The organism is Rathayibacter sp. AY1C2, from assembly GCF_002931195.1.
Classification (GTDB): Bacteria; Actinomycetota; Actinomycetes; order Actinomycetales; family Microbacteriaceae; genus Rathayibacter.
Genome location: NZ_PSWG01000020.1, coordinates 1 through 55386, shown reverse-complemented (window position 1 = coordinate 55386; position 55386 = coordinate 1). Strand labels below are relative to the sequence as shown.

The following is a 55386-nucleotide window of genomic DNA, read 5'->3' as shown; positions in this document are numbered from 1 at the left end:
CCGTCAGCGCCACCTCGCCGTCGCCCTGCGCGAAGTGGGGATCGCCGACGTACGCGAGCGCGCCCGGGACCTGCACGGGAAGGTAGAGGCTGGTTCCGGCGGTCAGCAGTGCGATGTCGATGTTGCCCCCGTGCGCACCGGGCGGCACGGAGTGCGGGCGCTCCTCCCCTGCGACGGCGACGCCCATGATCCCGAGGAACGGCCGGAGCGGGAACCGGGCGGCCCGCTCCCCTCCCGGCACCAGCGGGATGACGCCGCGGAGACCGCACTGCGCGTCCTCGTCGACGCGCGCGAAGACGCTGAACGGCCCCTCCTGCAGCGGGTACTCGCCCGGCAGCGCCCCGCGGCCGTGCCGGTTCGAGACGACTCCGTACGGCACGCGCGGCTCGGCCTCGAGGAGGGTCATCCGGAGCAGGTCCCCCGGCAGCGCTCCCCGGACGGCGATCGGCCCCGTGACCACGTGCGGCCCGTCCGTCTCGCCGTCGCGGAACGGCCCGTCCGCGGCGAGCGCGACCGCGTCGCGCAGCACCCCCTCCGGAGCGACTCCGTGGCGGCCGAAGAAGGCGACCGGATCGCGGCCCTGATCCTCCAGCACGCCCTCGTGGCTGAGCGTGTCGATGACGACCTCGGCCCCCGAGTCGACGGTGAGCACGGGCGCGTCCGCCGCGCACGGCAGGCGCCCCCACAGCACCGACCCCGGCTCGGCCGGCAGGTAGTCCACCCCCGGCGGCACTCCCTCACCGGGCTGCACCGCCCACTCCGTCCACCGCATGCGCGTCCGCCTCCCGCGCGGCCCGTCCGCGCCGTCCGACCCTAACCGCGCCGTGTTTCGAGCATGTGCACGCGTGTGCCACGATTCTCCAGACCCGCCCCCGACGACAGGACTCCCGTGATCCGACGCCTGCGCACCCGCTCCGAGGGCGCGACCCTCGGCCTGATGCTCGCCCTCACCTTCTCGACCGGCATCATCGACGCCGTCGGGTACCTCGGGCTCGACCGCGTCTTCGCCGGCAACATGACCGGCAACGTCGTCATCCTCGGCATGGCCCTCTCCGGCGCGGCCGACCTGCCCGTGGTCGGGCCCCTGATCGCGCTGGGCGCCTTCATGATCGGCGCCGTGATCGGCGGCCGGGTGCTCCGCCCGGTGAAGAAGGGCTGGACCTCGCGCTCGACCTGGCTCTTCGCGGTGGTCGGCATCCTGCTCGGCGTCCTGGCGATCGTGCTCGCGGTCGTGCCTGAGCACCCCGAGCCGCTCGCCTTCACCGTCACCGGCGTGCTGGGCGGGGCGATGGGCCTCCAGGCCGCGACCGCCCGCCACCTCGCCGTCAAGGACGTCACGACGGTCGTCGTCACCTCGACGATCACGGGCCTCGCTGCGGACTCCCGCCTGGCGGGTGGTACCGGTCAGCCGTGGTTCCGCCGCGCGGCGGCGATCGTCCTGATCGCCGCGGGTGCCGGAGTCGGCGCGCTCGCCCTGCTGGTCGGACTCTGGCTCGGCCTGGCGATCGCCGCCGTCATCACGCTCGTCGCGACGCTGCTGGGCGAGCTCGTCGTCCACTCCCGGTACGCTCCGGCACCCGCCGACGCCGCCGCCTGAGGCGGCGCCTCCCGGCGCGTCAGCGCGGCAGCTGCTGGCAGTGCGGGCAGAGGTGCGAGGAGCGGTTCATGAACGGCACCCGCACGATCGCCTCGCCGCACCGGGCGCACGGCTTCCCCGTCTGCCCGTAGGCGTGCAGGCTGTGCGAGAAGTAGCCGGAGGCGCCGTTCACGTTCACGTACTGCGCATCGAAGCTGGTGCCGCCCTCGGCCAGCGCCCGCTCGAGCACCGAGCGCACCTCGGCGAAGAGGCGGCGGATGCGCGCCTCGCCGAGCGACGAGCTCGGCCGCTCCGGGTGCAGCTCCGCCGCCCACAGCGACTCGTCCGCGTAGATGTTCCCGATGCCGCTCACGAGCGTCTGGTCGAGCAGCGCCCGCTTGATCCCGCTGCTCCTCCTCGCCAGCGATGCGACGACCGAGCCCAGGTCGAAGGAGGGGTCGAGCGGATCGCGGGCGATGTGCGCGACCTGCGAGGGCACGGCGCGCAGCCAGCCGCCTCCGCGGACCTCCTCGCCCGCGTAGCCGCCCGGCGCTCCGTCCGGGGTCGGCACCAGAGCGTCGACCGCCATCGAGCCGAAGATCCGCTGGTCGACGAAGTGCAGGGCGAGCTCGCCGTGCTCGGGGTGCTCGATCCCGATCCGGATGCGCGCCAGGCGCGGCAGCGCCGCATCCGCCGTGCGCAGCAGCACCTGGCCGCTCATGCCGAGGTGCACCAGCAGCGCCTCGTCGCAGCCCGCGGGCAGCCAGAGGAACTTCCCGCGCCGCACCGCCGCTTCGAGCCGGCGCCCGACGAGCAGGCGCTCGAAGGTCCCGTGCGGATGCACGTGCCGCTTCAGCGAGCGCTCGTCGACGATCTCGACGCCGGTCACCAGGGAGCCGGTGACCGCGGGAGCGAGACCCGCCCGCACCACCTCGACCTCGGGCAGCTCGGGCACGGTCAGTCCGAGACCGTTGGAGCGACGGGTGCGCCGGGGGCCGCCAGACGCGTCCACGCGTCGAGCGCGGCGGCCATCTCGGCCGCCTTCTTGCTCGTCCCCTCGCCGCGGGCGGTGACGAGTCCGCCGACGATCACGGTGGCGACGAACACCTTGTTGTGGTCGGGGCCGGTGGCGGCGATCTCGTAGCGCGGGGCCGGCGCACCGCGCTCGGCGGCCGCCTCCTGGAGGCTCGTCTTCGGGTCCATCGAGACGCCGAAGCGGAGCGGATCGGCCCGGAGGGGGGCGATCAGGCGCAGCACCAGGTCGCGGGCCGCGTCGGGCCCGGTGCCCAGGTAGACGGCGCCGATGATGGCCTCGACGGTGTCGGCGAGGATCGACGCCTTGTCGCGGCCGCCGGTCAGCTCCTCGCCGCGTCCGAGGCGGAGGAACTCGCCCAGGCCGATGCCGCGGGCGATCTCGGCGAGAGCGACGGTCGAGACGAGGCTCGCCCGGCGCTTGGCCAGGTCGCCCTCGCTGAGGGCGGGGTACTCGGTGTAGAGCATGACGGTCACGGCCTGCCCGAGGATCGAGTCGCCGAGGAACTCGAGGCGCTCGTTGTGCGGGATGCCGCCGTGCTCGAAAGCGAACGACCGGTGCGTCAGGGCGAGCTCGAAGAGCTCACCGTCGAGGCTCACGCCGAGCGTGGCCTCCAGACGCGACCGGTCGTCGCTGGAGGGTCGTGCGGAGGTCTGGTTCACCATGGACCGCGGTCCGTTCGTCGAGGGGCGGTGCGCCCCGCGCCGTGCGGACCAGGAGCGGGATCAGACGTCGGCGACCTTGCGGCCCTTGTACTCGAGGAACAGCGCGGTGCCCGCGGAGTCCTCGACGACCTTGGCGCGGTGGGGAAGGCTGTAGACGACCTTGCCGTTCTCGATGGTCTTGACGAGGGTGGGGACCTCGGCCTTCCACTGCGAACGACGGGCGTGGGTGTTCGCGCGGGACTTCTTCCTCTTGGGAACAGCCATGATTCTCTCTTCTCTACCTCTAGTCGGATTCGGTGCGGGCGGTCGCGCCCTCACCGCTGTCTGCGGAAGCTCTGTCGGTGGAAGCTCCGGGCGCTGCGGCCCCGCCGTCCCCCTCGCTCAACCCTGCGAGCGCGGCCCACCGGGAGTCGCGCGGCGCCTCGGGTTCGGGCGTGGAGGAATCGGCCAGCCGCTCCCCCGTGACGGGGTCGAGGCCCGGACAGTCCGGCCGGCAGACCGGCTGGAACGGCAGCGACAGAACCACCGCATCCCTGACCAGAGGTTCAAGATCCACGTGGTCGTCGTGAACCTCATAGTCGAAAGCTTCGTCAGAAGAGTACGCGAAAAGTTCCTGGAACTCGACATCGACAGGCAGGGAGATGTCGGTCAGGCACCGGCTGCACTCGCCGTCGGCCCTCGCCGACACCTCGACACTGGCCAGGATCCCCTCGTGCACGGACTCGAGCCGGACGTCGAGATCGACGGCCGATCCCTTGCGGACCGCGACGATCCCCTCGCCGAACTGCTCCGGCGCCTCGAGCTCGAGGCGGTGCTCGCGCATCTCGCCCGGCCGCCTCACGAGGTCGCGCACGTTCACGGTGAACGGCGTCTTCTTGAAAGTAGTCACGAGGGTCCAGCGTACCCCTCCCGGGCCCCTCCGGGGCGGGAGGGGCCGGGAGGAGCCGGGAGGGGCGGAGTCCGGGCTCAGGCGCCGCCGGCCTCCAGCGTCACGTCGATCGGCGCGTAGTCGGCACCGCTCGTGTCCACTCCCTCGTCGGCGAGCTCCGCGAGCGCCTTCTCGATGTACTCGTTCGAGTAGGCGGTGGCGGGCGGGTCCGCGTTGATGATCGTCGCGCCCGTCTCGTTCTCCGTCTCCTTCGCGATGTCGACCGTCTGCTGCCACGCGGCCTCGTCGATCATCCCGACGCCGCTCGTCGAGGGCCAGATCAGCTTGTTGACCTCGTTGGTCATCCAGAGCTGGTGGCTGGTGCCGAGCGTGGATCCGGCCGCGGTGACGATGTCGGCCGCCGCCTGCGGGTCGTCCTTCGCGAAGATCCAGCCCTTGATCGAGGCCTTGATGAAGGCGACCGTCTGCTCGGCGTACGCGTCGTCGTCGGCGAGCCTGCCCGCGTCCGCCCAGATCGCGTCCTGGAGCATCGCGGTCCCGATGTCGTTCCAGCTGATGACGTTCAGGTCGTCCGGCCGGTACAGCTCGCCTGTGGCGGGGTTCACGGTCTCGAGGACCTGGGCGTACTCGTTGTAGGTCATCGCCTGGGCCGCGTCGATGTCGCCTGCGAGGAAGCCGTTCATGTCGAACTGCTGCTGCACCAGCGAGATGTCGTCGAGAGAGACGCCGTCCTTCTGCATGCCGGCGAACAGCTCCCACTCGTTGCCGTAGCCCCAGCTGCCCACGCTCTTCCCGGCCAGGTCGGCCGGCGAGGTGATCCCCTTGTCCTTGAAGGAGATCTGCGTGGTGGCGCTGCGCTCGAAGATCTGCGCGACGTCGGTGATCCCGGCCCCCTGCTCGATCGAGCCGAGGACCTTGGGCACCCAGGAGATCGCGTAGTCCGCGTCGCCCGAGGCGAGCACGTCCTGGGGGACGATGTCGCCGCCTCCCTCGGCGATCGTCACGTCGAGGCCCTCGTCCTCGTAGTAGCCCTGGTCGAGCGCGGCGTAGTACCCGGCGAACTGCGCCTGGGCCACCCACTGCAGCTGCAGGGTGACCGGCGTGAGGCCGCCGGAGCCGGAGTCCGACCCCGGGTCGGAGCCGCCGGAGGCGCTGCAGCCGGTGAGCGCGAGGCCCACGGCCGCGAAGGCGGCGGTCGTCGTCAGGGTGATGCGGGTGCGTCTGGTCACGGGTCCTCCTGGTGCGGTCTGCGGGGTCGCCGGTGCGGCGCGCCCCGTGGTGCGGCGGTGCAGGTGGTGCTGTGGTGCAGGTGGCGCTGATGATGCGGGCGGTGCGGATGGTGCGTCGGGTGGAGTCGGGAATCGGGAGTCGGGAATCGGGAGGATCGAGGAGGGTGCGGGGACGCGCGGCGCCGCGCTCAGCGCAGCCGGCTGCGGCGCAGCGCGAACGCCTCGAGCGCGGCCGTCACGCAGTAGAACGCGAGGCCGACGAGCACGGCGCCCAGGACGTAGGCGTAGGCGAGCGCGTAGTCGCTGCCCGAGGCCGCCGTCGTGATCGACTTGCCGAGCCCGCCCACGGGTCCGCCGAAGTACTCGGCGACCAGCGCCGAGATCACCGCGAGCGAAGAGGCGATGCGGAGCCCCGTGAAGACGTAGGGCACCGCTCCCGGCAGCGTGATCGTGCGGGCGGTCTGCCAGGGGGTCGCCGCGTAGGCCTTCAGCAGGTCGCGGTGCACCGGAGCGGCCTGCCGCAGCCCGCGCAGCGTCGTCACGTACACCGGCACGAACACGGCGAGCGCCGCGACGAGCTGCCTCGCGGTCTCGGCGTTCGCTCCGAACATCGTGTAGAGCACCGGAGCGAGGGCGACGATCGGCACGACGGCGGCCGCGGCCACGATCGGCGCGACCAGTCCGTCGAAGACCCGCGCGAGCGCCGAGAGCCCGGCGACCACGACCGCCAGCACCGCGCCGACCAGCAGGCCGACCAGCGCGTTGCGGCCGGTCACCGCGCTGCCCTCGGCGACGGAGCCGAGGTTCGCGGCGAACTCCCGTCCGATCGCCAGCGGCGACGGGAGCACGAACGGCTGGATCGCCAGAGCGGTGACCCCGGCCTGCCAGAGCAGGACCGCGGCGATCCCGAGCACGAGCGGCGCGAGCACGCTGCGCGCCAGCGCCGTCGTGCTCACCGGTTCTCCACTCCGCGCGGCACGGCGGCGGGATCGCCGTGCAGCAGCTCGCGCACGGCGCTCACGTCGCGGAAGAACGCCGTGTCCTCCCTGACCGCCGCGTCGCGCTCGGATGCTCCGGGGAGTCCGACCGGGAGGACGTCGCGGATCCTGCCCGGCCGCGGCGACATCACCACGACGCGGTCCGAGAGGAACACCGCCTCCGGGATCGAGTGGGTGACGAAGACGACGGCGGCGCCGGTCTCGCGCCGGATCCGCAGCAGCTCCGTCTGCATCCGCTCGCGGGTCATCTCGTCGAGCGCCCCGAACGGCTCGTCCATGAGGAGCAGGCGCGGGCTCTCGGCGAGCGCCCGCGCGATGGCGACGCGCTGCTGCATCCCGCCGGAGAGCTGGTCCGGGTAGGAGTCGGCGAAGTCGCCGAGCCCGACCAGCGCCAGCAGCTCGTCGACGCGCGAGCGCCGGGCGGTCGCGGCGACGCCGTGCAGCTCCAGCGGCAGGGCGATGTTCGCCCGGATCGTGCGCCACGGCAGGAGGCCCGCCTGCTGGAACGCGATCCCGTAGTCCTGGTCGAGCCTCGCCTGCCGGGCCGTCTTGCCGAACACGGCGATCGAGCCGGAGTCCGGCTCGTCGAGGTCGGCGATCAGCCGCAGCAGCGTCGACTTGCCGCAGCCGGACGGGCCGATCAGCGAGACGAACTCCCCCGCGGCCACCTCGAGCGAGACGTCCTGGAGCGCCGTGACGCTCGCGGCGCGAGCGGTGGTGAAGGTCCTCGTGACCGAGTCGACGACGACCGCGGATCCTGCAGTGCTCATGCGGGCTGCTCCCCTCGGCGGTACGGACGGAGGAGGGTGCCGAGCAGGGCGACGGCGCCGGCGGCCGCGAGGCCCACCAGCACAGCCCCGAGGATCGGCGCCCAGGGCTTGGCGGGGTCGCCTCCGGCAGCGGAGGCGAACTCGATGATCATGCGGCCGATCCCGCCGCGCAGGCCGATCGAGACCTCGGCGACGATCGTGCCGACGACGGCGCTGACCGCTCCGAGCCGGAGGGCCGGCAGCAGGTAGGGCACGCTCGCCGGGAGCCTCAGGCGCACCAGCGTCTTCCACCAGCCGACGCCGTACACGTGCATCAGCTCGACCTGGTGGGCCGTCGGCGAGCCGAGCCCGCGGAGCGCCCCGATCGAGACGGGGAAGAACGCGAGGTAGGAGGCGATCAGTGACACCGACATCCAGTTCTCCCAGGTCACCGGTCCGAGCTCGAGCTGCGACCCCCAGCGCCGCACCAGTGGGGCGATCGCGATCAGGGGCACCGTCTGGCTCAGCACGATCCAGGGCAGCACCGCCGACTCCGCCGTGCGGAACCGCTGCATCAGGAGAGCCAGGAGCAGCCCCACGACGGTGCCGACGACCCAGCCGACCGCGGCGATCCCGAGCGAGAAGGCACTCGCCCCCAGGACGGCCGACCAGAGCGCCGGGGCGTTCCGCGCTCCGGTGACCGGCTCGCCGAGCCGGGCCGCGATCTCCCAGAGGTGGGGCATCGCGATGGCGCTCGTGCGCGGGAGCACCGTGACTCCTCCGACGACCACCCCGGCCTCGGGCCCGAGCGCCTTCCAGCCCTCCCACACGAGCGCGAGCAGGAGGAGCCCGCCGGCGCCGAGCACGAGCCCGCGCGCGAGGGCCGGTCTCATGCGCGGGCCACGATGTGCTCGCGCAGCTCCGGGATGACTCGCTCGCCGTACACGCGCAGCGTCTCCTCCTTGTTGTCGTGCTGGAGGTAGCCCGCGAACTGCGTCACGCCGATGTCGGCGAGCGCCCGGAGCTTCTCGATGTGCTCGTCCGCCGTGCCCAGCACGCAGAAGCGCTCCACGATCTCGTCCGGCACGAAGGCGGTGTGGCTGTTGCCCGCGCGGCCGTGCTCGTTGTAGTCGTAGCCCTCGCGCCCGGCGATGTAGTCCGTCAGCGCCTGCGGCACCGCTCCGGAGGCGCCGTAGCGGCTCACGATGTCGGCCACGTGGTTGCCGACCATCCCGCCGAACCAGCGGCACTGGTCGCGCATGTGCTCCCGGTCGGTGCCGATGTACATCGGCGCCGCGACGCAGAACTGCAGCGACCCGGGATCCCGGCCGGCGTTCGCCGCCGCCTCCTTGACGGCGCCGATCATCCAGCGCGCGATGTCCACGTCGGCCAGCTGCAGGATGAAGCCGTCGCCGACCTCGCCCGCGAGCTTCAGGGCGAGCGGGCCGTAGGCGGCCACCCACATCTCCAGGGACGAGCCCCGGCTCCACGGGAACTGCAGCGTCTGGCCGTTGTACTCGACCGGACGGCTGTTGGCGAGCTCGCGGATGACGTGGATCGACTCCCGCAGCGTCTTGAGCGTCGTCGGAGCTCCTCCGGTCACTCTCACCGCGGAGTCGCCGCGGCCGATCCCGCACACCGTGCGGTTCCCGTACATCTCGTTGAGCGTCGCGTGCAGCGAGGCGATGACCGTCCAGTCACGCGTGGCGGGGTTGGTGACCATCGGGCCGACCGTGATCCGGTGCGTCCTCTCGAGGATCTGCGAGTAGATCACGTAGGGCTCCTGCCAGAGCAGGTGCGAGTCGAAGGTCCACGCGTAGTCGAAGCCGTGCGTCTCCGCGAGGACGGCGAGCGCGACGGTGCGCGAGGCGGGCGGGTTGGTCTGGAGGACGACTCCGAAGTCCATGGGGTTCCTTCTGCTCGATCAGGTGCTGGCTCGGATCGGGTGCCGGCTCAGATCAGGTACTGGCTCAGACCGCGCGGGATGTACGCCCCGTCGCCCTTCGTGCCGACGTAGGAACCGTCGTCGACGACGACCCTGCCGCGGGAGATCACCGTGTCGACGTGGCCGTCGATCTCGAAGCCCTCCCAGGCCGAGTAGTCCATGTTCATGTGGTGGCTTCGGCCCTCGCCGATCCCGATCGAGGTGTGCCCGCTCGGGTCGTAGACGACGACGTCGCCGTCGGCCCCGGGCTGGATGACGCCCTTCCTCCCGTACATCCCGAACATCCGCGCCGGGGTGGTCGAGGTGAGCTCGACCCAGCGCGGCAGGGAGATCTGCCCCGACACCACGCCCTGGTACATCAGGTCCATCCGGTGCTCCACCGAGCCGATGCCGTTGGGGATCTTCGAGAAGTCGCCGATCCCCATGTCCTTCTGGCCCTTCATGCAGAAGGGGCAGTGATCGGTCGAGACCATCTGGATGTCGTTGGTGCGCAGCGACTGCCACATGTGGTGCTGATGCCCCTCCGCCTTCGAGCGCAGCGGCGTGGAGCACACCCACTTCGCGCCCTCGAAGCCCGGCGCGCCGAGCTGCTCCTCGAGCGAGAGGTAGAGGTACTGCGGGCAGGTCTCGCCGAAGACGTTCATGCCGCGGTCGCGGGCCTGCGCGATCTGCTCCACCGCCTGCTTCGCGGAGACATGGACCACGTACAGCGGCGCGCCGGTGAGGTCGGCGATCATGATCGCCCGGTGCGTCGCCTCCTCCTCCGCCTGCCAGGGTCGAGAAGTGCCGTGGAAGTACGGCGCGGTGTTCCCGGCGGCGAGGGTCTGCTTCACCAGTTCGTCGATGAGGGCGCCGTTCTCGGCGTGCATCATCATCATCGCGCCGTTCTCCGCGCCCTTCTGGAACGCCCGGAGGATCTGCCCGTCGTCCGAGAGGAACACGCCCTTGTAGGCCATGAACAGCTTGAAGCTGGTCACCCCCTCGCGCATCAGCTCGTCCATCGCGACGAGCGAGGAATCCTGCACGTCCGAGAGGATCTGGTGGAAGCCGTAGTCGATCGCGCAGTTGCCGGCCGCCTTCTCCTGCCACGCCTGGAACCGGTCGACGACGCTCTCGCCCGGGTACTGCACCACGAAGTCGACGATCGACGTCGTGCCGCCCCAGGCCGCGGCGCGCGTGCCGGTCTCGAAGGTGTCCGAGGCGGAGGTGCCGCCGAACGGCATCTCCATGTGCGTGTGCGCGTCGATCCCGCCCGGGATCACGTACTTGCCGCTCGCGTCGATCACCCGGTCGACGTGGGCCGCCAGGTCGAAGCCCAGCAGCGTGGAGCCGGGGGCGAGGACGGCGGCGATGGTCTCGCCGTCGATCAGGACGTCAGCGGCTCCGGTGCCGGTCGCGTTGACGACCGTCCCGCCGGTGATGAGGGTCTTCATCGGTCTTCCCCGTCTCGGTCTGCGGTCACGGCTTCGGGATGCTGGTGTACGACTCCGGCCGGCGGTCCCGGTAGAACTGCCAGTCGTCGCGCATCTCCTGCACCATGTCCATCTCGAGGTCGCGGATCAGGATCTCCTCGGCCTCGCCCGAGCCCCGCTCGCCGACGAACTCCCCGCGCGGATCGATGATCTGGCTTGTGCCGTAGAAGTCGACCGCGAGGTCGCCGTACTCGTTGTCCTCCCGGCCGACGCGGTTGGGCTGCAGCACGAAGTAGCCGTTCGCCACCGCGGCCGCCGGGCCCTCGACCTCCCAGAGGCGGTTCGACAGGCCGGGCTTGGTGGCGTTGGGGTTGAAGACGAGGTGGGCGCCGTTCAGGCCCAGCTCCCGCCAGCCCTCCGGGAAGTGGCGGTCGTAGCAGATGTGGACGCCGACCTTGCCGACCGCGGTGTCGAAGACCGGGAAGCCGAGGTTCCCGGGCCGGAAGTAGAACTTCTCCCAGAAGCGGTCCAGGTGCGGGATGTGGTGCTTGCGGTACTTGCCGAGGATCGTCCCGTCGGCGTCGACCACGACCGCGGTGTTGTAGTAGACGCCGGTCTGCTCCTCCTCGTAGATCGGGAGGATCATCACCACGCCCAGCTCCTTCGCGAGGGCCGCGAAGCGCTGCACGATCGGCCCGTCGGCGGGCTCGGCGTAGCGGTAGTACTTCTTGTCCTGGGTGATGCCGAAGTACGGGCCGTAGAACAGCTCCTGGAAGCAGACGATCTGCGCGCCGTCGGCTGCGGCGTCCCGGGCCATCCGCTCGTGCTTGTCGAGCATCGACTCCTTGTCGCCGGTCCAGGTCGTCTGGGTGATCGCTGCGCGGACGATGGTCATCGGTACCTCCATGCTCGGGCGTCCCTGTCCGGCTCCGGTCGTGCTCCGCCGGGCGGTGCGGAGCCGGGGACGTGGACCCACTGTGGTCCCCGCCGGGCCCGAAGGCAATGACGGACCGTCCGGCTCCGGGGACAGGGCTTCATCGTCGGGGTTCGACGTTTCCCCGGTGTTTCCGGCGCGGATCCGCAGCATTAAGGCTCGCCGGGGGAGGAATCCGTCGGTGCCGCTAGCGTGGGCGGATGCGCATCACGATCCTGGCCGGAGGCGTCGGCGGCGCCCGCTTCACCTCGGCGGTCCGCGAGCACCTCCGCGATCTCGAGGCCGCCGGCGGCGAGGCGAGCGAGATCACCGTCGTCGTCAACACCGGCGACGACATGTGGCTCACCGGCCTCAAGGTCTGCCCCGACCTCGACTCGATCACCTACGCGCTCGGCGGAGTGAACGACACGGAGCGCGGCTGGGGGCGGGCCGGCGAGAGCGAGCGGGTCTCGGCCGAGCTCACCGCCTTCGGCGTCGGCTGGCCGTGGTTCACCCTGGGCGACCTCGACCTCGGCACCCACATCGCCCGCAGCTCGATGCTGCGCGACGGCCTCACCCTCTCGGAGGCGACCGCGCGGATCACCGCCCGCTGGCCGCTGGGGGTCCGCCTGCTGCCGATGTCGGACCAGGACGTCGAGACCCACGTCGAGGTCGACCTTCCCGGCGAGGGCGTGCGGCTCCTCCACTTCGAGGAGTGGTGGGTGCGGCTTCGGGCGTCAGCGCCCGCGCGCCGCTTCGTCCAGCAGGGGGTGGAGAGCGCCCGCCCCGCCCCGGGCGTGCTGGAGGCGATCGCCGACACCGACGCGGTGCTCGTCGCCCCCTCCAATCCCGTCGTCTCGATCGGCACGATCCTCGGAGTGCCCGGGATCGCGGACGCCCTCCGCCGGACCTCCGCACCCGTCGTGGGCGTCTCCCCCGTCATCGGAGGCGCGGTGGTGCGCGGCATGGCCGACGCCTGCCTCGCCGCGATCGGCGTCGAGACCTCCGCCGAGGCCGTCGGCCGGCACTACGGAGCCCGGAGCGGGGGCGGCCTCCTCGACGCCTGGCTCGTCGGCGAGGAGGACGCGGACGCGGTCCCGGCGCTCGAGTCGGCGGGGCTCCGCGCCCGCTCCGTGCCGCTCTGGCTGACCGGCCGGGACGCCTCCGTGCGGCTCGCCGCCGACGCTCTCGCCGCCGCGAGGGGCTGAGCGGAGCCTCCTCCCGGGGCCGCGGACCGCGTGTCGCAGCGCGGATGCGGTCACGCCTCCCACGGGGCGCCCCGTTCCCTTGTACGGTCGGAGGCGGACGAACTCCCCGATTCACCCCCGCACCGGACCCGGAATCCCTCGGTCGCGCCCCCGACCGCGTCCTCACCACGTCTCCGAGCCCTGCGGAACCGCGTGCCGTCCCGTCAGGAGGAAACCATGGAGCCCAGCTCGAGGATCAGCACCGAGCGGATCGAGCCCGACATCGTGGTGATCCGCCCCGTCGGCCGGCTCGACCTGTCCACGGCGTGGGAGCTCGAAGCGGTCCTCCAGCGCGCGCTCGAGGCGGGAGAGGTCCGCGTGGTCGTCGACCTGGCGGCCGTCGAGTTCCTCGACTCGTCCGGGCTCGGCGTCCTCGTCGCCGGACTCAAGGAGGCGCGGAAGGCGGGCGGCGAGCTGCGCGTGGCCGCCGCCGGCGAGCAGCCCGCCATGGTGCTCGGCCTGTCCAACCTCGACCGCCTGCTCGGGAGCGCCGAGACCGTCGAGGAGGCCTACCGTGCCTGAGCGCTCCTTCGTCGTGCGCACGCCGCCCGAGGACGGCGTCACCGCCGTCCACGAGGCGCTCGAGGAGCTGTGGCTCGAGGAGCCGGGCGTCGCGCCGGTCGACCGGATGTCGTTCGAGACCGCGCTGGTCGAGCTGACCTCGAACATCGTCCAGCACGCCCGGTCGTACCGGCACATCATCTGCCTGGTCGAGATCCGCGTCGACGCGACCGAGCTGCGCGCCTCGCTCAACGACTCCGCCGAGGAGGCGCCCGCCGAGGTCACCGACCGCCGCGACATGCCGGACGAGTGGGACGAGGCAGGCCGCGGGATCCCGTTCATCCACGCCCTCGTCACCGAGTTCTCCTACCGCCGTGTCGACGGGCAGAACCTCTGGGCACTCGCCCGGACCCGCACGTGAGCGAGCCGACCGAGCGCGCCCGCCTCGCCGCGATCGCCGAGCTCGGGATCGGCCTGAGCACCCCCCAGGAGCGCTTCGACAGGATCACCCGCGTCGCCCGCCGACTCCTGCGCGTCCCCCTCGCCGAGATCAACATCCTCGAGGAGTCGACGCAGTTCACGAAGTCGCCCCAGCGCTCGGCGCGGGCGAGCAGGATGCTGCGCGCCGACTCGATGTGCGACGTCACGGTCCAGCAGGGCGACATCCTCGTCGTCGAGGACGCCACCGCCGATCCGCGGTTCGCCGACCGCGGAGTCGTCACCGGATCCCCTCACGTGCGCTTCTACGCGGGCCGCCCGCTCGTCGTCGGGGACGGCCTCCGCGTCGGCACGATCTGCATCATCGACAGCGAGGCGCGCGGCTTCTCGGAGGAGGAGCGCGAGATCCTCGAGGACCTCGGCCGGTGGGCGGAGCGGGAGCTGCGCGAGATCGCCTTCTCCGGACGCGCGAGCGAGACGCAGGAGCGGCTCTGGCCCCCGCGCCTCGACCTCGGCGAGTGGAGCCTCGACTCGCTGACCACGCCGCTGCACGACGTCGCCGGCGACTACACGGCGTGGCGTCGCAGCGGGGACGACCTCTCCCTCGAGCTGGTCGACGTGATGGGCAAGGGGGTGTCGGCGGCGATCGTCGCCTCCGCGATCCGCTCCGCGTTCCAGGCGCGGCCGGAGCTCCCTCCCGCGGCAGCCGTCGAGGCCGTCAACCGCCAGCTCCTGCCCGACCTGACCGCGACCGGGATGTTCGCGACCGCGCTGATCGCCCGGGTCGACCTCGCGAGCGGCGCCGTCGCGTTCGTGGACAGCGGCCACGGCCTCACCCTCCTGCTGCGCGCCGACGGCACCACGGAGCGGCTCGCCTCCACCGGCGTCCCGCTCGGCATCGCCGCCGACGTCTCCTGGGAGGAGGAGCAGCGCGTGCTCGCCCCCGGCGACGCGCTCTTCTCCTGCAGCGACGGCCTGCTCGACGTCTTCGGCGGGCGCCTCGACGCGCTCGACCGTCTCGCCGAGCTGGTGCGGAGCAACGACGACCCCGCTCTCTTCGAGCGTCTGCATGCTCTCGCAGACGACGCGCACGACGATGTGACAGCGTTGGTGTTGCGGCGCTCCGCAGCGCCCGCCCCCTCCTGATCCTGATCGAAAGGACCTCCCCCATGCCTGGTGCACTCGTCCTCGCCGGCGGCGGCCTCGCCGGAATCGCCTGGGAGCTCGGCGTCCTCCGCGGCCTCGCAGACGCCTCCCCCGAGGCGGCCCGCCTCCTGCTCGATCCGTCGACGACCTTCATCGGCACCTCCGCGGGCTCCGCGGTCGCCGCGCAGTTGAGCACCGGCACCGGCCTCGACGAGTCGTACGAGGCCCAGCTCCAGGAGGAGTCCGCCGAGATAGGAGCGGACGTCGACGGTGAGCGCCTCCAGGCCCTCTTCGCCGCGGCCGTCGAGGGCGCGACCTCGCCCCAGGACGCGCGGCGCCGCATCGGCACCCTCGCGCTCGAGGCCGAGACGCTCCCCGAGGACACGCGCCGGGCCGTCATCTCGGCCCGCGTGGGCGACGCCGACTGGCCCGAGCAGCGTCTGCTCATCACCGCGGTCGACACGGCCACCGGTGAGCTGCGCGTGTTCGACCGCGAGAGCGGTGTCGGCCTCGTCGACGCGATCTCCGCCAGCTGCGCCGTCCCCGGGGTCTGGCCTCCCGTCAGCATCGACGGCGTCCGCTACATGGACGGCGGCGTGCGCTCCGGCAGCAACGCCGACCTCGCCGCGGGAGCCGACTGGGTCCTGGTCGTCACTCCGCTGCCGGGAGTCGGCACGCCCGGCGCGGGCCTGATCCCGACCGGCGAGCTCGACGCCCTCGCGGACTCGCGGGTCGAGGTGCTCTACGCCGACGAGGAGTCGGTGCGCGCCTTCGGCCCGAACTCGCTCGACCCGGCCGTCCGCGCCGCCTCCGCCCGCGCCGGACGTGCTCAGGGCGCCCGGCTCGCCTCGCGGATCGCCGCGCTGGTCGGCGCCGAGTAGCCGGTCTCATCGCCGCACGCTGTAGCGCGTGAAGACCGTGCCGTCGGCGAAGCGGTGCTCCTCGCGCAGGTCGAGGCGCGCGTGGAACCCGCACGGGAGGAAGTGGGTCCCGCCGCCCACCGCCACCGGCACCGTGTAGACCTGCACCTCGTCGACGATCCCGGCGAGCAGCGCGTGCCGGGCGAGGGTCGGCCCGCCGATCGAGACGTCGTGGTCGGCGGCGCTGACCTGCGCGGCGACGACGACCGGGTCGAATCCGACCTCGACGCGGGTACGGCGGGTCTCGGCCGACTCCAGCGTCGTCGAGTACACGACCTTGTCGGCCGCCCGCCACATCTCCTGGAAGTCGCGGATGAACGCGAACTCCTCCGCGAGGGCCCAGGTCTGCTCCCACGCGCGCATGACCTCGTACATGCGCCGCCCGTACAGGTACGTGCGCACCCGCCCCTCGCGCTCCGTGATGAAGCGGTGCACGGCGGGTCGCGGCTCCGCCCAGGCGAATCCGCCGTCCGCGTCGTTCACGTAGCCGTCGAGCGACGCGATCGAGCTGTAGATGAGCGCGCCCACGTCGGCCTCTCTCCGTGGCCGGCTTCGGGACCGCCCACGGGCGCGACCGTAGGCCTCCCGCCTCCGTCCGGCAATGTCCGCCGGGTCCTCTGGCGCGGATCGACGGGTCGCCGCTGCTCCCGACGGCGCTCCCGGCGGTCGGCGCCCCCTCCCGGACCGCGTACCGTGGTCGTGCCGCAGAGAGCGGCCGTGAAGGGTTCGGGATGAAGATCAGCCAGCTGCGCCACTTCGTGGCGGTCGCCGAGGAGCTGCACTTCGTGCGCGCCGCCGAGCGCCTCGGCATCTCGCGGCAGAAGCTCGACTCCTCCGTCGCCGCCGTCGAGCTCGACCTCGGCAAGCCGCTCTTCGAGCCCGGTGCCGCCGCCACGACCCTCACCGCGGCCGGGCGGCAGCGCCTCGCCTCCGCCCGCGAGGAGCTCGCCGCGCTCGGCGACGAGCCGGAGGCGGCCCCGAAGTCGGGAGGCAAGGCCAAGGCCTCCAAGGGGACCGGGCGCGCCCCGATCGTCAAGGGCCAGCCGAAGCCCTACAAGCGCCGGCAGTCCCGCTGACGCGCAGTGTCCGATCGTCGGATGTGGTGGGCCCTACCGGGCTCGAACCGATGACATCCACGGTGTAAACGTGGCGCTCTACCAACTGAGCTAAAGGCCCCCGCCGCGGGCGCACCCGCGGACGATCGACTCGATCCTACGGCAGGCGGAGCGGCCCCCTGCGGGCACTAGCCTCGGCACATGACCGCCGACAGCGACTCCCGGGCGAGGCGGCGCGCCGAGAGCCGCTGGCCCGCCTCCGCCGCGATCCTGGTGGCCGTCGCCCTGAACGTGGCCGGCCACAGCGCCGACACCTCGGTGGTCCGCCTCGTCGCCGCCGGCATCACGCTCGCGCTGCTCGTGCCGCTGTTCGTCGTCAACCCGCACCGGCTCGACAGCGAGACGCGCTGGTCGCGCGGTGTCTCCATCGCCCTGGCGGTCGTGCTCGCCGTGGCGAACCAGGTGAACGTGGTCGCCGTGGTGATCGACCTCGTCGACGGGACGGCCGACGGCCCGCCGCTGCTGCTCACCGCACTCCAGGTCTGGGTCACCAACGTCGTCGCGTACGCGCTGCTGTTCTGGGAGCTCGACCGCGGCGGTCCGGTCGCCCGCGGAACGCTTCCCCGCACCGAGCTGCCGGCAGCCGACTTCGCCTTCCCGCAGGACACCTACCGCGACACCGCGCCCGAGGTCGCCGCGACCTCCTCCGAGCGCGCCGACTGGCGGCCCGGCTTCGTGGACTACCTCTCGGTGTCGACGACGAACACCATGGCGTTCAGCCCGACCGACACGATGCCGCTGTCGAGCCGGATGAAGCTCCTGATGATCGCCGAGGCGTTCACCGGATTCGTCCTGCTGGCCCTCGTGATCTCGCGGGCCGTCAACATCCTCAGCTGACGATCGGGGCGGTCCGCCTCCGGAGGGTCAGACGTGCGCGGGAGCGAGCGCGTCGATCGCGGCGCGGTAGGCGTCGATCGAGCGCGCCTCGCCCGGGGCGGTCATGAACGTGTCCCGGATGACGCCGGCCTTGTCGATCAGGAAGGTCGCGCGGGTCGCGTAGCCCTTCGCCTCGGTGAACACGCCGTACTGCTTGGCGACGTCGCCGTGCGGCCAGAAGTCGGAGAGGAGCGTGAAGTCGTAGCCCTGCTTCTCGCCCCAGGCGCGCAGCGTGTGCTTGGAGTCGACCGAGATGCCGATCAGCTCCACGTCGGCGTGCTCGAAGAGGGAGAGGTTCTCGCGCAGCGCGCAGAACTCGCCCGTGCAGGTGCCGGAGAAGGCGAGGGGGAAGAACACCAGGGCGACGTTGCGCCGCCCGTGGAAGTCGCCCAGCTGGATGCGCTCGCCGTACTGGTTCGCGAGTTCGAAGTCGGGAGCCAGGGTCAGCTTCTCGAGAGCCATCGGTCCGATGTCCTTCCGTGCGCACGAGAGTCGCGCGAGCACGAGGGGCAATGCTAGACCCGCTCCGCGCAGACTCCAAGGAACGGCCCGTCTCCCCCGATCACGGGCCGGTCGACGCGTCCCGTCTGGCGCTCTCCTACAGTCGTCGGCGCCCATTCCTCGTGGATCACCACAGTGCGATTCCAGGTTCGGGGCACGGGAATCGCTAGGCTGACGGAGGTGCCCGCGCGCGGCTCGTCATCCGAGCCCCGGATCCGCGGATCCGCACCGCTTCATGAGAGTGATGTCTCGGGCACGATCTGCCCCCAGAGAGAGGTCGAGGGTGACTGTTAACGATCAGGACCCGTATTCCGTCGGTCACGTGGACTCGGACCCCGAGGAAACGTCGGAGTGGAACGAGTCGCTCGATGCGCTCGTCGAGGAGCGGGGCCGGGGTCGCGGGCGCGACGTCATGCTCAGCCTCCTCAAGCGCTCCAAGGAGCTCCACCTCGGCGTGCCGATGGTGCCCACCACGGACTACATCAACACCATCGCGCCCGAGAACGAGCCCGACTTCCCGGGCGACGAGGACGTCGAGCGCCGCTACCGCGCGTGGATCCGCTGGAACGCGGCCATCCTCGTGCACCGCGCGCAGCGTCCCGGCATCGGGGTCGGCGGCCACATCTCGACGTACGCGTCGAGCGCCTCGCTGTACGAGGTCGGCTTCAACCACTTCTTCCGCGGCCAGGACCACCCGGGCGGCGGCGACCAGATCTTCATCCAGGGCCACGCCTCCCCCGGCCCGTACGCGCGCGCCTTCCTCGAGGGACGCCTGAGCGAGCACCAGCTCGACGGATTCCGCCAGGAGAAGTCGCACCGGGGCGGCGGGCTCTCCAGCTACCCGCACCCGCGGCTCATGCCGGAGTTCTGGCAGTTCCCGACCGTGTCGATGGGCCTCGGCCCGATCAACGCCATCTACCAGGCGCAGGCGAACAAGTACCTCACCAACCGCGGCATCAAGGACGCCTCCGACCAGCAGGTCTGGGCGTTCCTCGGCGACGGCGAGATGGACGAGGTCGAGTCGCGTGGTCAGCTCCAGGTCGCCGCGAACGACGGCCTCGACAACCTGAACTTCATCGTCAACTGCAACCTCCAGCGCCTCGACGGACCCGTCCGCGGCAACGGCAAGATCGTGCAGGAGCTCGAGTCGTACTTCCGCGGCGCGGGCTGGAACGTCATCAAGCTCATCTGGGGCCGCGAGTGGGACGACCTGCTCGCCCGCGACACCGAGGGCGCGCTGCTCGACCTGATGAACAAGACGCCCGACGGCGACTTCCAGACCTACAAGACGGAGGACGGCGCCTACGTCCGCGAGAACTTCTTCGGCCGCGACCCGCGCGCCAAGAAGCTCGTCGAGGGCTACTCCGACGAGCAGATCTGGGGCCTGCGCCGCGGCGGCCACGACTACCGCAAGATCTACGCGGCCATGAAGGCCGCGACGGAGCACAAGGGCCAGCCCACCGTCATCCTCGCCCACACCATCAAGGGCTACGGTCTCGGCCGCAGCTTCGAGGGCCGGAACGCGACCCACCAGATGAAGAAGATGACGCTGGACAACCTCAAGTCGTTCCGCGACACCATGCGCATCCCGATCACGGACGCGCAGCTCGAGGAGAACCCCTACCTCCCGCCGTACTACCACCCCGGTCAGAACGACGAGGCGATCGAGTACCTGCAGGAGCGCCGCCGCGCGCTCGGCGGTTACCTCCCCGAGCGCCGCTCGAAGTACACGCAGCTGAACCTCCCCGAGGACTCGGCCTACGCGGTCGGCAAGAAGGGCTCGGGGACGCAGGAGATCGCCACCACCATGGCGTTCGTCCGCATCCTGAAGGACATCCTCCGCTCGAAGGACTTCGGCAACCGCGTCGTCCCGATCATCCCGGACGAGGCGCGCACCTTCGGCATGGACGCGTTCTTCCCGAACGCGAAGATCTACAACCCGCGCGGCCAGCACTACACGTCGGTCGACCGCGAGCTCCTCCTGGCCTACAAGGAGAGCCCGCAGGGACAGATCCTCCATGTCGGCATCAACGAGGCGGGCGCCCTCGCGGCGTTCACCGCGATCGGCACCTCGTACTCGACGCAGGGCGAGCCGCTCATCCCGGTCTACGTCTTCTACTCGATGTTCGGGTTCCAGCGCACGGGCGACGCGATCTGGGCGGCCGGCGACATGATGTCGCGCGGCTTCATGATCGGCGCCACCGCAGGACGCACCACGCTGACCGGCGAGGGCCTCCAGCACGCGGACGGGCACTCCCCGATCCTCGCGGCGACCAACCCCGCCGTCGTGAGCTACGACCCGGCCTACGGGTACGAGATCGCGCACATCGTGCAGTCCGGTCTCGAGCGCATGTACGGCGGGAAGCACACCGACCCGAACGTCATGTACTACATCACGGTCTACAACGAGCCGATCGTGCAGCCGAAGGAGCCGGAGGACGTCGACGTCGAGGGCATCGTCCGCGGCATCCACCGCATCTCCTGGGGTCAGTGGGACGGGCCGAAGGCCCAGCTCCTCGCCTCGGGCGTCGCGGTGCCGTGGGCGATCGAGGCGCAGAAGCTCCTCGCCGAGGACTGGGGTGTCTCGGCGGACGTCTGGTCGGTCACCTCGTGGAACGAGCTGCGCCGCGACGGCATCAAGGCCGAGCAGCACAACTTCCTCCACCCCGAGGACGCCGAGCAGGTGCCGTACGTGACGCAGAAGCTGGCCGACGCGAAGGGCCCCTTCGTCGCCGTCTCGGACTTCTCGCACCAGGTCCCCGACCAGCTGCGCCAGTTCATCCCGGGCGACTTCGCGACGCTCGGCGCGGACGACTTCGGGTTCTCGGACACCCGTGCGGCGGCGCGGCGCTACTTCCAGATCGACGGCCCCTCGGTCGTCGTGCGGACGCTGCAGCTGCTCGCCAAGCGCGGCGAGGTCGACCCCTCGCTCGCCGTCCAGGCGATCGAGAAGTACCGCCTCCTCGACGTCAACGCCGGCACCACCGGCAACGCGGGCGGCGAGAGCTGACGGACGAGTCCGTGCTCTCGCAGGAACCCGCACCGTCGAGTGCGCGGGGTCCTGCTCCTGCGGCGGAGCGTCCGGCCACCCGGCCGGGCGCTCCCCGCACGAAGGAGCAGACCCTCGCCTGGCTGCGCACCCTCGCCGGTGAGCTCTCGACGCAGACGATCAAGCGCCTCGAGGACACGCTGCCCTGGTACGGCAGCATGCCCCCCGGTCGGCGCTCGGCGGTCGGCCTCGTCGCCCAGGCCGGCATCACCTCGTTCATCTCGTGGTTCGACGACCCGTCGGCCACGCCGTGGATCGCGGCGGACGTGTTCGGAGCCGCTCCCCGCGAGCTGCTGCGCTCCGTCTCGCTGACGCAGACGCTGCAGCTGATCAAGGTGACGGTCGAGGTCGTCGAGGACCGGATCAAGAACGGCGGGGAGGACCTCCGCGAGGCGATCCTCCTCTACTCGCGCGAGATCGCCTTCGCCGCGGCCGACGTCTACGCGCGCGCCGCCGAGGCCCGAGGCCTCTGGGACGCGCGCCTGGAGGCGCTGGTCGTCGACTCGATCCTCACGGGCGAGGCCGACGACGAGCTGCCCAGCCGGATCGCCGCCCTCGGCTGGCACGGCCACGGCGAGGTCGCCGTCCTGGTGGGCACCGCCCCCAAGATGCTCGACGTCGACCAGCTGCGCCGCACGGCCCGGCACATGGACGCCGACGTGCTGATCGGCGTGCAGGGCAGCCGGCTCGTCCTGGTCATCGGCCGCGCCGAGCCGAGCGAGAACGCCACGGAGGAGACCGGCCCGCCGGTCGCGTTCCTCGAGATCGCGGAGGCGCTCGAGCCCGGCTTCGGAACGGGCCACCTCGTCCTCGGCCACGAGGTGCCGACCCTGGTCGAGGCGTCGCGCAGCGCCCGCGCGGCCCTCGCCGGCTTCGCGGTCGCCCGCTCCTGGCGGAACGCGCCGCGACCGGTCAACGCCGACGACCTCCTTCCCGAGCGCGCCCTCGCCGGCGACCCGCTCGCCCGCCAGAGCCTCATCACGCAGATCTACCGGCCCCTGCAGAAGCACTCGACCGAGCTGCTGACCACGCTGTGGGCCTACCTCGACAACGGCCGCTCCCTCGAGGCGACCGCCCGCGAGCTGTTCGTGCACCCGAACACGGTGCGCTACCGCCTCAAGCGGGTCGCCGAGGTGATCGGCTGGGACGCGACGGGCGCCCGCGAGGCGCTCATCCTCCAGTCCGCCCTCATCCTCGGCTCCATGAGCGACCCGGACGGCGCCGTCCGCCGGAAGCCGTCCCGACGCTGAGGCCCTCCGCTCGCCGAACCCCTCCCGCCCCTGAACACTTGTAGACCCGCGACAAGCTCTTTGTGCTTTGTCAGTGGCTCCACGCGCCGCACGTGCGAGCGCAGATCGGAAGACTGGATACCGTGATCGTCGTCGTCGCCCCGGGTCAGGGCTCCCAGACCCCCGGATTCCTCGCCCCCTGGCTCGAGATCCCCTCCGTGGCCGAGCAGGTCGCCGCGCACTCGGAGGCGGTCGGCATCGACCTCGCCGCGCACGGCACCGTCTCGGACGCGGACACCATCCGCGACACCGCGGTCGCCCAGCCCCTGATCGTCTCCGCGGGACTCGTGAGCCTCGCCGCCCTCCTCGAGGGCGGACGGCGCGAGCGCATCGCGGGCATCGCCGGCCACTCCGTCGGCGAGATCACCGCGGCCGCCGGAGCCGGGGTCCTCACCGAGGCCGACGCGCTGGTGTTCGTCCGCGAGCGCGCCCGTGCCATGGCCGCTGCGGCCGCCGCCGAGCCGACCGCGATGAGCGCGGTCCTCGGCGGCGACGAGCAGGCCCTGATCGCCCGTCTCGACGAGCTCGGCCTCGAGCCTGCCAACTACAACGGCGGCGGGCAGATCGTCGTCGCCGGCGCGGTCGACGCGCTCGAGGCGCTCAAGGCGGAGCCGCTCCGCGGGACCCGCGTGATCCCCCTGCAGGTGGCCGGCGCCTTCCACACCCGCTACATGGCGCCCGCCCGCGACTCCCTCGCCGGCGTCGCCGCCGGGCTGACCCCCTCCGACCCGACGCTCCGGCTCTGGACGAACCGCGACGGGTCGGTCGTCGACTCCGGTGCCGCGTTCCTCGAGCTGCTCGTCGGCCAGGTCGCCTCCCCCGTCCGCTGGGACCTCTGCATGGCGGCCTTCGCCGACGCGGGCGTCACCGGGATCATCGAGCTGGCACCCGCCGGCGCGCTGGTCGGCCTCGCCAAGCGCGGCCTCAAGGGCGTGCCGAGCATCGCCATCACGACCCCCGACGACGTGGACGCCGCCCGCGCCTTCATCGACGAGCACGCCGCCTAGCAGGAGAGACCCCATGACGACCCCTTCCCTCACCCAGTCCAGCGGCAGCGCGTACACCCGGATCCTCGGCATCGGCGCGGCACGCGGCGACCTCGTCGTCCCGAACGACGACCTGATCGAGCCGATCAACTCCTCCGACGAGTGGATCCGCCAGCGCACCGGCATCATCGAGCGCCGCCGCGCCTCCGCCGACATCCACGCGGTCGACCTCGCGACCACCGCCTCCCTCGAGGCGATCGAGAAGGCGGGCATCCGCCCGGACCAGATCGGCGTCGTGCTCGTCTCCACGATCAGCAACACCGTGCAGACCCCGTCGCTGGCCGCGCTCCTCGCGGACCGCATCGGCGCGAACCCCGCCCCGGCGTACGACATCTCGGCCGCCTGCGCCGGCTACACCTACGGCATCGCCCAGGCCGACTCCTTCATCCGCTCCGGCCTGGCCGAGTACGTGCTCGTCGTCGGAGCCGAGAAGCTGTCCGAGCTGGTCAAGTCGACCGACCGCAGCATCTCCTTCCTCCTCGGCGACGGCGCGGGCGCCGCGGTCGTCGGCCCCAGCGACACCGCCGGCATCTCGAAGACCGTGTGGGGATCCGACGGCTCCAAATGGGACACCGTCGGCATGGACAACCCGCTCGCGGCCTACCGCGACGGCACCGCCGAATGGCCCACCCTCCGCCAGGACGGCCCGTCGGTCTTCCGCTGGGCGGTCTGGGAGATGGCCAAGGTCGCCAAGCAGGCGCTCGCGGAGGCGGGCGTCCAGCCCGAGGACCTCGCCGCGTTCATCCCCCACCAGGCGAACATGCGCATCATCGACGAGCTCGCGAAGCAGCTGAAGCTGCCCGAGACCGTCGCCATCGGCCGCGACATCGAGACCACCGGCAACACCTCCGCCGCGTCGATCCCGCTCGCCACCCACCGCCTGCTCGAGGAGCACCCGGAGCTGCACGGCGGACTCGCGCTGCAGATCGGCTTCGGCGCCGGACTGGTGTTCGGCGCGCAGGTCGTGGTGCTCCCGTGACCGGCGCGACCCCACCCCTAAACTGACCTACGGTCACTGACGAACACCCGAAGAACCCCCAAGGAGAGAACCATGGCACTGTCCAACGAAGAAGTCCTCGCCGGCCTGGCCGAGCTTGTCAACGACGAGACGGGCATCGCCACCGACTCCGTCGAGATGGACAAGTCGTTCACCGACGACCTCGACATCGACTCCATCTCGATGATGACCATCGTCGTCAACGCCGAGGAGAAGTTCGACGTGAAGATCCCCGACGACGAGGTCAAGAACCTCAAGACGGTCGGCGACGCGGTCCGCTTCATCGTCAAGGCGTCCGAGTAGTCGTCGCCCGCGCACCCCGTCCTCGTGGCGGACACCCCGGCCGGCGATCGTCGGCCGGGGTGAGCCCGGCACCCACCCACACGGAACAGAGAAGCTCGTCATGACCAAGAAGATCGTCGTCACCGGAATCGGTGCCAGCACTCCCCTCGGCGGGACCGCCCGGGAGTCCTGGAACGCACTCCTCGCCGGCGAATCAGGCGTCCGCTCCCTCGAGCAGGACTGGGTCGCTCAGTACGACATCCCGGTCACCTTCGCCGCCCAGGCCAAGGTCCGCCCGGAGGAGGTGCTCTCCCGCCCCGAGGCGAAGCGCCTCGACCCCTCCAGCCAGTTCGCGCTCATCTCGGCCCGCGAGGCCTGGGCCGACTCCGGCATCACCGACGTCGACCCGCTCCGCGTGGGCGTCGACTACTCGACCGGCATCGGCGGCCTCTGGACCCTCGTCGACGCGTGGGACACCCTCCGCGAGCGCGGACCCCGCCGGGTCCTCCCGATGACCATCCCGATGCTCATGCCCAACGCGGCCGCCGCCGCCATCAGCATGGCCATCCCCTCCCGCGCCTACGCCCGCACCGACGTGTCGGCCTGCGCCTCCAGCACCGAGGCCCTCGCGAACGCCTACGAGCACATGCAGCTCGGCCTCGCCGACGTGGTCGTCGCCGGCGGCACGGAGTCGGTCGTCCACCCGCTCCCGATCGCCGCCTTCGCGTCGATGCAGGCCCTCTCGCGCCGCAACGACGACCCGGCGACCGCCTCGCGCCCCTACGACGTCTCCCGCGACGGCTTCGTCCTCGGAGAAGGCGCCGCGACGCTCATCCTCGAGACCGAGGAGCACGCCCTCGCCCGCGGAGCCCGCATCTACGCGGAGCTCGCCGGCGGCGCCGTCACCAGCGACTCGTACCACATCACGGCGCCGGACCCCGAGGGCTCCGCCGCCGCCCGCGCCATGATCGGCGCCCTCGAGCAGGCCGGAGCCGCGCTCACCGACGTCACCCACGTCAACGCCCACGCGACGAGCACCCCGGTCGGCGACATCGCCGAGTACCGCGCCCTGCTGCGCGTCTTCGGCGACCACCTCCCGAACATCGCCGTCTCCGCGACCAAGGCGTCCACCGGCCACCTCCTCGGCGGCACTGGCGCGCTCGAGGCCATCTTCACCGTGCTCGCCCTCCACGAGCGCACCGCACCCCCCACCATCAACCTCTTCGAGCAGGACCCCCAGATCCCCCTCGACGTCGTCACCAGCCCCCGCGCCCTCGGCGACGGACCGCTGGTCGCCATCTCGAACTCGTTCGGGTTCGGGGGGCACAATGCTGTTGCCGCTTTCCGGACGGTGTAGCGGGGCGTAGCCCCGCTCCACCGTGCGGTAAGCGGGCTGCGCCGCTCCTTGCGCAGCGCAGGCGCGTCCGCTGGGGAGGGGGGCGGGGTTCCCGAGGGCCGGTGCGGTGCGGCGACGGTGATCCGCTGGAACGCGGATCCCCGGATACGCCTCGTGCCGCGAGGGAGCTGCGCCGCCGTCTGATGCGGGCTGGTGAGCACGCGGTGCTGGTGGGGAGCGCGGGCTTCGCCGCGACTCGGGTCGGATACTCCGATCGCGGAAGCTGTCCGGGTGGGAGCGCGGGCTTCGCCGAGACTCGGGTCGAAGGCTTCGGTTCAAGCAGCTGTGCTCGAGGGGAGCGCGGGCTTCGCCGCGACTCGGGTCGGATGCTCAGATCAGGCGCGACAAAGGTGCGGGCGGCTGCACGAGTCTTCCGACGCCCTCCGCCCCAACGCGGTGCTCCGCCGACCGTCTGGTCGACGTGCGCAGCGAGCGGCAACCGCGAGGCGACGGCGCGACTTCGAGGCGGACCTCTGCCGGAACGGGGGGGGTCCGCTGGCCGCCTGGTTCAGGGGTGCGGGAGCGAGCGGCCCCCGCGAGGCGTATCCGCCGACCCGCGTGCCAGCGGATCGGCGTCGCCGGCCGCCGGCCGCTCCACGGAACCCGACCACCCGCCCGAGCCGACTGCGCGACGCCGCGCGAGGAGCGGCGTCGAATCAGCTCAGCCGACCCCGTGCATCCAGACGACGGGGGCGAAGTCGCCGCCGTAGCGGAAGGGCTCGAGCTCGTCCTCCCAGGCCTGGCCGAGGGCGAGGCGCAGCTCGCGGTGCAGCTCGATGGGGTCGGCGCCGGCGAGTTCCATGGCGGAGCGGATGCGGTCCTCGGGCACGACGGTGTTGCCCGCGCTGTCGGTCTGGGCGTAGAAGATTCCGAGCTCGGGCGTATGCATCCAGCGGCCGCCGTCGACGCCGGGCGAGGGCTCCTCGGTGACCTCGTAGCGGACATCGGCCCAGCCGCGGAGAGCGGACGCGATGACGGCACCGGTTCCGACCGGGCCCTCCCAGGCGAACTCGGCGCGCAGTGTGCTGCGGAGCACGGGCTGCTCGATCCAGGCGAAGTTCACGGCACGACCAAGGGCGCGACCTGTCCCCCACTCGAGGTGGGGGCAGAGCGCGCGGGGGGCGGAGTGCACGAAGAGCACACCCCGAGTCTGCTGCGCCACCATGGTGTCCTCCGTTCGTCCCGGTGCGTCTTCCCCAACGACCCGGACCACGGAACACTCTGCGGTGCGCCTTCTTCGATTATGACGGTGGACGTGCCACCACGCCGATCATGCAGGAGCGGCGGACCTCCGTCAAGGCGGCTCGCCGCGCCTGCTCGACCGGCCGTGGGCGGCTCCTGCCTATACTCGGGTCGTCCGCGCCGCCGGACGCCGCACACCGCCAGACGCCCGCCGGGAGGAGCACCGTGTCCGTCCGCGACGGCCTGCTCGCCCTGCTCACGCTCGGCCCCGCCTACGGCCTCCAGCTGCACGCCGAGCTCCTCGACCGTGCCGCGCACCGGCCCCGGGTCAACGTCGGCCAGATCTACTCGACGCTCGAGCGCCTGCGCGAGCGGGGCCTCGTCGTCTCGGCCGGGTCCACCGACGACGGCCTCCCCCTGCACGCGCTCACCGACGAGGGCCGCGCGGAGGCGGCCGCCTGGCTGACGGGTGACGGAGCGTCCCCGGAGGAGGACTGGGACGACGTCCTCGACCGGGTGCTGCTGGCCTCGAGCCTGTCCGGCGCCGACCTCGCCGCCGTCCTCGACGCGTACGAGAGCTCGCTGCCCGCCACCGCCGACGACGAGCAGGCGGAGGAGGAGGACGCGCACCCGCAGCGCCGCCTCGCCGCGATCGCCGCCGGCGTGCGGGAGGAGGCCCTGCGGCGCCTCCTTGAGGCGGCCCGCGACGAGCTCACGGGCGACGGGCCGGGACGGGGCGTCCGCGGATACGCTCTCGAGCGTCCCCGTCGGGGCCGTCGAGCCTCGAGCTAGGACGAGACAGGCGCGGGTGCCGTCGCCTAGGGTGGTTCGCATGTCCCGCACCCCCCTCGGTCTCCGCGCCCCCTCCCGGGCGCGCCGGCGCCTCGTCGCCGCCGGAGCGGGCACGGTCCTCGTCCTGTGCGCCGCCCTCGCCGCTCCTCTCTCCGCGTCCGCCGCCTACGACCCGTCCGACTACCCCTCGTGGTCCGATGTGGAGGCCGCGAAGTCGAGCGAGAGCGCCACCGCCGCCGAGGTCGACCGCATCACCGCATTCCTCGCCGACCTGCGCGACCAGGCCGCCGCCCTCACCGACGCCGCCATCAGCCGGGCCGCCGAGGCGGACGCCGCGCAGAGCGCTCTCGACGAGGCGACTCAGCGCGTGAGCGCCCTGGAGGAGCGCGCCTCCGCCGCCCGCTCGGACGCCGACGCCGCGAAGGAGCAGGCCGGCCGTCTCGCCGCGCAGCTCTACCGCAACGGCGGGACCGATGCGACGCTCAACCTCCTCATCGGCGGCGACGAGTCGAGCGAGCTGCTCTACCGCCTCGGCACCATGACGCAGCTCACCCAGCAGACCAGCCGGCTCCAGACCGCGGCGCAGTCGACCGAGAACCAGGCCGTCTCCCTCGCCGCTCAGGCCGAGCAGGCCCGGGGCGAGCGCGTCTCCCTCGCCACCGCCGCGGCCGACGCGCTCTCGGCCGCCCGCTCCGCGCAGGCCGAGGCCGACGCCAAGGTCGCCGACCAGGAGAAGTACAGCCAGGAGCTCTACACCCAGCTCGCCTCGCTCAAGAACACCACCGCCGAGATCGAGCGGGAGTACGCCGACGGCCAGGACGCGAAGTCGGCCTTCGAGGAGCAGCAGCGCCTCTCCCGCCTCGCCGCCGAGGCCGAGGCCGCCCGCCAGCGCGCCGCGTCGGCTCCCGCCGCGGCCGCTGCTCCGGCAGCGCCCTCCAACAGCGGAGGTGGCGGAGGCGGCCCGGTCGAACTCGGCGACGACGACCCGACCGGCGCGCGCAACAGCTCCGCCAAGACCATCGCCGCCCTCGGCACCTACGCCGGACGCACGGACGGCCTCTCCCCCGCGCAGGCCCAGGCCTATGCCCGGACCGCCGTCGGCCGCTTCGGCTGGGGCGCCGACCAGGTCGACCGGTGCCTCATCCCGCTGTGGAACGGCGAGTCGGGGTGGCGCTGGAACGCGCTGAACCGCTCCTCCGGCGCCTACGGCATCCCGCAGGCCCTCCCGGCGAGCAAGATGGCCAACTCGGGAGCCGACTACCAGACGAACGCGGCGACGCAGGTCGACTGGGGGCTCTCGTACATCAAGAGCGCCTACGGCTCGCCCTGCAACGCGTGGTCGAGCTGGAACAACCGCTCGCCGCACTGGTACTGATCCCGCGTCTCACTTCGCCTGGTCGTAGGAGTCGACGACGGCGACGGTGACCGGGAAGTCGACCTCGCCCTCTCCGAAGAGCGAGCGTCCGGCGCGCACCGCCGCCTCGCGGACGATCGCGGCGACCCGCTCGCCGACGTCGGCGGGAGCGTGCAGGATCACCTCGTCGTGCAGGAAGTAGACGAGGTGCGCCCGGCCGACCGCGCCGCCCTCGGCGCGCAGTCGCGCCCGCAGCTCGCCCATCCAGCAGAGCGCCCACTCGGCCGCGGTCCCCTGCACCACGAAGTTGCGGGTGAAGCGTCCCCACTCGCGTGCCCGGGCCGCATCGGCCGAGAGCCCCTCGGGGCCCGGAGGCGAGCTGCGCCCGAGCCACGTCGAGACGCTCTCGCCGCGCTCGCCCGCTCGAGCCGCCGCCTCGACGTGCGCGACCGAGCGCGGGTAGGCACGGGCGAGCCTCGGGAGCAGCCGCCCGGCCTCGCCGCTCGTCGCCCCGTACATCGCCCCCAGCATCGCGACCTTCGCCCTCGGCCGGTCGGGGACCACGCCGGCGTCGACGATGCCCTGGTAGAGGTCGCGGCCCCGCCCGGCGGCGGCCATGGCCGAGTCGCCCGACAGCGCGGCGAGGATGCGCGGCTCGAGCTGCGCGGCATCCGCGACCACGAGGCTCCAGCCCGGATCCGCGGTGACCGCGGCGCGGATCTGCCGCGGCAGCTGCAGCGCCCCTCCGCCCGAGGTCGCCCAGCGGCCGGTGACGACGCCGCCCACCACGTACTCCGGCCGGAACCGGCCGTCGCGCACCCACGCGTCGAGCCACGCCCAGCCGTTGGCGGTGAGCAGCCGGGAGAGCTTCTTGTACTCCAGGAGGGGCGGCACCGCGGGGTGCTCGAGGGACTGCAGCTCCCAGGAGCGCGTCGACTCGACCGGCAGCCCCGCGCGCCGCAGCGCCTTGAGGAGCTCGGCCGGCGAGTCGGGATTGAGCTCGGGCGCGCCGAGCTCGTCGCGCAGACGGACGGCCAGCGCCTCCAGCAGGGCCGGGCGGCCGCCGAAGAGCGGGCGGGGGCCGAGCATCCCGGTGAGCACCCGGTCGTGCACATCGGCGCGCCACGGCAGCCCCGCGTGGGCGATCTCGCGAGCGATCAGGGCGCCGACGGACTCGGCGGCGAGCAGCAGGCGGAGCCGGCCGGCCTCGGCGACGCCGGAGAGCGCCTCCTCCTGCCGGGCCAGCTCGAGGACGGGGTCGAGCTCGTCGGAGCCGCCCGCCGCCTCCTCGAACCCGATCAGCGTGTCCTGCGCGGCGGGGGCCGCGGCTCCCGCGTCCCACGGGTCGAGGGGCGAGCGCGCGAGAGCCGATGCGGCGGCGGAGACCGAGCGGCGGAGGATCGCGCGGGCCAGCCGGAGGTCGTGGCACCGGGCGACGACCACGCCGGCCGACAGCAGTGCGGGGTACCAGCGCGCGGTGTCGTCCCAGACCCAGCGCGGGCGCTCCGGCTCCCGCTCCCGGACGAACGCCGCCAGCTCGGCCGGGCCCCTGCCGCTCCCGGCCTCGGCGCCGCCGACGGGGTCGACCGCCCGCCACGCCCCCGTGGGGCCGCCGACGAGTGCGAGGAGCATCGGGCCATTCTCCCCCGTGGCGGACACGGAGGCCGCCGTCGCGGGGACGGCCGGGCCCCCTCTCGCTGAAGGAGTCACGGCGACGGCCGCGAGGGCGGGTAGCCGGGGAAGGGCTTCTCCTGCGCCGTCGGCGGCTGATGGGCCCACAGGGCGGCCGCGATGGTGTCCATCGAGCGGGAGTAGCCCACGAGCGTCCGCCTCTCCGGCTCCGCCGCCCAGGTCACCGCGCGGAACCAGGTCTCGCGGTACGGGCCGGTCTCGATGCGGCGCACCAGGCCGATCCGGCCGGTGCGCAGGGCGTCGACCATCACCCACTCGTCCTGCCCGCTGCTGCGCAGCATCTGGAGCGGACTCCACTCGATCATCGCGCCTCCCACCGGTCGATCCGCGGCCGTGGCGAGCACGAGCGCCGCGGCGTACACTCGCAGACTATCGAACACATGTTCGAACGGCCAACCGGGTCCGGCGAGTGAACGGGAGCACGACGATGGCGGTGATCGACGAGACGGCGCTGGTCTCGACCGACGGCGAGGGAGTGCCGATCGCGCTCGAGTGGCGGGGCGGGAGCTACCGGGTGACCGACCGGCCGACGGTGTGGACCTGCACGAGCGAGTGGTGGGCGCCCCTCGAGGGGTTCCCGCCGACGTTCGGGCGCACACCGGTGAGCATCGGCGGCTGGCGCTTCCAGGCGACAGACGTCGCGACCGGCGGAGCGTTCGTGCTCGACGTGGTCGCGTCGACGGAGCCGCAGTGGAGCGTGGTGCGGATCTACGAGTAGTGCCGGCGCGAGGCCGGTCGGGCGGCTACTTGTCGGCCGACCAGGGCGCCCGCGTCATGGCGATGAGAGCCGCGACTCCGGAGACGAGGCCGACACCGGCGATGGCGGACACGACGAGCCAGAGAACGAGTTCCATGCCACCAGTCTATCGAGCCCCGGAGCGGATCCTCTCCTCCCCGCTTCCATCCCCCGGCTATGGAATAGCCTGGGCAGAGTGACCGACGCCCCCACCCGCGCGAGTGTCGGACTGCGCTCGGAGCGCGGCCCGATCCTGCTGTCCCTGATGATCTCGACCGCTCTGGTCGCCCTCGACGCCACGATCCTCTCGACGGCCGTGCCGTCCATCGTCGCCGACCTGGGGGGCTTCGAGCAGTTCCCCTGGCTGTTCTCGATCTACCTGCTGGCCCAGGCCGTCTCGGTCCCCCTCTACGGCAAGCTCGCCGACGTGATCGGGCGCAAGCCCATCATGCTGATCGGCATCGCCCTGTTCCTGGTCGGCTCGCTCCTGTGCGGCCTCGCCTGGAGCATGCCCGCGCTGATCGCGTTCCGAGCCCTGCAGGGCCTGGGGGCCGGAGCGATCCAGCCGATGGGCATCACCATCGCCGGCGACATCTACACGGTCGCCGAGCGTGCGAAGACCCAGGGCTACCTCGCGAGCGTCTGGGGCATCTCCTCGGTCGTCGGGCCGATCCTCGGCGGCGTGCTCTCGGACCTGGGCGCCTGGCGCGGCATCTTCCTCGTCAACATCCCCCTGTGCCTCCTGGCGGCGTTCCTCCTGATCCGCAGCTTCCGCGAGACCACGCGGGGCGAGAAGCAGCGGATCGACGTGGCGGGCGCCTCCGTGCTCGCCGTGGGCACCGCGCTGCTCATCCTCGGGCTGCTCGAGGGCGGCAGCGCCTGGCCGTGGCTCTCCCCCGCCGGAGTCGGCGTGTTCGTCGTCTCGGCCCTCGCGTTCGCCGGCTTCGTCGCGATCGAGCGGCGCGCGGCCGCCCCGGTGCTCCCCCTCTGGGTCCTCACGCGGCGCGTGCTGATCTCGACCAGCCTGGTCTCGGTGACCGTCGGCGCGATCACGCTCGGCGTCACCTCGTACTTCCCGACCTTCGCGCAGGGCGTGCTCGGCAGCTCCGCCCTCGGCGCGGGCTTCGCCGTCGCGGCGATGACGCTCGGCTGGCCGGTCGCGGCGAGCCTGTCGGGCCGGCTCTACCTGCGCATCGGCTTCCGCAACACGGGCTTCCTCGGAGCGGGGCTCGTCGTGATCGGCACGGCGCTGACCGTCCTGCTCGGCTCCTCCTCGACGCTGTGGGAGATCGCCGGCTTCTGCGTGCTGATCGGCGCCGGCATGGGGCTCGTGGCGACTCCGACGCTGATCCGGGCGCAGTCGAGCGTCGACTGGAACGAGCGCGGAGTGGTCTCCTCGACCAACTTCTTCGCCCGCAACATCGGCAGCGCCGTCGCCGTGGCCGTGTTCGGCGCGATCGTGAACGCGAAGGCGGGCGGCGGCGTCCCCGCACCGGCGGACCTCGCCGAGGGCACCCGCTTCGTCTGCATCGCGCTCACGGTCCTCGCCGTGGGCATGCTCGCCGCGGTCTGGGCGATGCCGAAGGAGGGGCGCACCGCGCCCGGAGAGGATCGGGCGGCGGAGGCCGAGCCCGACGCGGCCCGGCCGGACGCGGCCCAGCCCTAGCCGTCAGGCGGCGCCGCCGGTTCTCGTCGTCAGCCGGAGCGGCGCGCCGCGGCCGTCGCTCGCAGTCGGTCGCGGTGGGTGCGGCGCACCCGGTGCGTCCAGCGCTGCAGGGACGACCCCATCCCGGGGTGCCGCGCCAGCGTGTGGAGAGCGCGGTCGAACCGGCGGAGCATGTCCGCGAAGGCGCCGAAGGGGCGGGCCGAGATGCCGACCTCGAGGTGGCGGTCGAGCACGATCCGGTGCCGGAGTCCCAGGTGCACGCTGATCTCGACGTCGTCGTGCACGTAGGCGTCGTGCCGGTGCATCTCCTCCGCGATCTCCTCCCACGCCGACCGGCGGACGGCGCAGTTGGAGCCGAAGAGCGGCCAGTTGGCCAGCGCCGACCCCATCAGCACGAAGTAGGCGTCCATGTAGGCGACCCGCGCGATCACCCGGGCGATCGGGCCGAGCTCGTCGAAGCGTCCGGGACCGGTCACCGCTCCGACCTCGGGGTCGGCGAAGTGGCTGGCCAGGCGCGCCAGCCAGTCGGGTCCCGGGCGGGAGTCGGCGTCGAGCCGTGCGAGGACGTCGCCGTGCGCCTCGTCGAAGCCGTGCGCCGTGCTCGCCGGGATCCCGGCTCCGTCGTGCCGCACCACCCGCGCGCCCGCCGCTCGCGCGACGGCGGCGCTGTCGTCGGTGCTCCCGTCGTCGACGACGACGATCTCGAACGGAGCGAGCGTCTGCTCGCGGAGGAGCTCGAGCAGCTGCTCGAGGTGGCGGGCGTCGTCCTTCACGGGGACGACGACCGAGATGCGCCGGTGATCCATCCGCCCAGTCAACGCGATCGGGGCGCTCAGCGGGGACACCGCCACGCGGCTCGCGCGAGCCCGGACCTGTCAACCGGCTCCCGAGCGCGCCGGATCCGCTGATGGGATCGACCCGTGTCCGCCGGATCGGCGGCCCGATCGAGACAGGAGACGACATGACCCAGGGACCTCGAGACTTCCGGCCCACCCGTGCACTGGTGACCGCCTCGGACTCCGGCATCGGCCGGGCGACCGCGGTGGCACTGGCCGAGGCGGGCATGGACGTCGGCATCACCTGGCACAGCGACGAGGAGGGCGCGCAGGGCACGGCGGAGGAGGTGCACTCCCTCGGTCGGCGCGCCGAGATCGCGCGCCTCGACACGACGGATCTGGAGGGCGCGGGCGACGTGATCGACGACCTCGCGGATCGACTGGGCGGGCTCGACGTCGCCGTCAGCAATGCGGGCGGAGGCGGAGGCGAGCCCTTCCTCGAGCAGAGCCTCGACAGCTGGCGCTCGACCGTCGCCCTGAACTTCGACGGAGCGTTCGTCTGCCTCCAGCGCGCCGCGCGGCGCATGGCGGCCCAGGGCACGGGCGGCAGGATCATCGCGGTCACCAGCGTCCACGAGCACCAGCCGCGGGTCGGCTCCGTCGCCTACACCGCCGCCAAGCACGGGCTGGGCGGCCTGCTGAAGGTCGCCGCACTCGAGCTCGGCTCCCTCGGCATCACCGTCAACGCCGTCGCCCCCGGAGAGATCGCCACGCCGATGAACGACGCCGAAAACGTGGACCCCGTCACGATCGACCGCCCCGGCATCCCCCTCGGCCGCCCCGGCGACGCCCGCGAGATCGCGGCGGTGGTCGCCTTCCTGGCCTCTCCCGCCGCCTCCTCCATCACCGGATCCTCGTACGTCGTGGACGGCGGGATGCTGCAGATGGGGCCGCAGGCCGGCTCCCACCTCCGGCAGGACGACTGGCGCGAGGCCTGAGCCGCCGACCACGGCGCCCGCCCGCCGGGTACTCTCGAAGAGGTGCTCCGGCGGGCGGGGCGCCTGCTCCGGGATGTAGGTGACGCACGTGTGGTTCCGGCGTCGACGCAGGTTCAAGATGGAGCCGTACGACCCCGATGAGAACCCGTCGCGCGAGCCCGCCTCCGTCGAGGAGGCCGCCGAGGAGGGCCTGATGCTCGCGCAGTACGCGAGCCGGATGGCCGTGAAGAACCGGGTGCTGATGGACGGCCTCGGCGCCGACGTCCCCTTCGACTCGGGCCGCTACTCCGTCGTCGCCGCGGAGGAGCTCGAGAAGCTGGCGCGCGAGTCCGAGGCGGCCGCTGAGCGCCTGCGCGGCATCGCCGCCGACGTGACCTCCGTGGGCGGCCGCTCCGACCACGTGCACGACTACCGCTCGGCCGACGTCGACAACCTCGACCACCGCGAGCGGCTCTCGCTCCTCGTCGCCGACTCCCTCCACAGGCGTGCGCAGGACGAGGAGTACCTCGCGACGCTCGTCGACGACGCCCGTCAGGACGCGTGGCGCGAGCTCGCGCAGTCGATCGAGGAGACCCTCGACCGCACCTCGCGGATCGACCCGGACGACGAGGAGTACCGCCGCGACCGCTCGGTGCGGATGGCGCTCGTGGTCGTCGACGACCTGGTCAAGCTGGCGGAGGAGCGCGGCGTCAGCATCGAGGACTGACGGGCTCGTCGGGGGACGCCGGGACCGGGCTCAGGCCCAGCCGGCGCGGAACGACTCGGTCGCCTCGGCGGAGCGCTCCCGGACCGACTCCAGCAGCTCCTCCATGGTGGAGCTGCGGAGGAACGCGAGGCGGTCGAGCTCGGTGACCGGTGCGACGCCGGCGAGCTGCCAGGCGTGCGCGGCCGGATCCTCGGCGAGCTCGACGACCGCGCCGTAGCGCTGCTCGACGAACTCGCTCGCGACCGCCAGTGCCGTGCGGACCGCCGACTCCGCCGCAGCCAGCGCGGGGGCGTGCTTCTCGTCCCACTCCAGATCGGGCAGCAGGCGGACCTCGGCGCGCGGGTACGGGTCGTCCTCGTACCAGCGGACGACCTCGAAGCGCTCCTCGCCCACGGAGTCGAGCGTGACGAACGACTCCGCCCCGTCGATGTTCAGGATGCGCGCGCGGGCACCGACCGCGAACCGCTGGTCGCCGCCGCCCACCTCCTGGCCGCGCTCGATGAGCACGACGCCGAACGCGAGGGTCTCGTCCTCGAGGACGTCGCCGAGCATCCGCAGGTACCGCGGCTCGAACAGCCGGAGCGGGAGCGGCATGTGCGGCAGGAGCACGGAGCCGAGCGGGAACATCGGAAGATCAGGCACGGGTTCAGGCAATCACGTCGAGCGGAGAGCGGCCAGTACGGGCGCGGCGCGTCGGGACGTGCTAGCGCATCGAGCCACCGTGTCGTCCGCTCGCGGATGCTCGCCACGCCCCGGACGATCTCCGACGGCCCGCCCTCACCCGCGAGGCTCCCACTCAGACTGGGAGCATGGATCTCGCTGACCTCCGAGCCGTCGTCCGCGCGGACCTGGCCGCCAAGGGCCACGCCTCCGACCGGCTCACCGTCCTCGTCCTCCGACTCGGGCAGTACTCGAGCTCTCGGAGGACCCGGCTCCCCCTCCACCTCGTCTACCGCCTCGTCGATCTCGTCTGGACCCGCATGATCGTCGGAGCCGAGCTGCCGCCGACCGCTCAGGTCGGGCCCGGCCTGCGTCTCCCCCACTGGGGCCGCGGCGTGATCCTGCACCCGCGCACGGTCATCGGGAGGAACGCGTTCATCTACCACGGCGTCACCATCGGCGAGTCGAAGGGTCGGACGCCCGTCATCGGCGACGACGTCTACATCGGCGCCCGCGCGACGATCGTCGGGGACGTGACCGTCGGCGACCGTGTGCGGGTCGGAGCCGGCGCCGTCGTCGTCCGCGACGTCGCATCCGACTCGTCCGCGGTCGGCGTGCCGGCGAGGACCGCGTCGGCGCCGTCCTGAGGCACGGCCCGTCGGCCTGACGGGCCCGGACCGTCCGCTCCGACGAGAACGACATCAGGTGGAGGCCCGACCCGGCGCTGGAGAGGAGGAACCACCGCGGGTGGAGCGGAGTAGGGCGTACGGGACTTGAACCCGTGACCGACGGATTATGAGTCCGCTGCTCTGACCGGCTGAGCTAACGCCCCGCGGCGGCCGTCCGAGCGGCCGTCAGGTGGCGGCGGGTGCGGACGCTGCGTCGGAGGCCGGATCGGCCACCGGCTCCCCACGATACAGGCTCTCGAAGGTGCTGATCGTGCGGTTGATGTCGTGCGCGGCGACGATTTGGAGGGAGGCGCGCTTCATCGCCTCGAGGTCCTCTTGGTCGGCCGTGAGCACGGCGGTGAGGCGGTCGGCGAGGGCCTCGGCGCTGCCCGGCGCGAAGAGGTAGCCGTTCTCGCCGTCGTGGACGAGGTGCGGGAGGGCCATCGCGTCGGCGGCGACGACGGGGAGGGCCGAGGCCATCGCCTCCATCGTCGCGATGCTCTGCAGCTCGGCGATGGACGGCATGGCGAACACGGTGGCGCGGGTGTACGCCTCCTTGAGCTCGGCGTCCGAGACGTAGCCCGTGAAGCGGACGCGGTCGGCGATGCCGAGGGTCGCGGCGAGCTGCTGGAGGTTGCGCATCTGGTCGCCGCCGCCGACGATCTCGAGCTTCGCGTCGAGCGCCGGGTCGAGCAGGGCGACGGCGCGGAGCAGGACGTCGATGTGCTTCTCGCCGGTCACGCGGCCGACGAAGAGGATCGAGTCGCCGGCGCGGGCCGCGAAGTCGGGCGTGTAGTTGTCGGCGTCGATGCCGCAGGAGATGGCGTGGACGCCCCGGAGGCCCGTGTACTTCTCGAGGAACTGCGCGGCCTTGCGGGTCGGCGTGGTGACCGCCTCCGCCCGGCCGAAGGTGCGGCGCGCGGCCCGCCACGCCATCGCCACGGCCTTGGCCTGCACGGCCTTCGGCAGGAGGGTGAACTCGAGCATGTTCTCGGGCATGAAGTGGTTCGTGCCGACGATGCGGATGCCGCGCTTGGCCGCCTCGATCCCGAGGCCGCGGCCGACGATGATGTGCGACTGGAAGTGCACGACGTCGGGCTTCACCTCGTCGAGGATGCGCGCGCTGTTCTGCCGGATGCGCCACGGCATCGCGAAGCGCAGCCAGTCGTGCGGGTACCAGCGCCAGCTGTAGAGCCGGTGCACGATGATCCGCTGGCCCTCGTGCGTCTCGACCCGGGTGCCGCTCCAGCCGTCGGCCGAAGGGGCGACGACGTGGACCTCGTGGCCGCGCTGCGCGAGACCGGCGGCGAGGCGCTCGGCGAACTTCGCGGCTCCGTTCACGTCGGGAGCGAAGGTGTCGCAGCCGATCACGACCGTCAGCGGTCGGGAGTCGGGCGATCCCGGTCGGGACGCGTCGCGGGGATCTGACACGGGAGGTCCTATCGGTGTCGTGCCGCTCGGGGAGAGAAGGGAGCGATCGGCGGAGGTCGGTCGGTTTCGTGGCTCTCGGCGCGGACCCATTGTAGGCAGAGGAGTCCTCACCACTCGGGATCCCGCGCCGTCAGCGCGCCTGCGGGTGGTGCTTGGCGAGGAGGAAGACGCCGTAGATGGCGACGGCACCGGCCGCGATGAAGAGCGGGATCGCCCACGGGGCCGCGTACTGCGCCTCCCCGAGCACGACGATGCCGATCGCGACGGCGACCAGCGGGTCGATGACGGTGAGGCCCGCGACGACGAGGTCCGGCGGGCCGGAGGAGTAGGCGTTCTGCACGAAGTACCCGCCGAGCGCGGTCGCGGCCAGGAGCGCCACGATGCAGACCACCGTCAGCGGGTCGAACTCGCCGTACTTGATGCGGTTGAGCACGACCTTCGCGAGAGTCGCGACGAAGCCGTAGACCACTCCGGCGCCCACGATGTAGAAGATCGCCTTCGCTCCGCGGCGGAAGACGCGGAAGGCGACGACGAAGACCGTGAGCACCACGGCGAGGATCACGAGGATCGTGATGAGCTCGGGCGTCTGGATGGACTTGTCGACTGCGTTGAACGCCGCCACGAGGACGAACGTGCCGACGCCTCCGACGCAGAGCACGATCGCCCGGATCGACGCCGCGTTCAAGCGCACCCGGCTGACCCGCGCGTTGACGACCGCGGTGATCACGAGCGCCACCGCTCCGAGCGGCTGCACCACGATGAGCGGGGAGAAGCCGAGGCTCGTCAGCTGGAAGACGATCGCGAGACCCAGGAGCAGGGTGCCGATCACCCACGAGGGGCGCGAGAGCAGCGCGACCAGCTGGCCGCCGCTGAGCCCGGAGGAGCCGGAGCGCTTCGAGAACCGCTCCACCTTCGCCACTCCCCGGTGCTGGAACTGCGCGCCGAGGGAGAGGAACACCGCGCCCACGAGAGCGATCGGGATGCCGATGAACTTCGCCGGGTCGTTGAGGAGTTCGGCGAGATCGGCGGGCATGGGGTCGACCCTACCCAGAACGCCTCCGGGAGTCCTCCGACGCACGGGTGAGGGGCTGAGCCCAGCGGATGATCCTCGCGGACCCGGTCGACGGCCCCGCGGTACCCTGTCCCCCATGGCCGTCCTCCCCATCCGCATCGCCGGCGACCCCGTCCTCCACTCCCCCGCCGCCCCCGTCACCGAGTTCGACGATGCGCTGCGCACCCTCGTCGCCGACATGTTCGAGACGATGGACATAGCCCCCGGAGTCGGCCTCGCCGGCCCGCAGGTCGGCGTCCCGCTGCGACTGTTCGTCTACGACTACGCCGACGACGACGGCACCCCCCGCCGCGGCGTCGCGATCAACCCCGAGCTGTTCGTCACGCCGACCCCGCTCGGCGAGGCGGACGAGGACACGGAGTCGGAGGGGTGCCTCTCCTTCCCCGGCGAGCGCTTCCCGCTCCGCCGCTCCGAGCGCGCGATCCTCCGCGCGGTCGACCTCGAGCAGGAGCCGTTCGAGATCGTCGCGGACGGCTGGTTCGCCCGCGTGTTCCAGCACGAGTTCGACCACCTCGACGGCGTGCTCTACATCGACCGCCTCGAGCACGACTACCACAAGCCGGTCGCGAAGATCACCCGCAAGCGCGGCTGGGGCGGCCCCGGCGTCTCGTGGCTGCCCGGCGTGGAGCACCTCGAGGACTGACTCAGGCCAGGTCGACCCCGTGCACGCCGTTGTGGTGGCGGATCGCGGGGAACGAGGCGGTGACGCTCCGGCCGACGCCGGGCGTCCGCTTCTCGGTCACGTCGCCGCCGAAGAGGGCGGCCCGCTCGCGCAGCTCGGCGAGCGCGGGGCTGTCGATGCGCTCGGTGAGCGAGCGCAGATCCGCCTCGAGAGCGCTGGCGTCCTGCTCCGCCGCGCCGTGCTGCTCGCGGTCGTCGTCGACCTCCACCCGGAGGCCCGTGGTCGTCCATCGGGAGCTGATGCGGACCTCGGTCCCCGCGCCGCCGGTCTCCAGCGCCGAGTCGAAGGCGTACTCGAGCACCCGGAGCACAGCCACCTCGGCGCCGTCCTGCAGCGGGAACGGCTCGCCGAACGACTCCTCGCGGACGCTCAGGCCTCGCTCGCGGGCGCCCTCGATCAGGGGGACGGAGCCGCCGGTGCGCGGCAGCTCCCCCGGATCGACGGAGGCGACGGTCGCGATGCGGCGCAGCTGCGCCAGCGAGGCCTCGGCCGCCCGCACGGCACGCTGCGCCGACCGCGCGGCTGCGGCGGGGTCGCGGTCGATCGTGAGCCTGACGCTCTCGGCCTCCTCGACGACGTGCGCGGCGCTGCGGACCGCGAGCTGCTCGAGCTCGCCGACGATGCGGAGCCTCGCCTCCTGCTCGCCGACCGCCAGCTCGAGGCGGACGACGCGCGCCGCCTCCTCCGCACGGCTCTCGGCGGCACGGCGCTCGGCGCCGACGGCGCGGCGCCACAGCACGACGACCGCGACCAGGGCGATCAGGGCGAGGACGAGGACGACTTCGAGCACGACGGCCTCCGGGGGGACGGGACGGGTTCGGCACAGGAGCGCCGGAGAGAGATCGTACCCGCGCCGCGGACAGCGGACCTGAGGCCGCGGAGGGGGTTGCGGAGCCGTACTCAGCCGTCGGAGCGAACGGAGCGGGTGACGGTGAAGCGGCGGTCGCGCGCCACCACCGTGGTCGGCCCGACCGCACGGCGCAGCTCGGCCGGATGCGCGAGGTGGGAGTTGAAGACCGTCCACAGCACGCCTCCGGGGCGCAGCACGCGGCCGGCCGCGCGCAGCATGCGCCGGGCGACGAGGTCGGTGACGGCTCCGTCGGAGTGGAACGGCGGATTGCAGAGCACGACGTCGACGGAGGACGCCTCCAGAGTCGAGGCGTTGTCGTCGCGGAGGACGCGGACGGCCAGCCCATTGGCCGCCGCGGTCGCCCGGGCGGACTCGACCGCGGCACGCGAGGTGTCCGTCGCGATCACGGCGAGGTCGGGGCGGGCCCGGGCCACCACGGCGGCGAGCACGCCGGTTCCGCAGCCGAGGTCGAGTGCGGTGCCCGCGGGGAGGGAGTCGAGATCGAGGGCGGCGAGGAGGGCGCGGGTGCCGAGGTCCAGTCGTGCACCTGCGAAGGCTCCCGGCAGTGCGACGACCTCGAGGTCGAGCTCGTCCAGACGGCGCCGCTCGGGCCCTGGCGCGGGCGGCTGGTCGGGGAGCGCGCCGCTCGCGAGCAGGGCGCGCGACTTCTGCCGGGCGAGGGAGACGTCGATCCGCTCGTAGCGCACGGCGAGCACGTCGTTCATCGTGCGGGTCATGTGCTTGATGCGGCCGGCGCCGATCAGGGTCGCCGCCGGGTTCGCGAGTGCGGTCCCGGCCGCGACGGCGGCCAGCGCGTCGAGCGAGCGCGGCAGGCGCAGGAGCACCGCGTCGGCGTCGCGGACGGCCTCCGCGACGGAGTCGACGATCTCGATCGGCGCGAGATCGACGCCCGACCCCCGCACCGTCTCGAGGTTCTGCGCGAGAGCGCGCTCGGCGGTGATCGAGTCCTGCATGACGCGTACGGCACGGCCGTCGGCGGCGAGGCCGAGGCTCAGTGCCCCGTAGGCGTCCCCGATCACGGCGAGGCGGCCGCGATCGGCGGCGAGGTCGAGCAGCAGGCGGTCGCTGGCGTCGACGGCGACGAGATCCGGCGCCTCGACGTCGGGGCGGCGGCGCAGGAGAGCGAGCACGTCCTCGCGCATCGCCCCTCCGATCGTCGGTCCGAGCGGGTGGGCCCTCGAGGGCGACCGCTCGCGGGCACGAAAAAAGGGCCCGAGAGTGGAGTCCCGGACCCTTCGCTCCCCGACTTGGACTCGAACCAAGAACCTACCGGTTAACAGCCGATTGCTCTGCCAATTGAGCTATCGAGGATCATCCGACCACCCGGAGGCGATCAGTACGGTACTACTTTAGCAAACTCTCCGCGAACGCAAAATCGGGCGCGCACTCAGTAGCCGGAGCCCGGGTCGACGCGGCCGACGAACGGCCCGCCGGCGGCACAGGCGGCCACGTTGGCGCGCACGCGCTCGGCCAGGAGCGGCGCGGTGATCTCGGGGGTGTCCGCGCTGTGGGGCGTGATCAGGCACCGGGGCTCGCTCCAGAGCGGATGCCCGTCCGGCAGCGGCTCGGGGTCCGTCACGTCGAGCGCGGCGCCCGCGAGACGGCCTTCGGCGAGGGCCGCGACGAGCGCGTCCGTGTCGACGAGGCTCCCCCGGGCGACGTTGACGAGCACGGCGTGGGCGGGGAGCCGCGCGAGCAGACCCGCGTCGACCATCCGCTCCGTGCCCGCGGTGGCGGCGGCGGCCAGGACCAGCACGTCGGCGTCCGCCGCGGCCTCGGCGAGCCGCGACGCCGGCAGGGTGCGGGCGGCGCCCTCCACCGGCTCGTCTCCGCGGCGGACGATCGTCACCCGGCAGTCGAAGACGGCGAGCAGCCGCAGGAGCTCGCGAGCGATCCCTCCTGCTCCGACGATCACCACGGAGGCGCGGTGCAGCGTGACCGCCTTCTTCGGCCCCCACGACACGGCGCGCGCCCGCTCCGGCAGCGAGCGCAGGAGGGCGAGCACCAGCGCGAGCGCGTGCTCGGCCACCGGCTCCGCGTAGGCGCCCTTGGCGCTGGTCCAGACGACGTCCGCGCGAGACGCGGCGAGCACGGGCGCGAAGACGTCTACGCCGGCCCAGGGCAGCTGCACCCAGCGGATCGACGGGTGCTCCTCCAGCACAGCGGCCAGCTCGTCCGTGCGGCCGTAGGACAGCCAGAGCAGCGCATCCGGACTCCCGTCGAGTCCGACGACCACTCCCCCGCCCGACTCGACCGCCTCGGCGAACACCGGCTTCGGCCGCGGGAGCACCGCGACGCGCGGGACGGTCACTGGTCGGCCGCCTCGACGCGCTGCGCTCGGGAGGCGTCGAAGCGCTCGTACTCGGCGAAGGCCGCTCCGAGCTCGCGCACGTAGGGGTGCCGGGCCTCGATCAGCACGTCCAGCAGCGGCCCGTACGCGACGACCTCGCCGCCGACGAGCACGGCGATCCGGTCGGTCGCCCGGCTCAGCACGTCGATGTCGTGGCTGACCACGACGGCCGCGAATCCCTCCCGGCGCCGCAGGTCGGCGAGGAGGTCGACGATCGACTCGCGCACCGTCGCGTCGATGCCCGAGGTCGGCTCGTCGGCGATCAGCACCTTCGGCCCGAGCACGAGCGAGCGGGCCACGGCCACGCGCTGGCGCTGGCCGCTGGAGAGCTCGTAGGGGTAGCGGTCGAGCAGGAACAGCGGCAAGTGCACGGAGTCGAGCAGCGTCGCCACCCGCACCGCCGCGGCCTTCGGGTCGTAGTGGCGGTCGCGGAGGAAGATCGGCTCGGCGATCAGCTCCGAGACGGTCAGCTCGGGGCGGAGGGTCGCTCCCGCGTCCTGCGCGAGATGCGCGACGTCGACGGTGAAGCGCTTGAGCTCGCGGGCGGGGAGCGAGCGGAGGCGGTGCCCCGCGACCGTCGCGTCCCCTCCGATGATCACCGGACGCGTGCGGCCGCCGTCGTGCCCCAGGCCGTCGCCGCCGAGCACGCGCGCGAGCGTGGACTTGCCCGAGCCGCTGCCGCCGAGGATCCCGAGCACCTCCCCCGGCTCCACGCGGAGGCTCACTCCCCGCAGTGCCGTCCACCGGCGGCTGATGCCGCGCGGCGGGTACTCGACGCTGAGGTCGTCGACGACGATGGGGGCCTGATCCTCGGCGGTCCGGCTCACGCCCGGCGCTCCGCCTCGACGATGCTGCGCAGGAGCTCGCGCCTCGAGGCCTGCTCGACCGGGTCGGGCACGGGCAGGGAGGCGAGCAGGCGCTGCGTGTAGGGGTGCTTCGGCGCAGCGAGCACCTCCGCCCCCGTCCCCTCCTCGACCAGCTCGCCGCGGTAGAGCACCGCGATGCGGTCGGCGAGCAGGTCGACCACGGCGAGGTCGTGGCTGATGAACAGGGAGGCGAAGCCGAACTCGCGCTGCAGCTCGGCGAACAGCTCGAGCACGCGGGCCTGCACCGACACGTCGAGCGCCGAGGTCGGCTCGTCGGCGATCAGCAGCTTCGGCTCGAGGGCGAGGGCCCGGGCGAGGCTGGCGCGCTGGCGCTGGCCGCCGGAGAGCTCGTGCGGGTAGCGGTCGCCGTAGGAGCGCGGCAGCTGCACCGCCTCCAGGAGCTCGTCGACGCGCGAGCGCGCCCCGGCGGCGTCGCCGGCCCGCCCGTGCACGATCAGCGGCTCGGCCACGCACTCCGCGATGGTGAGCAGCGGGTTGAAGCTCGACGCCGGGTCCTGGAACACGAAGCCGATGTCGCCGCGAACCGGCCGGAAGGCGCGCTCGCGGATGCCGCGCATCTCCTTGCCGAGGACCTTCAGCGACCCGCCGGTCACCGGCGTCAGGCCCGCGATGGCGCGCCCGATGGTGGTCTTGCCCGAGCCGCTCTCGCCGACAAGGCCGAGCACCTCGCCCGCGCGGATGCGCAGCGAGACGCCGTCGACCGCGACGAAGCCGGGACGGCCGAGCCGGCCGGGGTACTGGATCCGCAGGCCCTCGGCGGCGACGAGCGTCTCGGCCTCGGGGGCCTCGGCGCGCTCGACGGCGCGGACGCGGGCGCGCTCGACGCCCTGGCCCACGTGCGGGACGGCGGCGAGCAGCTTCCTCGTGTACTCGGCCTTCGGCGCCGAGAACAGCTCGGAGACCGTCGCCTCCTCGACCAGCTCGCCCTGGTACATCACGGCGACGCGGTCGGCCAGATCGGCGACGACGCCCATGTTGTGGGTGATCAGCACGATCGAGGTGCCGAACTCGTCGCGGCACCGGCGGAGCAGGTCGAGGATCTCGGCCTGCACGGTCACGTCGAGAGCCGTGGTCGGCTCGTCCGCGACGATCAGGCCGGGATCCAGGACCAGGGCCATCGCGATGACGACGCGCTGCTTCTGGCCGCCCGAGAACTGGTGCGGGTAGTAGTCGACCCGCTTCTCCGGCTCCGGGATGCCGACGGTGCGGAGGACGTCGATCGCGCGCTTGCGCGCCTCCTTCTTCGAGACGGAGCCGTGGGCGCGCAGTCCCTCCGCGATCTGCCAGCCCACCGTGAAGACCGGGTTGAGGGCGGTTCCCGGCTCCTGGAAGACCATGGCGACGTCGGTGCCGCGCAGCTCCCGGAGGCGGGCCTTCGGCACGGAGACGACGTCGGTCGCCGCGCTGCCGTCCTTCTTCGAGAGCAGGACCACTCCGGAGGCGGTGGCCGTCTCGGGCAGGAGGCCGAGGATGGTCTTCGCGGTCACGGTCTTGCCGCTGCCGGACTCTCCGACGATCGCCAGGACCTCGCCGCGCTCGACGCGCAGGCTCACCCCGGCGACGGCGCGGACGGCGCCGCGGTCGCTCGCGAAGGCGACCTCGAGGTCGGTGATGTCCACGATCGGACGCGCTGAGGCGTCCCGGACGATGCGCTGGTCGCTCATCGCGTCTCCTCCACTCCGGCGACGGGGTCGTGCCCCGGCGTCTCCAGGCCGTCGGCGGCGAGGACGCCGCCCGGCACGACGGACGTCGCGGCGACGTCGCCGGCACCGGCGGCCACCGCGCGCCGACCGCGCAGGCGCGGGTCGGCGAGGTCGTTCAGGCTCTCGCCCACGAGGGTGATGCCCAGCACCACGAGCACGATCGCCAGGCCCGGGAAGACCGAGGTCCACCAGATGCCGCTCGTGACGTCCGACAGCGCCTTGTTGAGGTCGTAGCCCCACTCCGCGGCCGACGTCGGCTCGATGCCGAAGCCGAGGAAGCCCAGGCCCGCGAGGGTCAGGATCGCCTCGGAGGAGTTCAGCGTGAAGATCAGCGGCAGCGTGCGCGTCGCGTTCCGCAGGACGTGGCGGAACATGATCCGCGGCGTCGACGCTCCGATGACCTTCGCCGACTCGACGAAGGCGTCGCCCTTGATCCGCACTGTCTCGGCCCGGATCACGCGGAAGTACTGCGGGATGTAGACCACGGTGATCGAGACCGCCGCGGCGAAGATGCCGGCCCAGAGGTTCGACTGCCCGCCGGAGATGACGATCGACATCACGATCGCCAGCAGCAGGGTCGGGAACGCGTAGATCGCGTCGCAGATCACGACGAGCACGCGGTCGAGCCAGCCGCCGAGGTAGCCGGAGACGAGGCCGAGGAAGACGCCGAGGAAGATCGACAGGACCACGGCGACGACGATCACGAGGAACGCGGTCTGCGCTCCCCAGATCACTCGCGAGAGGACGTCGTAGCCGCCCACGGTGGTGCCGAGCAGATGCTCCGCGCTCGGCGGCTCCTGCGCGCCGAACGACTCGCCGCCCGAGCGCAGCTGCGAGTAGCCGTAGGGCGCGATCAGGGGCGCGAACAGGGCCACCAGCAGGAACGCGCCGGTGATGATCAGGCCGGTGACGAGCATCCCCCGCTGGAGGCCGACGCTCTGCCGGAGCTGGTGGACGACCGGCAGGCGGTCGACGAGGCGGCGGCGCGGACGCGCCGGGGAGGTGGTGCTCATGCTCAGTACCTCACTCGCGGGTCGATGAGCGCCGCGATGACGTCGACGATGAAGTTGGTCAGCGCCACGATGACGGCGAGCAGGGCGACGATGCCCTGCACGGCCACGAAGTCGCGGGCCTGGAGGTACTCGGCGAGCTGGAAGCCGAGGCCCTTCCACTCGAAGGTGGTCTCGGTGAGGACGGCGCCGCCGAGCAGCAGGGCGATCTGCAGGCCGATCACAGTGATGATCGGGATGAGCGCCGGCCGGTAGGCGTGGGTGCGGACGAGCCGGAACTCGCTGACGCCGCGCGAGCGCGCCGCGTCCACGTAGTCGGTGCCGAGCGTGCCGATCACGTTGGTGCGCACCAGGCGCAGGAAGATGCCCGCGGTGAGCAGTCCCAGTGCGACGGCGGGGAGCACCGCGTGCGAGAGCACGTCCGAGATCGCGGCCGGGTCGCCGGTCTGGATCGCGTCGATCAGGTAGATTCCGGTCTTGTTCTCGAGGAACTGGAGCGAGAGCTCGGTGCTCGTCGAGGCGCGCCCGGCGACGGGGAACCACTTCAGCCAGACGGAGAACACCAGCTTCAGCAGCAGGCCCGCGAAGAACACCGGGGTCGCGTAGCAGAGGATCGCGAAGATGCGCAGCACCGCGTCGGGGGTGCGGTCGCGGTGGTAGGCGGCGAGCATCCCGAGCGGGATGCCGACCAGGAACGCCACGATCAGGGCGTAGAAGGCGAGCTCGACCGTCGCGGCGCCGTAGGTGAGGAGCACCTCGGTCACGGGGCGGTTGTCGCTCAGAGTGGTGCCGAAGTCGCCGGTCAGCAGCTTGCCGAGGTACTCGAGGTACTGCACGATCAGCGGCCGGTCGTAGCCGGCGGCGGCTACGCGCTCGGCGAGCTGGTCCGCGGTCAGGCGGCCGCCGAGGGCCGCCGTGATCGGGTCGCCCGTGGAGCGCATGAGGAGGAACACCAGCGTCACGAGGATGAAGACGGTGGGGATGATGAGCAGGAAGCGGACGAGCAGGTAGCGCCCGAGTCCGCCCCCGGAGCCGCGCGGTCGCCGGGTGGGCGCCGTCGCCGCAGCCGTCGTGGCTGTCGTCACGTGATGCCTTTCGTGGAGAACGGCCGGCGCCTCCTGTCGGGGAGGCGCCGGCCGCGAGGGGGGTGGATCAGCCCTTGCTGAGTGCCGCGTAGCGGAACTTGAACGAGGCGTCGAGGGTGTCCTCGGCTCCGCTCACGGTGCTGCCGACGACCGCGACCTGCGAGCCCTGCAGGTAGGGGACGGTCGAGAGCTGCGCCGCGACCTTCTCCTGGATCTGCTCGATCAGCGCGGTGCGCGCGTCGGCGTCGGTGGTCGAGACCTGCTGCGCGATCAGGCTCTGCACCTCGGCGTCGTCGAAGTGGTTGGCGAGGAAGTTCTCCTTGATGAAGAACGGCGAGAGGTAGTTGTCGGCGTCGGAGTAGTCGGGGAACCAGCCGAGCTGGTACGCCGGGTAGACGTCGCTCGAGCGGTCCTTCGAGTACTGCACCCACTCCGTGGTCTGCAGGTTCACGGTGAAGAGGCCGGTCGACTCCAGCTGGTCCTTGATCAGCGCGTACTCGTCGCCCGAGGACGGACCGTAGTGGTCGTTCGAGTACTGCAGGTTCAGGGTGACCGGAGCGGTGACGCCGGCGGCCTCGAGGGTCGCCTTCGCCTTGTCGGCGTCGGGCGCGCCGTTGCCGTCGCCGTAGAGCGACTTGAGCGGCTCGACCGCGCCGGTCAGGCCGGCGGGGACGTAGGAGTAGAGGGGGGTGTAGGTGCCCTTGTAGACCTGGTCGGCGATCTCGTCGCGGTCGATCAGGTCGGCGACGGCCTGGCGCACGGCGAGGGCCTTGGCGCTGTCGGCCTCACCGGTGGTCGCGCCGAAGGGCTGGGTGTCGAAGTTGAAGACGATGTAGCGGATCTCGCCGCCGGGGCCGTCCACGACCTTGACCGTGTCGTTGCCGCGGAGGTCGTCGATGTCCGTCGCCGAGAGGCTGCGGAACGCGACGTCGATGTTCCCCTCCTGGATGTCCAGCTTGAGGTTGGACGAGTCCGCGTAGTACTTGACGTTGACGGTGTCCGTCTTCGCCTCGCCGAGAACGCCCTGGTAGTCCGGGTACGCCTTGTACTGGATGAGGTTGTTCACGTCGTAGTTCGCGATCGTGTACTGGCCGGCGAAGGCGTCGCCCGAGACGATGTCGGCGTCCGCGGTCAGCTCGTCGGCCGAGAAGACCTCCTCGTCCACGATCGGGCCGGCGGGGCTCGAGAGGATCTGCGGGAAGGTCTGGTCGTTCTCGGACTTCAGCGTGAAGACCACGGTCGTGTCGTCCGGAGCCGCGACGCTGTCGAGGTTCGCCAGGAGCGAGGAGGGGCCGTTCTCGGCCGCGATGCCGACCTGGCGGTCGAAGGAGAACTTCACGTCGGAGGAGGTGAGGTCGTGGCCGTTGGCCCACTTCAGTCCCTCCTTCAGCTTCACGGTGTACTCCGTGGGAGCGGTGAACTCCGCCGACTCGGCGATGTCGGGCTCGACGTCCGGGCTGCCGTAGGGGGTGTTCATCAGGAACGGGAACACCTGGTTCATCACGGCGAACGAGCCGTTGTCGTAGGAGCCCGCGGGGTCGAGCGTCGTGATCTTGTCGGTGGTGCCGATGGTCAGGGCCCCTCCGGCGCTGCCGCCGGACGAGTCGTTCCCGCCGGCGGCGCAGCCCGTCAGCACGAGCGCGACCGCGGCGAAGCCTGCGGCGGCGGCCAGTGCACGGGTGCCGCGAGTGGATGCGGAATTCATCTCCGTCTGCCTCTTCCTGTCAAGGATGGGATGCGGGCGCGCTCCGGGCGCGCGGACTCTCGGCACACAGATCTCCTGTGGGCTGTGGCGTCACGACACTGGACGCCCGCATTGCTGTTCCTCATAGGTAACACAGTTGGAAGCGCTCTCCGAACCGGCACGGGCGTGCGGCCGATTTCTTCACACGACCGCAACACGCTCACTCCGAGCGCAGCGCCCGCTTCTCGCGCTCGAGCTCGACCAGTCGCACCTGCACCGCGCGCGCCATCACCGGATCGGCGGACGCGCGCTGGAGCGCCCCGCGCAGCTCGGCGATCTCGCGGAGCAGGTCGCGCTCGATGAGCGAGATCGCCACGTCGCGGGAGTAGCGGGCGAGCCCCTCCTCGTCGGCGGCCGGGATCGGCGCCACCGCGAGCTGGCGCACCAGCGAGGCGAAGGGGCCGGGGACGTCGTCGGCGACGTGCTCGACCCAGTCGCGGTCCTCCGCCCGCTCGAGGTTCGCGACCACGGCGTCGCGGACCACGCGGAGGGTCTCGTTGGTGACCGCCGCGTGCGCCGCCCGGGCCAGGAGCTCCGGACCCATCGCCTGCGGAAGCTGGAGCATCGCCATCAGCGCCTCGCGCTCGATGCGCGTGACGACGTCGACGGGGAGGTCGGCGATGCGCGCGCCGAGGGGCGCCTCGGCCGCGGACGATTCGCCGCCGCCCCGCCCGCCCTGCTGGTCGCGGCCCTCGGGTCCGGAGGAGCGGGGCCGGGATCCGGCGGAGCGCACGGCGGAGTTGACCTCGGCCATGTCCAGGCCGAGCATCCGGGCGAGCTCCCGGGAGTAGCCGGGCCGCAGCGCCGGGTCGCGGATCTCGGCGACGACCGGGGCGGCCGCGCGCAGGGCCGCGATCCGGCCCTCGACCGTCTCGAGGTCGTAGCGGTCCAGCAGCTGCCGGATCACGAACTCGAACATCGGCTTCTTGTCGTCGATGAGGCGGCGGACGGCGTCGTCTCCGCGGTTCAGGCGGAGGTCGCAGGGGTCCAGGCCCTCGGGCGCGACGGCGACGAAGGTCTGCGCGGCGAAGCGGTGCTCCTCCTGGAACGCGCGCATCGCCGCCTTCTGGCCCGCCGCGTCGGGGTCGAAGGTGAAGACGACCTCGCCGACGCCGCTGTCGTCGCCCAGCACCCGGCGCAGCACCTTGATGTGGTCGACGCCGAAGGAGGTGCCGCAGGTGGCGACCGCGGTGGTGACGCCGGCGAGGTGGCAGGCCATGACGTCCGTGTAGCCCTCGACGACGACCACCCGGTGCCCGCGGGAGATGTCCCGCTTGGCGAGGTCGAGCCCGTAGAGCACCTGGGACTTGTGGTAGACGGGCGTCTCGGGGGTGTTGAGGTACTTGGGGCCCTTGTCCTCCTCGAGGAGGCGGCGGGCGCCGAAGCCGACGGTCTGGCCGGTCACGTCGCGGATCGGCCAGACGAGGCGGCCTCGGAAGCGGTCGTAGACGCCGCCGCGGTTGTTGCTGCTGACCAGGCCGGCCGTGGTCAGCTCCTCCTCCGAGAAGCCGCGGCGCTTGAGCGCGGTGGTGAGACCGTCCCAGCCGTCGGGCGCGAAGCCGATGCCGAAGCGGTCGGCGGCGGCGCGGTCGAAGCCCCGCTCGCCGAGGAAGCGCCGGCCGACGTCGGCGCCCGGGGTCGCGAGCTGCTCGCGGAAGTACTCCTCCGCGGCGTCGTTCGCGGCGAGGAGGCGCGCTCGCCCGCCGGTCTCGGGCGCGCGGCCGTCGCCGTCCTCGTACTGCAGCGGGAAGCCGATCCGCCCGGCGAGGCGCTCGACGGTCTCGCTGAACGAGCTGTGGTCCATCTTCATGACGAAGCTGTAGACGTCGCCCGACTCCTGGCAGCCGAAGCAGTGGTAGAAGCCGGCCTGCGGGCGGACGTGGAAGCTGGGGCTGCGCTCGTCGTGGAAGGGGCAGAGGCCCTTCAGCGAGCCGATGCCGGCCGACTTCAGCGTGACGTACTCGCCGATCACGTCGCCGATGTTCACCCGCGCCTTGACCTCCTCGACATCTGACTGTCGGATCCGAGGCATGGGGTCCATCGTATCGGCCGCCGGAGCCGCCGAGCCGGGGTGGGGAGAACTGCACCAGGGCGGCGCGGATCACCCCGAGACCTGTGATCCACCCGCACCCCGAGATCAGGGTCATCCCTGATCCGCACCCGCCCGCCGTCTCCGAGAATCGACCCATGCCCCCTGCCGCCTCCGGCCCGCCTCTCCGGCGTGCTCTGCTCGTCGCCCTGCTCGGCGGTCTCGTCCTGGGCGGGCTCACCAGCCTGCTGCAGGGCTCCCTCCCGCCGTCGGTGAGCTCGTTCGCCAACTCCTCCGGGGGCTGGTCCATGCTCGTGTTCGCGCTCGTGCGCCTCGGCGGCGCCCGACCGGCAGCGGGGGCCGCGCTCGGCCTGCTGAGCTTCTGGGCGCTTCTCGAGGGCTACGACCTGGTGACCGCGGCGCGCGGCTCCGGCTACTCGCCTCCCTTCACGGACGTCTTCTGGCTGCTCGCCGTCCCCGCCGGGCCGATCCTGGGCGCCGCCGCCGCGCTCACTCTCCACGGCTCGAGGACGTGGCGCGTCCTGGCCGTCGCGCCGCTCTCGGGCGTGCTGATCGGCGAGGGCGTCTGGGCGCTGGGCGCGGTCGCCGACACCACGAGTCCGGTGTACTGGTGGCTCCAGATCGTCCTGGGCGCGGGCTTCCTCGTCCTGGCCGTCGTGCGGAGGAGGCCGCGGGCACTCGTCTCGCTCGCGGCGCTCGGCGTCACCGCGGCGGCCGCCGTCGCCTTCTCCGTCGTCTACTCCGCGCTGTGAACCGTTCGAGAGGGTCGTCGCGGACCCTCCGCGCACTCGCGGGTTCCGCCCTCCTCCTGGCCCTCGCAGGGTGCACCACCACGGCGGACACCCCGGTCGCGCCGCCGTCGTCCGCCTCCGTGCCGTCGTCGGCGCCCTCCGCCACCCCTCCTCCGATCGACGTCTCCGCCGAGCTGGCCGCGCTCGAGAACGAGTTCGACGCCCGGATCGGCGTCAGTGCCGTCGACACCGGCTCGGGTCGCCGGGTCGATCACCGGGCCGACCAGCGCTTCGGCTTCGCCTCGAGCCTCAAAGTCCTCGCCGCGGCGGAGTTCCTGCGCACCGTCCCCGCCGCCGAGCGGGACGAGGTGGTCACCTGGACCGTCGCCGACGTCGAGGCGGCGGGCTACTCCCCCGTCACGGAGAAGACCACCGCCACCGGCCTGCCGCTGTCGCAGCTCGCCGAGGCGGCCGTCCGCCGGAGCGACAACACAGCGCTGAATCTCGTGCTCCGGCGCCTCGGCGGACCCTCCGCCCTCGACCGTGGACTCGAGGCTCTCGGCGACACCACCACCGAGGTGGTGAACGAGGAGCCCGCTCTGAACACGATCGAGCCCGGCAGCACCGAGGACACCACCACCCCGGCCGCGTTCACGGCGGACCTCGCCGCGGTCGCCACAGGTGACGTGCTGTCCGCGGAGGACCGGGCACTCCTGCTCGACTGGATGAGCGGCAACGCGACCGGCGACACTCTCGTCCGGGCGGGCGCTCCGGCCGGCTGGAGCGTCGCGGACAAGTCCGGGGGCGCCGGCGGGATCCGCAACGACGTCGCCGTGGTGACGCCTCCCGGGCGGGACGCGGTCGTGCTGTCGATCCTCTCGACGCGCAACGACCCCGAGGCGGACTACGACGACGCGCTGGTCGCCCGCGCCGCGGCCGTCGTGCTGGGAGCCCTGCGGTAGCGTCCGCCCGGCGTCAGCAGTGCCGGTTCACGTAGCCCGGTGCGCCACGGGGGACGACGTCGCGGTCGCGGAGGGTGACCGAGATGCTCCGGCCCTGCGCGGCGCAGGCCTCGGAGTAGGCGGACCGGCCGTTGTCGGTGTACTCGATCTCGTAGACCTGGCGCCCGTAGACGTCCGTGTACGCCGCGCACTCGTCGTAGACCTGGCACTCCTCGACGACGGCGAAGTCGAAGCCGACCGTCCTCTTCCCGGCAGCGGCGAGGTCGGCTCCGTTCTTCTGGCCGATCGCCAGGCCGGAGCGGTGAGCGCGCGCCGTCAGGAGGGTGGCGAACGCCAGCGCCTGCGACTTCGTCAGCCTCCCGCCCGAGCGGGTGTAGCTGTCCAGATTGTCGGCCTCGACGGCGTCGAAGCCGTCCTCGGCGCAGCCGTCGATCCAGGCGCCGACGATCGCGAGCAGAGCGGTCCGCTTCGCGGCGGTCGAGACGTCGAAGAGGTACTCGTCCGGCCAGCCCGGATCGGCGAGGGGCTTCCCGTCCGCTCGCCTCACCAGGAGCTCGGGGTGCCGCTTCGCGAAGGCGGCGCTCTCGCCGGGCTGGGTCTGGAAGGCGTTCACGTAGCAGATGCTGTAGCGGCCGGCGGCGGGCGCGTCCGTGCGGTCGCGGTCGACGATGGTGACGCTCGACGCCGGAGCGTAGGCGCCTCCCAGCTGGTAGTCGAGGACGCCGTTCGCGGGAGGGAGCAGCGGTGCCGCCGAGGCCGCGGCGGGCTGGATCAGCAGCAGCCCCGCGACGACCAGGGCGAGGAGGCCGAGACGCGGCCGACGCAGTCTCATCCGGGAGCTCCCGGCGTGCGCCCTGCGGCTCGCACGCCCGTGGCCGCCGGCAGCGCGCCGAGTGCGAGCTCGCCGATGACCGCGATGCGGTCCGCCGGTGCTCCGTCGCGGGCCTGCGTCGACATCCCGCTGAGCACGGCGACGACGAAGGCGGCGACGGATCCGGCGTCCGTCTCCGGCGGCACGTCGCCCTCCTCGATCCCGCGCTCGACTCGTGCGGCGACGAGCGCCTCCATCTCGCGGCGACGGGCCTCGAGCCGCGGCTCGCTCAGCACGAAGCAGCCGGCAGGAGTGCCGGGCGCGGAGTACCCCTCCGCGCTGACTCGGACGACGGCGGCGACGGCCTCGCGCGCCGTCGGCCGGTGCGAGTACAGCATCGGCTTGCTCATCCCCGACCGTGCCGCGATGCGGTCGACCCGCGCTCCCGCCAGCCCGTGCGCCGCGAACTCCTCCGTCGCCGCCTCGAGGATCCGCTGCCGTGTCCGCTCCGCTCCCACGCCCTCACCGTACCCGCCGCCCCGCGCCCCTCCGCGC

At 72.5% G+C, this 55386-nt stretch carries 56 protein-coding genes and 3 tRNA genes (1 of these 59 only partly in view); 24 read left to right on the top strand and 35 right to left on the bottom strand.

The window, feature by feature from the left end:
- A protein-coding gene (locus tag C5C55_RS13180; protein ID WP_104234209.1) for an acetamidase/formamidase family protein crosses the window boundary here: on the bottom strand, positions 1 to 772 show its 5' portion. 320 nt of this gene lie to the left of the window's left edge; only the first 772 of its 1092 coding nucleotides appear in the window; it begins with the start codon at positions 770 to 772; its stop codon lies beyond the left edge, outside the window.
- A 117-nt stretch (positions 773 to 889) separates the two neighbouring features.
- Here C5C55_RS13180 and C5C55_RS13175 point away from each other — a divergent pair, with 117 nt between their 5' ends.
- A complete protein-coding gene (locus C5C55_RS13175; protein ID WP_308471106.1) occupies positions 890 to 1597 on the top strand; it encodes a YoaK family protein in 708 nt (235 codons plus the stop codon).
- Positions 1598 to 1616: 19 nt separating this feature from the next.
- On the opposite strand, the gene mutM is transcribed toward C5C55_RS13175, so the two are convergent.
- The 11 genes from mutM to C5C55_RS13120 all read right to left on the bottom strand — a co-directional run bounded on the left by mutM (position 1617) and on the right by C5C55_RS13120 (position 11391).
- Positions 1617 to 2531, bottom strand: coding sequence for a bifunctional DNA-formamidopyrimidine glycosylase/DNA-(apurinic or apyrimidinic site) lyase (gene mutM / locus C5C55_RS13170; protein WP_104234207.1), 915 nt, complete (start codon positions 2529 to 2531; stop codon positions 1617 to 1619).
- A 2-nt stretch (positions 2532 to 2533) separates the two neighbouring features.
- Positions 2534 to 3274 carry a ribonuclease III gene (gene rnc, locus C5C55_RS13165; RefSeq protein WP_104226659.1) on the bottom strand — a complete coding sequence of 247 codons (741 nt, stop codon included), beginning with the start codon at positions 3272 to 3274 and terminating at the stop codon, positions 2534 to 2536.
- 60 nt (positions 3275 to 3334) lie between these two features.
- Entirely contained in the window at positions 3335 to 3538 is a 204-nt protein-coding gene (rpmF, locus tag C5C55_RS13160) for a 50S ribosomal protein L32 (protein ID WP_104223482.1), read from the bottom strand.
- A 19-nt stretch (positions 3539 to 3557) separates the two neighbouring features.
- Positions 3558 to 4097, bottom strand: coding sequence for a DUF177 domain-containing protein (locus tag C5C55_RS13155; RefSeq protein ID WP_104226701.1), 540 nt, complete (start codon positions 4095 to 4097; stop codon positions 3558 to 3560).
- 143 nt (positions 4098 to 4240) lie between these two features.
- A complete protein-coding gene (locus C5C55_RS13150; RefSeq protein ID WP_258065137.1) occupies positions 4241 to 5392 on the bottom strand; it encodes an ABC transporter substrate-binding protein in 1152 nt (383 codons plus the stop codon).
- 188 nt (positions 5393 to 5580) lie between these two features.
- Positions 5581 to 6348, bottom strand: coding sequence for an ABC transporter permease (locus C5C55_RS13145; protein WP_104234206.1), 768 nt, complete (start codon positions 6346 to 6348; stop codon positions 5581 to 5583).
- Positions 6345 to 7160, bottom strand: coding sequence for an ABC transporter ATP-binding protein (locus tag C5C55_RS13140; RefSeq protein ID WP_104234205.1), 816 nt, complete (start codon positions 7158 to 7160; stop codon positions 6345 to 6347). Before C5C55_RS13140 ends, C5C55_RS13145 begins: the two co-directional genes overlap by 4 nt.
- Entirely contained in the window at positions 7157 to 8032 is an 876-nt protein-coding gene (locus C5C55_RS13135) for an ABC transporter permease (protein ID WP_104234204.1), read from the bottom strand. The genes C5C55_RS13140 and C5C55_RS13135 overlap by 4 nt, the downstream gene beginning before the upstream one ends.
- A complete protein-coding gene (locus C5C55_RS13130) occupies positions 8029 to 9045 on the bottom strand; it encodes a TIGR03842 family LLM class F420-dependent oxidoreductase (RefSeq protein ID WP_104234203.1) in 1017 nt (338 codons plus the stop codon). The genes C5C55_RS13135 and C5C55_RS13130 overlap by 4 nt, the downstream gene beginning before the upstream one ends.
- Before the next feature lie 47 nt (positions 9046 to 9092).
- The gene (hydA, locus tag C5C55_RS13125) at positions 9093 to 10517 is read right to left on the bottom strand and encodes a dihydropyrimidinase (RefSeq protein WP_104234202.1); all 1425 of its coding nucleotides are present in this window, start codon (positions 10515 to 10517) and stop codon (positions 9093 to 9095) included.
- A 25-nt stretch (positions 10518 to 10542) separates the two neighbouring features.
- On the bottom strand, positions 10543 to 11391 hold the full coding sequence (locus C5C55_RS13120) for a nitrilase-related carbon-nitrogen hydrolase (RefSeq protein WP_104223476.1): 849 nt from the start codon (positions 11389 to 11391) through the stop codon (positions 10543 to 10545).
- 239 nt (positions 11392 to 11630) lie between these two features.
- Here C5C55_RS13120 and cofD point away from each other — a divergent pair, with 239 nt between their 5' ends.
- The 5 genes from cofD to C5C55_RS13095 all read left to right on the top strand — a co-directional run bounded on the left by cofD (position 11631) and on the right by C5C55_RS13095 (position 15622).
- Complete coding sequence (cofD, locus tag C5C55_RS13115; RefSeq protein ID WP_104234201.1) at positions 11631 to 12617, top strand: 2-phospho-L-lactate transferase; 987 nt, start codon at positions 11631 to 11633, stop codon at positions 12615 to 12617.
- A gap of 216 nt (positions 12618 to 12833) precedes the next feature.
- Positions 12834 to 13178, top strand: a complete 345-nt coding sequence (locus tag C5C55_RS13110) for an STAS domain-containing protein (protein ID WP_104223474.1) — start codon at positions 12834 to 12836, stop codon at positions 13176 to 13178.
- Positions 13171 to 13578, top strand: coding sequence for an ATP-binding protein (locus C5C55_RS13105; protein WP_104234200.1), 408 nt, complete (start codon positions 13171 to 13173; stop codon positions 13576 to 13578). The genes C5C55_RS13110 and C5C55_RS13105 overlap by 8 nt, the downstream gene beginning before the upstream one ends.
- Positions 13575 to 14741, top strand: coding sequence for a PP2C family protein-serine/threonine phosphatase (locus tag C5C55_RS13100; protein WP_181067857.1), 1167 nt, complete (start codon positions 13575 to 13577; stop codon positions 14739 to 14741). Before C5C55_RS13105 ends, C5C55_RS13100 begins: the two co-directional genes overlap by 4 nt.
- A gap of 23 nt (positions 14742 to 14764) precedes the next feature.
- Positions 14765 to 15622, top strand: coding sequence for a patatin-like phospholipase family protein (locus C5C55_RS13095; RefSeq protein WP_104234198.1), 858 nt, complete (start codon positions 14765 to 14767; stop codon positions 15620 to 15622).
- 6 nt (positions 15623 to 15628) lie between these two features.
- On the opposite strand, the gene C5C55_RS13090 is transcribed toward C5C55_RS13095, so the two are convergent.
- Complete coding sequence (locus C5C55_RS13090; RefSeq protein ID WP_104234197.1) at positions 15629 to 16189, bottom strand: dihydrofolate reductase family protein; 561 nt, start codon at positions 16187 to 16189, stop codon at positions 15629 to 15631.
- 203 nt (positions 16190 to 16392) lie between these two features.
- Between C5C55_RS13090 and C5C55_RS13085 the strand changes: the two genes are divergently transcribed.
- A complete protein-coding gene (locus C5C55_RS13085; RefSeq protein WP_104223469.1) occupies positions 16393 to 16737 on the top strand; it encodes a LysR family transcriptional regulator in 345 nt (114 codons plus the stop codon).
- 24 nt (positions 16738 to 16761) lie between these two features.
- Here C5C55_RS13085 and C5C55_RS13080 read toward each other — a convergent pair.
- Positions 16762 to 16837, bottom strand: a tRNA-Val gene (locus tag C5C55_RS13080).
- An 80-nt stretch (positions 16838 to 16917) separates the two neighbouring features.
- On the opposite strand from C5C55_RS13080, the gene C5C55_RS13075 reads away from it, so the two are divergent.
- Positions 16918 to 17613 carry a hypothetical protein gene (locus tag C5C55_RS13075; protein WP_104226669.1) on the top strand — a complete coding sequence of 232 codons (696 nt, stop codon included), beginning with the start codon at positions 16918 to 16920 and terminating at the stop codon, positions 17611 to 17613.
- A gap of 27 nt (positions 17614 to 17640) precedes the next feature.
- Here the strand turns inward: C5C55_RS13075 and C5C55_RS13070 are convergent, their stop codons facing one another.
- The gene (locus C5C55_RS13070) at positions 17641 to 18114 is read right to left on the bottom strand and encodes a peroxiredoxin (RefSeq protein ID WP_104223507.1); all 474 of its coding nucleotides are present in this window, start codon (positions 18112 to 18114) and stop codon (positions 17641 to 17643) included.
- Between the two features lie 322 nt (positions 18115 to 18436).
- Between C5C55_RS13070 and aceE the strand changes: the two genes are divergently transcribed.
- The 6 genes from aceE to C5C55_RS13040 all read left to right on the top strand — a co-directional run bounded on the left by aceE (position 18437) and on the right by C5C55_RS13040 (position 26173).
- Positions 18437 to 21163: a pyruvate dehydrogenase (acetyl-transferring), homodimeric type gene (gene aceE / locus C5C55_RS13065; protein WP_104223467.1), complete on the top strand. Its 2727-nt coding sequence runs from the start codon at positions 18437 to 18439 to the stop codon at positions 21161 to 21163.
- A 122-nt stretch (positions 21164 to 21285) separates the two neighbouring features.
- Positions 21286 to 22452 (top strand): CdaR family transcriptional regulator, encoded by a 1167-nt coding sequence (locus C5C55_RS13060; RefSeq protein WP_181027189.1) that lies wholly within the window; start codon positions 21286 to 21288, stop codon positions 22450 to 22452.
- 122 nt (positions 22453 to 22574) lie between these two features.
- Positions 22575 to 23498 carry an ACP S-malonyltransferase gene (locus C5C55_RS13055; protein WP_104234196.1) on the top strand — a complete coding sequence of 308 codons (924 nt, stop codon included), beginning with the start codon at positions 22575 to 22577 and terminating at the stop codon, positions 23496 to 23498.
- 13 nt (positions 23499 to 23511) lie between these two features.
- Entirely contained in the window at positions 23512 to 24516 is a 1005-nt protein-coding gene (locus C5C55_RS13050; RefSeq protein ID WP_104223464.1) for a beta-ketoacyl-ACP synthase III, read from the top strand.
- A 72-nt stretch (positions 24517 to 24588) separates the two neighbouring features.
- Complete coding sequence (locus C5C55_RS13045; protein ID WP_104223463.1) at positions 24589 to 24837, top strand: acyl carrier protein; 249 nt, start codon at positions 24589 to 24591, stop codon at positions 24835 to 24837.
- A 100-nt stretch (positions 24838 to 24937) separates the two neighbouring features.
- Positions 24938 to 26173: a beta-ketoacyl synthase gene (locus tag C5C55_RS13040; protein WP_104226673.1), complete on the top strand. Its 1236-nt coding sequence runs from the start codon at positions 24938 to 24940 to the stop codon at positions 26171 to 26173.
- Between the two features lie 700 nt (positions 26174 to 26873).
- Here C5C55_RS13040 and C5C55_RS13035 read toward each other — a convergent pair.
- The gene (locus tag C5C55_RS13035) at positions 26874 to 27377 is read right to left on the bottom strand and encodes a DUF3145 domain-containing protein (protein ID WP_104226674.1); all 504 of its coding nucleotides are present in this window, start codon (positions 27375 to 27377) and stop codon (positions 26874 to 26876) included.
- A 242-nt stretch (positions 27378 to 27619) separates the two neighbouring features.
- Here C5C55_RS13035 and C5C55_RS13030 point away from each other — a divergent pair, with 242 nt between their 5' ends.
- Both C5C55_RS13030 and C5C55_RS13025 read left to right on the top strand, forming a co-directional pair.
- Positions 27620 to 28186, top strand: coding sequence for a PadR family transcriptional regulator (locus C5C55_RS13030; protein ID WP_181067856.1), 567 nt, complete (start codon positions 27620 to 27622; stop codon positions 28184 to 28186).
- Between the two features lie 40 nt (positions 28187 to 28226).
- Positions 28227 to 29561: a hypothetical protein gene (locus tag C5C55_RS13025; protein WP_258072557.1), complete on the top strand. Its 1335-nt coding sequence runs from the start codon at positions 28227 to 28229 to the stop codon at positions 29559 to 29561.
- Positions 29562 to 29570: 9 nt separating this feature from the next.
- On the opposite strand, the gene C5C55_RS13020 is transcribed toward C5C55_RS13025, so the two are convergent.
- Together C5C55_RS13020 and C5C55_RS13015 are read right to left on the bottom strand one after the other, a co-directional pair.
- Positions 29571 to 31172, bottom strand: a complete 1602-nt coding sequence (locus C5C55_RS13020) for a bifunctional 3'-5' exonuclease/DNA polymerase (protein WP_104234194.1) — start codon at positions 31170 to 31172, stop codon at positions 29571 to 29573.
- Positions 31173 to 31246: 74 nt separating this feature from the next.
- A complete protein-coding gene (locus C5C55_RS13015) occupies positions 31247 to 31537 on the bottom strand; it encodes a hypothetical protein (protein WP_146076962.1) in 291 nt (96 codons plus the stop codon).
- Positions 31538 to 31641: 104 nt separating this feature from the next.
- Between C5C55_RS13015 and C5C55_RS13010 the strand changes: the two genes are divergently transcribed.
- Positions 31642 to 31950 carry a hypothetical protein gene (locus C5C55_RS13010; RefSeq protein ID WP_146080951.1) on the top strand — a complete coding sequence of 103 codons (309 nt, stop codon included), beginning with the start codon at positions 31642 to 31644 and terminating at the stop codon, positions 31948 to 31950.
- A gap of 283 nt (positions 31951 to 32233) precedes the next feature.
- A complete protein-coding gene (locus C5C55_RS13005) occupies positions 32234 to 33634 on the top strand; it encodes an MDR family MFS transporter (RefSeq protein WP_104234216.1) in 1401 nt (466 codons plus the stop codon).
- A gap of 29 nt (positions 33635 to 33663) precedes the next feature.
- Here the strand turns inward: C5C55_RS13005 and C5C55_RS13000 are convergent, their stop codons facing one another.
- The gene (locus tag C5C55_RS13000; protein ID WP_104234192.1) at positions 33664 to 34440 is read right to left on the bottom strand and encodes a glycosyltransferase family 2 protein; all 777 of its coding nucleotides are present in this window, start codon (positions 34438 to 34440) and stop codon (positions 33664 to 33666) included.
- 155 nt (positions 34441 to 34595) lie between these two features.
- On the opposite strand from C5C55_RS13000, the gene C5C55_RS12995 reads away from it, so the two are divergent.
- Positions 34596 to 35408, top strand: a complete 813-nt coding sequence (locus C5C55_RS12995; RefSeq protein ID WP_104234215.1) for an SDR family oxidoreductase — start codon at positions 34596 to 34598, stop codon at positions 35406 to 35408.
- Positions 35409 to 35526: 118 nt separating this feature from the next.
- Positions 35527 to 36114 carry a hypothetical protein gene (locus tag C5C55_RS12990; RefSeq protein ID WP_104234191.1) on the top strand — a complete coding sequence of 196 codons (588 nt, stop codon included), beginning with the start codon at positions 35527 to 35529 and terminating at the stop codon, positions 36112 to 36114.
- A 30-nt stretch (positions 36115 to 36144) separates the two neighbouring features.
- On the opposite strand, the gene C5C55_RS12985 is transcribed toward C5C55_RS12990, so the two are convergent.
- Positions 36145 to 36756, bottom strand: coding sequence for an LON peptidase substrate-binding domain-containing protein (locus C5C55_RS12985; RefSeq protein WP_244229436.1), 612 nt, complete (start codon positions 36754 to 36756; stop codon positions 36145 to 36147).
- A 167-nt stretch (positions 36757 to 36923) separates the two neighbouring features.
- Between C5C55_RS12985 and C5C55_RS12980 the strand changes: the two genes are divergently transcribed.
- Positions 36924 to 37421, top strand: coding sequence for a DapH/DapD/GlmU-related protein (locus C5C55_RS12980; RefSeq protein ID WP_104234190.1), 498 nt, complete (start codon positions 36924 to 36926; stop codon positions 37419 to 37421).
- Between the two features lie 111 nt (positions 37422 to 37532).
- On the opposite strand, the gene C5C55_RS12975 is transcribed toward C5C55_RS12980, so the two are convergent.
- The 3 genes from C5C55_RS12975 to C5C55_RS12965 form a co-directional block, all read right to left on the bottom strand.
- Positions 37533 to 37606: transfer RNA gene (locus C5C55_RS12975), tRNA-Ile, on the bottom strand.
- Between the two features lie 22 nt (positions 37607 to 37628).
- Positions 37629 to 38873, bottom strand: coding sequence for a glycosyltransferase (locus C5C55_RS12970; protein ID WP_258065199.1), 1245 nt, complete (start codon positions 38871 to 38873; stop codon positions 37629 to 37631).
- 130 nt (positions 38874 to 39003) lie between these two features.
- Positions 39004 to 39906: a DMT family transporter gene (locus tag C5C55_RS12965; protein ID WP_104234188.1), complete on the bottom strand. Its 903-nt coding sequence runs from the start codon at positions 39904 to 39906 to the stop codon at positions 39004 to 39006.
- Between the two features lie 115 nt (positions 39907 to 40021).
- Between C5C55_RS12965 and def the strand changes: the two genes are divergently transcribed.
- Complete coding sequence (gene def, locus C5C55_RS12960; RefSeq protein ID WP_104234187.1) at positions 40022 to 40588, top strand: peptide deformylase; 567 nt, start codon at positions 40022 to 40024, stop codon at positions 40586 to 40588.
- A gap of 1 nt (position 40589) precedes the next feature.
- On the opposite strand, the gene C5C55_RS12955 is transcribed toward def, so the two are convergent.
- From C5C55_RS12955 to dnaG, 10 genes are all read right to left on the bottom strand, one after another.
- On the bottom strand, positions 40590 to 41417 hold the full coding sequence (locus C5C55_RS12955) for a hypothetical protein (protein WP_104223449.1): 828 nt from the start codon (positions 41415 to 41417) through the stop codon (positions 40590 to 40592).
- Positions 41418 to 41527: 110 nt separating this feature from the next.
- Positions 41528 to 42640 carry a class I SAM-dependent methyltransferase gene (locus tag C5C55_RS12950; RefSeq protein WP_104234186.1) on the bottom strand — a complete coding sequence of 371 codons (1113 nt, stop codon included), beginning with the start codon at positions 42638 to 42640 and terminating at the stop codon, positions 41528 to 41530.
- A 96-nt stretch (positions 42641 to 42736) separates the two neighbouring features.
- Positions 42737 to 42809: transfer RNA gene (locus tag C5C55_RS12945), tRNA-Asn, on the bottom strand.
- 76 nt (positions 42810 to 42885) lie between these two features.
- On the bottom strand, positions 42886 to 43809 hold the full coding sequence (locus C5C55_RS12940; protein WP_258069488.1) for an NAD(P)-dependent oxidoreductase: 924 nt from the start codon (positions 43807 to 43809) through the stop codon (positions 42886 to 42888).
- Positions 43806 to 44675, bottom strand: coding sequence for an ATP-binding cassette domain-containing protein (locus C5C55_RS12935; RefSeq protein WP_258072556.1), 870 nt, complete (start codon positions 44673 to 44675; stop codon positions 43806 to 43808). The genes C5C55_RS12940 and C5C55_RS12935 overlap by 4 nt, the downstream gene beginning before the upstream one ends.
- Positions 44672 to 46399 (bottom strand): ABC transporter ATP-binding protein, encoded by a 1728-nt coding sequence (locus C5C55_RS12930; protein WP_104226684.1) that lies wholly within the window; start codon positions 46397 to 46399, stop codon positions 44672 to 44674. The genes C5C55_RS12935 and C5C55_RS12930 overlap by 4 nt, the downstream gene beginning before the upstream one ends.
- Complete coding sequence (locus C5C55_RS12925; RefSeq protein WP_104226685.1) at positions 46396 to 47451, bottom strand: ABC transporter permease; 1056 nt, start codon at positions 47449 to 47451, stop codon at positions 46396 to 46398. The genes C5C55_RS12930 and C5C55_RS12925 overlap by 4 nt, the downstream gene beginning before the upstream one ends.
- A 2-nt stretch (positions 47452 to 47453) precedes the next feature.
- Positions 47454 to 48533, bottom strand: coding sequence for an ABC transporter permease (locus C5C55_RS12920; protein ID WP_104223444.1), 1080 nt, complete (start codon positions 48531 to 48533; stop codon positions 47454 to 47456).
- Between the two features lie 67 nt (positions 48534 to 48600).
- On the bottom strand, positions 48601 to 50238 hold the full coding sequence (locus C5C55_RS12915) for an ABC transporter substrate-binding protein (RefSeq protein ID WP_104223443.1): 1638 nt from the start codon (positions 50236 to 50238) through the stop codon (positions 48601 to 48603).
- A gap of 199 nt (positions 50239 to 50437) precedes the next feature.
- On the bottom strand, positions 50438 to 52309 hold the full coding sequence (gene dnaG / locus C5C55_RS12910) for a DNA primase (RefSeq protein ID WP_104234185.1): 1872 nt from the start codon (positions 52307 to 52309) through the stop codon (positions 50438 to 50440).
- Positions 52310 to 52464: 155 nt separating this feature from the next.
- Here dnaG and C5C55_RS12905 point away from each other — a divergent pair, with 155 nt between their 5' ends.
- Entirely contained in the window at positions 52465 to 53079 is a 615-nt protein-coding gene (locus C5C55_RS12905) for a DUF6518 family protein (RefSeq protein WP_181067855.1), read from the top strand.
- Positions 53076 to 54020 (top strand): class A beta-lactamase, encoded by a 945-nt coding sequence (gene bla, locus C5C55_RS12900; RefSeq protein WP_104234184.1) that lies wholly within the window; start codon positions 53076 to 53078, stop codon positions 54018 to 54020. The genes C5C55_RS12905 and bla overlap by 4 nt, the downstream gene beginning before the upstream one ends.
- A 13-nt stretch (positions 54021 to 54033) precedes the next feature.
- On the opposite strand, the gene C5C55_RS12895 is transcribed toward bla, so the two are convergent.
- On the bottom strand, positions 54034 to 54852 hold the full coding sequence (locus C5C55_RS12895; RefSeq protein WP_104234183.1) for an endo alpha-1,4 polygalactosaminidase: 819 nt from the start codon (positions 54850 to 54852) through the stop codon (positions 54034 to 54036).
- Positions 54849 to 55349 carry a TetR family transcriptional regulator gene (locus C5C55_RS16885; protein ID WP_104226690.1) on the bottom strand — a complete coding sequence of 167 codons (501 nt, stop codon included), beginning with the start codon at positions 55347 to 55349 and terminating at the stop codon, positions 54849 to 54851. The genes C5C55_RS12895 and C5C55_RS16885 overlap by 4 nt, the downstream gene beginning before the upstream one ends.
- Positions 55350 to 55386: the final 37 nt, after the last annotated feature.

Bases quoted from the DNA above. Each gene is read 5' to 3' on its own strand.
- rnc (WP_104226659.1), bottom strand. From the start codon at position 3,274: ATGGTGAACCAGACCTCCGCACGACCCTCCAGCGACGACCGGTCGCGT.
- rpmF (WP_104223482.1), bottom strand. From the start codon at position 3,538: ATGGCTGTTCCCAAGAGGAAGAAGTCCCGCGCGAACACCCACGCCCGT.
- C5C55_RS13155 (WP_104226701.1), bottom strand. From the start codon at position 4,097: ATGCGCGAGCACCGCCTCGAGCTCGAGGCGCCGGAGCAGTTCGGCGAG.
- C5C55_RS13140 (WP_104234205.1), bottom strand. From the start codon at position 7,160: ATGAGCACTGCAGGATCCGCGGTCGTCGTCGACTCGGTCACGAGGACC.
- C5C55_RS13135 (WP_104234204.1), bottom strand. From the start codon at position 8,032: ATGAGACCGGCCCTCGCGCGCGGGCTCGTGCTCGGCGCCGGCGGGCTC.
- C5C55_RS13130 (WP_104234203.1), bottom strand. From the start codon at position 9,045: ATGGACTTCGGAGTCGTCCTCCAGACCAACCCGCCCGCCTCGCGCACC.
- hydA (WP_104234202.1), bottom strand. From the start codon at position 10,517: ATGAAGACCCTCATCACCGGCGGGACGGTCGTCAACGCGACCGGCACC.
- C5C55_RS13120 (WP_104223476.1), bottom strand. From the start codon at position 11,391: ATGACCATCGTCCGCGCAGCGATCACCCAGACGACCTGGACCGGCGAC.
- cofD (WP_104234201.1), top strand. From the start codon at position 11,631: ATGCGCATCACGATCCTGGCCGGAGGCGTCGGCGGCGCCCGCTTCACC.
- C5C55_RS13110 (WP_104223474.1), top strand. From the start codon at position 12,834: ATGGAGCCCAGCTCGAGGATCAGCACCGAGCGGATCGAGCCCGACATC.
- C5C55_RS13095 (WP_104234198.1), top strand. From the start codon at position 14,765: ATGCCTGGTGCACTCGTCCTCGCCGGCGGCGGCCTCGCCGGAATCGCC.
- C5C55_RS13085 (WP_104223469.1), top strand. From the start codon at position 16,393: ATGAAGATCAGCCAGCTGCGCCACTTCGTGGCGGTCGCCGAGGAGCTG.
- C5C55_RS13075 (WP_104226669.1), top strand. From the start codon at position 16,918: ATGACCGCCGACAGCGACTCCCGGGCGAGGCGGCGCGCCGAGAGCCGC.
- C5C55_RS13070 (WP_104223507.1), bottom strand. From the start codon at position 18,114: ATGGCTCTCGAGAAGCTGACCCTGGCTCCCGACTTCGAACTCGCGAAC.
- C5C55_RS13050 (WP_104223464.1), top strand. From the start codon at position 23,512: ATGACGACCCCTTCCCTCACCCAGTCCAGCGGCAGCGCGTACACCCGG.
- C5C55_RS13045 (WP_104223463.1), top strand. From the start codon at position 24,589: ATGGCACTGTCCAACGAAGAAGTCCTCGCCGGCCTGGCCGAGCTTGTC.
- C5C55_RS13040 (WP_104226673.1), top strand. From the start codon at position 24,938: ATGACCAAGAAGATCGTCGTCACCGGAATCGGTGCCAGCACTCCCCTC.
- C5C55_RS13035 (WP_104226674.1), bottom strand. From the start codon at position 27,377: ATGGTGGCGCAGCAGACTCGGGGTGTGCTCTTCGTGCACTCCGCCCCC.
- C5C55_RS13025 (WP_258072557.1), top strand. From the start codon at position 28,227: ATGTCCCGCACCCCCCTCGGTCTCCGCGCCCCCTCCCGGGCGCGCCGG.
- C5C55_RS13020 (WP_104234194.1), bottom strand. From the start codon at position 31,172: ATGCTCCTCGCACTCGTCGGCGGCCCCACGGGGGCGTGGCGGGCGGTC.
- C5C55_RS13015 (WP_146076962.1), bottom strand. From the start codon at position 31,537: ATGATCGAGTGGAGTCCGCTCCAGATGCTGCGCAGCAGCGGGCAGGAC.
- C5C55_RS13005 (WP_104234216.1), top strand. From the start codon at position 32,234: ATGATCTCGACCGCTCTGGTCGCCCTCGACGCCACGATCCTCTCGACG.
- C5C55_RS13000 (WP_104234192.1), bottom strand. From the start codon at position 34,440: ATGGATCACCGGCGCATCTCGGTCGTCGTCCCCGTGAAGGACGACGCC.
- C5C55_RS12995 (WP_104234215.1), top strand. From the start codon at position 34,596: ATGACCCAGGGACCTCGAGACTTCCGGCCCACCCGTGCACTGGTGACC.
- C5C55_RS12990 (WP_104234191.1), top strand. From the start codon at position 35,527: ATGGAGCCGTACGACCCCGATGAGAACCCGTCGCGCGAGCCCGCCTCC.
- C5C55_RS12980 (WP_104234190.1), top strand. From the start codon at position 36,924: ATGGATCTCGCTGACCTCCGAGCCGTCGTCCGCGCGGACCTGGCCGCC.
- C5C55_RS12965 (WP_104234188.1), bottom strand. From the start codon at position 39,906: ATGCCCGCCGATCTCGCCGAACTCCTCAACGACCCGGCGAAGTTCATC.
- def (WP_104234187.1), top strand. From the start codon at position 40,022: ATGGCCGTCCTCCCCATCCGCATCGCCGGCGACCCCGTCCTCCACTCC.
- C5C55_RS12950 (WP_104234186.1), bottom strand. From the start codon at position 42,640: ATGCGCGAGGACGTGCTCGCTCTCCTGCGCCGCCGCCCCGACGTCGAG.
- C5C55_RS12930 (WP_104226684.1), bottom strand. From the start codon at position 46,399: ATGAGCGACCAGCGCATCGTCCGGGACGCCTCAGCGCGTCCGATCGTG.
- C5C55_RS12925 (WP_104226685.1), bottom strand. From the start codon at position 47,451: ATGAGCACCACCTCCCCGGCGCGTCCGCGCCGCCGCCTCGTCGACCGC.
- C5C55_RS12915 (WP_104223443.1), bottom strand. From the start codon at position 50,238: ATGAATTCCGCATCCACTCGCGGCACCCGTGCACTGGCCGCCGCCGCA.
- dnaG (WP_104234185.1), bottom strand. From the start codon at position 52,309: ATGCCTCGGATCCGACAGTCAGATGTCGAGGAGGTCAAGGCGCGGGTG.
- C5C55_RS12905 (WP_181067855.1), top strand. From the start codon at position 52,465: ATGCCCCCTGCCGCCTCCGGCCCGCCTCTCCGGCGTGCTCTGCTCGTC.
- C5C55_RS12895 (WP_104234183.1), bottom strand. From the start codon at position 54,852: ATGAGACTGCGTCGGCCGCGTCTCGGCCTCCTCGCCCTGGTCGTCGCG.